We start from the raw sequence: 57,671 nt of genomic DNA on the forward strand, positions 1-57,671 counted from the left end.
AACCTCAGGGATCGGGAAGGAGGCGATATAGCCGACCTTGTTCGACTTGGTCATTTTTCCGGCCAAATAACCCTGAACTGCGCGGCCTTCATAGAAACGTGCGGAGTAGACGCCGAGGTTCGGCGCGGTTTTATATCCGGTTGCGTGTTCGAATTTCACGTTCGGGAATTTCGCCGCCACGTTGACGGTCGGGTCCATGTAGCCAAAAGAGGTGGTGAAAATCAGATCGGCACCGGACAGCGCCATTTGCGTCAAAACCCGCTCGGAATCGGCCCCTTCTGGCACGGATTCTTGTACTACGATTTCAACCGCATCGCCAAAATGCGCGGCCATTTCCTCTGCCGCTTCGTGGTGGTGTTGTGACCAGCCACCATCATTTTTGGGACCAACATAGATAAAGCCAACTTTGACTTTATCTGCGGCAAAAGACGGTGCGGCAAGGCCGAGCGCCAGCACGGAGGCAGTGGCGGCGGTCAGCAAGGTTCTACGTTTCATCTTTGAACTCCCTGTTCGTTTAAAATCACCTCACGCGGAGGCTAAACCTGTGCCTCAGTGCGAGGCGTGAAAAATCCGGCCCAACATGGCGGGCGCGTTGCTCGCACCATGCCTGCGCGCGGAAATAACAACAAGAACCACAATCGTCGCAAGGAAGGGCGACATCGACAAAAGCTCCACCGGAACCTTCGCCCCTGCCGCTTGCAGGTTCAATTGCAACACGGTGATCCCACCAAAAAGATAAGCACCAATTAAAATCCGCCATGCTTTCCAACTGGCAAACACCACAATCGCCAAGGCAATCCAACCATAGCCTGCGGTGATCCCATCGGTCCATTGCGGCACCCGCACGAGGCTGATGTATGCACCGCCAAGCCCGGCCATCGCGCCCCCAAATCCAATCGCCATCACCCGCACCATCCGCACCGGATAGCCAAGCGCATGGGCCGCCGAATGGTTTTCGCCCACCGCGCGCAGGATCAGCCCAGCCCGGCTATATTTCAAAAACGCCCAGACACCGGCAATCGACAAAAGGCTCACATAAACCATCATGTCATGTTGAAACAGGATCGGGCCAATGACCGGGAGGTGATCCAGGCCGGGAATGTTCAGGTCGGACACCGGAGGCGGTTTAAGGCCTTGATAATTCTGCCCCAAAAGTGAGGCCAAGCCCACGCCCATCAACGTCAGGGCAAGCCCCGCGGGCACCTGTGTGGTCAAAAACACCTGGGTCAAAAGCGCAAACACCATGGAAAGGGCCATGCCGCCAATAGCCGCGGCGATAAAGCCCAAAGTGGGTGATCCGGTCTCGACCGCCACAATAAATCCGCAGACCGCGCCGGTGATCATCATGCCCTCGACCCCAAGGTTCAACACCCCGGATTTTTCCACCACCATTTCGCCCAAAGCCGCCATGAGGATCGGGGTTGAGGCGACCATGAGAGAGGCCAAAAGGACGACGGGGTTGATTGAGCCGAAATCCATCACACGGCCTCCTTTTTGACGATCATCAAGCGGTAGTTGACGAAAATATCCATGCCCAAAAGCGTCATCAACAACATGCCTTGGAACACTTGGATCGAGGCAGAGGGCAGGCCCAACATGAATTGCGCCAATTCGCCGCCGATAAAGGTCAGCGCCAATAACAGCCCTGCCAACAGGATGCCGACCGGGTGCAACCGGCCTAAAAAGGCGACGATGATGGCGGTGAAGCCGTAGCCTGCGCCAAAGTCGATGGAGATTTGCCCGGCGGGACCAGTGACCTCAAACAACCCGGCCAACCCGGAAAGCGCACCCGCCACGCCAAGGCAAAACAGCACCAACAGTTTGTCTTTGACGCCTGCAAACCGCGCCGCGCGTGGGCTTTCTCCGGTCAGGCGAATTTGAAAGCCCAACATATGTTTGTTGATCAAAACATAGGCCGCAACCACGGCGGCAAAGGCCGCGACAACGCCCCAATGCGTGCCCGTGCCCGCGATCAATTCCGGGTTCGACATCGCCGGGATCTGGCTTAGGTTGCGCGATCCGGGAAAGCCGTTGCCCTCCGGGTTGCGTAGCCAACTCAGCGCCGCCGAGGCCAAAAGCTGTTCGGCGATATAGACCAACATCAAGGACACAAGGATTTCGTTGGTGTTGAACCGGGTCTTCAAAATCGCCGGGATCATCGCCCATAAGAAACCGCCAATTCCCCCCGCGATCACCATCAGAGGGAAAATCCACCACGCGTCCGTTGGGTAAAACGCCAATCCCACAGCCGCGCCCGCAAGCGCACCCATGATATATTGCCCCTCGGCGCCGATGTTCCAAATCCCGGCCTTGAACCCAAGGCTCAGACCGATTGCAATCAGGATCAGCGGGGCGGCTTTGACCAAAAGTTGCGGTCGCGAATAGGCGGCGAATTGGTCGTTGAACAACGGGTCCCAAAATATGGTGCGAATGGCGGCAAACGGGTCTTTGCCCATCAGCGCAAACAAAATCCCGCCCAAGATCATGGTCAGGATCACCGCCAAAATCGGTGTTGCGATGGTCCAGGCTTTCGAGGGTTCGGGGCGTTTGACGAATTTGATCATGGTGCGACCTCTTCCAGATCATGTGCGCCACCCATCATCATCCCGATCTCATCGACGGTCAGACCTTTGGCAACACGGGGTGCGGTCAATTTGCCTTCGTTGAGGGCGGCGAAATGGTCCGAAATTTCCATCAATTCATCGAGGTCCTGTGAGATCACGATCACCCCCGCGCCCTTGGCCGCGAGGTCCAAAAGCGATTGTCGGATCGCGGCGGCGGCCGAAGCATCGACGCCCCATGTCGGTTGGTTCACCACCAACACGGTCGGGTCTTGGAGGACTTCGCGACCGATTACGAATTTCTGCAAATTACCGCCCGAAAGAGAACGCGCGGCTGAAGCCGGACCGGGGGTGCGCACGTCAAATTTCTGGATAATGTCGCGGGCAAACGCTTCGGTTTTCTTCCAGTTGACAAAGTTGTTTTTGCTCAGTTTTTTACGGATATTCCCGGTCAGAACCGCATTTTCCGTCAGGCTCATATTGGGCGCTGCGGCATGGCCAAGGCGCTCTTCTGGTGCGGCCAAAAGGCCGATTTTGCGCCGCGCATTTGGGCCAAGGCCACTGATGTCTTGGCCGCAATAGGTGATCGCGCCTTTGCCGGTTTTCGCCTCGCCCGAGAGCACCGACAAAAGCTCGTCCTGGCCATTGCCCGCCACGCCGCCGATGCCAAGCACCTCACCCGCGCGCAGGCGCAGAGACACGTTTTTCAACCGGGTGCCAAACGGGTTGGCCGGAGCAAAATCAAGCCCTTGAACATCAAGCAACACATCACCCGTTTCCCCACCCTCGCGGGACGGCACATGCAATATCTGCCCCACCATCATCTCCGCCATGTCTCGTGCGGTCGTGACCTTGGGGTCGCACTCTCCCACCACCTTGCCCAACCGCAGGATCGTTGCCCCATCACACAGCGCCCGAATTTCTTCGAGCTTGTGCGAGATATAGAGGATCGATGTGCCTTCAGATTGCAATTTGCGCAGGGTTTTGAACAGGATTTCAACCTCTTGCGGGGTCAAAACCGATGTCGGTTCATCCATGATCAACAGTTTCGGGTCTTGCAAAAGACAGCGGATGATCTCCACCCTTTGCCGTTCCCCCGCCGACAAATCACCGACAATCCGGTCCGGGTCGAGCGGCAAGCCGTAGGCGTCGGACACCTCGCGAATGGACTGTGCCAAAGCGTGCATTTTCGGCGGATTTTCCATCCCAAGTGCGACGTTTTCGGCCACATTGAGTGCCTCAAACAGCGAGAAATGTTGAAACACCATCGCCACGCCTGAGGCCCGCGCCGCTTGTGGATTGTTGGGCGCATAGGGCGCGCCGCGCAGTTGCATCGTGCCCGCATCGGGTTTTTCCAGCCCGTAAATCATTTTCACCAGCGTGGATTTGCCCGCGCCGTTCTCGCCCAAAAGCGCGTGAACCTGACCGGCTCCGATGGAAAAGGACACGTCATCATTGGCACGCACGCCGGGATATTGGCGCGTCAGCCCCGAGAGTTTCAATAGCTCTGTCACCCTGTCTGTTCCCCGTAAGAGTCTGCGATCTCTGTGGATGAGATTAGGCTTGCGGCCACCCCAATCGCAATGGCTTGTGGATGTTTCCCTAAGGACGGTTGCCCAATTGGACAGCAAATGCGGTCAATTTGGACGTCTAAATGCCCTAAATCGTGCAAACGCCCGCGAAACCGGGCCCATTTCGTGCGCGAGCCGATCAACCCGGCAAAGCCAAACCCATGGTGCAAAAGCCGATGACACAGCTCCAGATCCAGCGCATGGGAGTAGGTCAAAATCAGATGTTCGGCCTCTGCGGGCGCATAGGGCACCACGTCTTCGGGATGGGCAGCGATCAGAGGATCGACGGTTTCGGGGATATGGTCAGGGAACCGATCAGCCCCGGTATCAACCCATGTGACGGCAAAATCGGGCAGGGGGGCGAGGGTGTTGACGATGGCACGCCCGACATGCCCGGCCCCCCAAACCCAAAGCGGGCGGGTGGCGCGGCGGATCGGTTCGATCATCCAGTCACCATGACGCGCGGGTTTCAAAACCCCCTGCGCGCGCGCCAGGGTGAGGGCCTTTTTGACCGCAAACGGCATCTCTCCGGGACCGCGCGCATAAATGTCCTGTGGAATATCCTCAACGGTATCAAAGACTTCGGTCAAAAGCGTCACAGCCCCACCGCAACATTGCCCCATTGCGGGACCAAGCGGCAGGCGGTTCAGCCGCGGGGCCTCAAAGGCGGCTTTTGCGGCTTCAAATTCCAATGTTCCGCCGCCAATCGTGCCCGATTGCCCAAAACCCTCTGGCGTGGCCCAGACCAACATCGCCGCGCCAACCTCGCGCGGGGCGGAGCCTTGGACCTCGGCCACAACCACCCGCGCCACCCGCCCATGGTGGGCGATGGCTTGGGCCAAAGCGTCGCGATCAAAGCTCATCCGCGGGCTCGCGCGATGGCGTTGAGCAATTCTTCGGGTGTGGCGGGGGCGTTGAGCGCCGGATAGTTTGGCCCACAGGCGGCGCAGGCATCCGAGAGCGCCAAAAACGCCGAAATGCCCAACATAAACGGCGGCTCGCCCACCGCTTTGGAGCGATAAATCGTATCTTCTCGGTTGCGCCCCTCCCAAAGGGCGACGTTGAACATATCCGGCGCGTCAGAGCAGGCCGGAATTTTATAGGTTGAGGGCGCGTGGGTCTTCAGCAACCCCTTGGCATCCCACCACAATTCCTCTGTGGTCAACCAGCCCGCACCCTGTACATAGCCGCCCTCGATCTGGCCCTTGTCAATTGCGGGATTGAGCGATGCGCCCGCGTCATGCAGGATGTCGGCGCGTAAAATACGGTTTTCGCCGGTGAGCGTGTCGAGCGCCACTTCGGTGATCGCAATGCCATGGGCAAAGTAGAAAAACGGTCGCCCCTTGCCCGCAATCCGGTCCCATTCGATCTTTGGCGTTTTGTAAAATCCGGTCGAAGACAGGCTGACACGGTTCATATAGGCGAGGCTGATGATCTCGGCGAATGCCATGTCATGAGCGCCAAAGCGCACACGTCCCCCGGCCCATGTGACCTCGCTTTCGCCAAACCGTTCAAGGATAAACACCTCAATCCGGGTGCGGATCGCATCACAGGCGTTTTTGACCGCCATACCGTTCAAATCCGTGCCCGACGAGGCGGCGGTGGCGGAGGTGTTGGGAACTTTGCCGGTGTCTGTGGCGGTGATTTTGACGGTCTCGACCGAGACGCCAAAGACCTGGGCTGCGACCTGCGCGACTTTCAGGAACAGGCCCTGACCCATTTCCGTGCCGCCATGGTTCATGTGGATGGAACCGTCATTATAGACATGGACCAGCGCGCCCGCCTGATTGAGGTGGGTGAGGGTGAAAGAGATGCCGAATTTCACCGGCGAAATCCCAAGGCCCTTTTTGACGATCGGGTTTTCGGCGTTCCATTTCGCCACCGCCTTTTTGCGCGCGGCATAATCGGCATCCTTCAAAAGTCGTTCGGTCATGGCATGAAGGATGAAATCCTCGACCTCCTGACCATAGGGCGTCAGCTTGCCTCGCGGCGTGAGTTGCCCGCCCGCATGGGCACCATGCCCGGTGTCCGTCTCCGCACCGCCACGCGACAAAGGATCGCCCACAAGGCTCAGAACATGATCCTCAGGCAGGCCTTCGCCCGCCGTCGGCACCACCATTTCGTCGTAATAATTCAGCCGCCGCACCTCGGCCGGATCACGGCCCAGCGTGTGGGCGATATGATCCACCACGCGCTCAATCCCCAACACGCCCTGCGGGCCACCAAAACCGCGATAGGCGGTGTTGGATTGCGAATTGGTTTTCAACCGATGGCTTTCAATCCGCGCATTGGGCAGGAAATAGGCATTGTCTGCGTGCAACATGGCACGATCAGCCACGGGCAGGGTCAGGTCCATCGACCATCCGGCCCGCGTGACCTGGACAAACTCGATGCCCTCAATGCGGCCATGTTCATCAAATCCGCAGGTATAGGAGATGCGGAAATCATGGCGTTTGCCGGTGATGATCATGTCGTCATCGCGGTCATAGCGCATTTTACAGGGCTTGCCCGTGTCGCGCGCGGCGATGGCGCAGGCGATGGCAAGCCAGTTGCCCTGTGATTCCTTGCCGCCAAACCCGCCGCCCATCCGCCGGGTCTCAACCCGCACCGCATGCATCGGGACATGCAGGGCATGCGCGACCTTATGTTGGATCTCTGACGGGTGTTGGGTCGAGGAATAGACCACCATATCCCCGCCCTCTTGTGGCAGGGCGGCGGCGGCTTGGCTTTCGAGGTAGAAATGTTCTTGGCCACCCATATGCAGCGTGCCTTCGATCACATGGGCGGCGGATTTGATCGCCTCGGCTGCGTCGCCACAGCTGTAAATGCGTGGGCCATCTTCGAACCGGCTTTCGGCCGCCAGGGCCTCGTTATAGCCAAACAGCGCGGGTTTCTCATCATAGGTGATCTTGCTCAGCGTGGCGGCTTTGCGGGCCGCATGATGTGAGGTCGCGACCACCAAGAACACCGGCTGTCCGATATATTGGACTGTGGTGGAGGTGAGCAGCGGTTCATCCCCCAGAGAGGGCGAACAATCGGGGATGTGATCGCCAAAATCCTCCGCCGTATACACCCGGACCACGCCGGGCGCTGTGCGCACGCGCGACAGGTCCATCGCCGTGATTTCCCCGTGGGCCACTGAGGAGAGGCCAAAGGCCAGATGCAGCGTGCCCGCGGGCAGCGGGATGTCATCAATATAGCGGGCCTGACCTGTGACATGCAGGCGGGCGGCGTCATGGGGATGCGAAGACCCAACAGACATCACACGCCCTCCTTGATCGAGAGGACCGAGGTCGCGAGGCCAGACCGTTCGGCATAAAGCCGACGCAGCATGTTTTGCGCCGCTGTCAGGCGATAGCCTGCGGAGGCGCGCATGTCGCTCATCGGGGTGTAATCCTTGGCAAAGGCGGGCAGGGCGGCGGCAATGGTAGCTTCGCTCCAGGGCTGACCGATCAAAGCCGCCTCAACGGTTTTGGCCCGCGCAGGGGTTCCGGCCATGCCGCCAAAGGCGATCACCGCGCTGCTGATGATCCCGTTCTCAACTGCGATATTGAACGCGCCGCAGACGGCGGAAATATCCTGATCGAACCGTTTGGAGAGCTTGTAAACGGCAAGATTGGTCAGCCCGGTTTTGGGCACGGTGATGCTCTCGACAAATTCAGACGGCTGACGGTCCTGTTTGCCATAGGCGATAAAGAATGCTTCCAGCGGGATCCTGCGCTGATCCTCACCTTTGCGTAGGGTCACGCTGGCCCCTGCGGCAATCAGCGGTGGCGGGCTGTCGCCAATCGGCGAGCCGTTGGCGATATTGCCGCCCAACGTGGCGGCGGCACGCACTTGGGTCGAGGCAAAGCGGCGGAACATCTCGGACAGCGAGGGCGCATAGGGTTTGAACAGGGCGATCAGATCGGCGATGGGGGTCATGGCTTTGATCTCAAACGCGTCCTCCGTCTCGGTGATGCCCGTAAGATCGGTGACGCCATTCAGGAAAATCACCTCGTCCAAATCGCGCATCTGTTTGGTCACCCAAAGCCCGACATCGGTGGCCCCGGCGATCAAGGTCGCATTGGGGCGCAGGCCGTAAAGTGCTGCCAATTCGTCCACCGTTTCGGGGCGCTGCACCACGGCGGGGGCGGCAAAGGGAATATGTTCAAAGCCTTCGGGCACAGGTGCGGTTTCGGCTTTTTGTGCGGCGCGCAGGATCGGCGCATAGCCGGTACAGCGACACAGATTGCCCGCGAGAATGTCTTCGTGGTTGGTCTCGCCGCGCGCATGGGCCGTGGCCATCGACATGATAAAGCCGGGGGTGCAAAAGCCGCATTGGCTGCCGTGTTCTTCGATCATCGCGCTTTGCACCGGGTGCAGCGTGTCGCCTTTGGACAGGCCCTCGACCGTGGTGACGGATTTTCCATGAAGCTGTGGCAGGAACAGGATACAGGCATTGAGGGGCTTTTTGCCGCTCTCATCCTCGACCATGACGGTGCAGGCTCCGCAATCGCCCTCGTTGCAGCCCTCTTTGGTGCCACACAGGCCGCGCCCTTCGCGCAGGTAATCCAGTAAGGTGCGGGTTGCGGGTTCGTGCGTGTGAACGATCTCGCCGTTGAGCCGAAAAGTGATCTCCATCGTGTCAGACCTACCGCTTTCTCTTTATGACAGACGCGTCCGATGCGGTGGAAAACGCGTGCCCTTCCGGGTCAGAAAACCGGGATGGGCGGCAATTTGCAAGGGTTTCCGACGCTACCCCTGCACAGAGTTTGAACGTTTGGTGAAAAACTGAGCGCTTTGGGGTGGATCAAAGAGCTGTGGACAAGAGGCGTTTTGCACTTGGCGGCGGTTGTCGCCATGCGTTAGCTTATGCCTCAAATGAGCAGTCCCTCCTTCATCCATCTTCGGGTTCATACCGAATACTCGCTTCTCGAAGGCGCGATGCGGCTTAAGAAATTAAGTGGCATGGTCACCGATATGGGCATGCCCGCCGTGGCGGTCACTGACACCAACAACCTGTTTTGCGCGCTGGAGTTTTCCGAATACGCCAAAGGTGCCGGGGTTCAGCCGATCATTGGCTGTCAGGTGGATGTGGCTTTTGCCGAAGCAGAGCCGGGTGAGCGGGCCAAGCCGCCCGCGCCTGTCGTTTTGTTGGCGCAAAACGAACAGGGCTACGCGCATCTGATGAAGCTCAATTCCTGCCTCTACATCGACAAACACGGCGCTCTGCCGCAGGTCACGGTGGAGGAGTTGGAACGCTATTCCGCGGGGTTGATTTGCCTCACCGGCGGCGCGTTGGGCCCGATTGGGCGGATGATCACCGAGCATCATAAACCGCAGGCCCGCGCGCTGTTGCAGCGCTTCAAGGAGATCTATCCAAACCGGCTTTACGTCGAATTGCAACGCCATCCGGGCGAAGACGGCCAGCACACCGAAGCCGAGCGGGCGACCGAGCGTTCCTTTGTCGAATGGGCCTATGATCTGGGCCTGCCCTTGGTGGCGACCAATGATGTCTATTTCCCGAAAGCGGAGATGTATGAGGCCCATGATGCCCTGATTTGCATCGCGGAAGGGGCCTATGTCGATCAATCCGAGCCGCGCCGCCGCCTGACGGATCAGCATTATTTCAAAACGCCTGCGGAAATGGTGGCGCTCTTTGCCGATCTGCCAGAAGCGACCTTAAACACGGTTGAAATTGCCAAGCGTTGTGCGTTCAAGGCCTATAAACGCGACCCGATCTTGCCGAAATTCGCCGATGATGAGGTCGAGGAGCTGCGCAAACAGGCGTGGGAGGGGCTTGAGGCCCGATTGGCGGTGATCGAACCCGCCGCCCCGCGCGAGGAATATGATGCGCGGCTCAAATTCGAGCTTGGCATCATCGAGCAGATGGGCTTCCCCGGCTACTTTCTGATCGTGGCCGATTTTATCAAATGGGGCAAAGAACAAGGCATCCCGGTGGGGCCGGGCCGGGGCTCCGGGGCGGGCTCTCTGGTCGCCTATGTGCTGACCGTCACGGATCTTGACCCGCTGCGCTATTCCTTGCTGTTCGAACGGTTTTTGAATCCCGAACGTGTGTCGATGCCTGACTTTGACATCGACTTTTGCATGGATCGCCGCGAAGAGGTGATCCGCTACGTTCAGCAAAAATACGGTCGCGACAAGGTTGGCCAGATCATCACCTTTGGTGCGCTTTTGTCCAAAGCCGCCGTGCGTGACATCGGTCGGGTGTTGCAAATGCCCTATGGTCAGGTGGATCGCCTGTCAAAATTGATCCCGGTGGAGGGGGTCAAACCCGTCTCCATTCACCAAGCGTTGATTGACGAGCCGCGCCTGCGCGAAGAGGCCAAAAACGAAGAGGTCGTGGACCGGCTTTTGACCTATGGCCAACAGGTCGAGGGGCTGTTGCGCAACGCCTCCACCCACGCGGCCGGTGTGGTGATTGGCGATCGTCCGATTGACGAATTGGTGCCGCTTTACCAAGATCCGCGCTCTGACATGCCCGCGACCCAGTTCAATATGAAATGGGTCGAACAGGCTGGTTTGGTGAAATTTGACTTTTTGGGTCTTAAAACCCTGACCGTGATCCAATCGGCGATGAACCTGATTTTCAAATCGGGTCGGCCTTTGCATGTCGCGGCCGACGGCACCACGCTTTATGAGCCACCCGAGGGCGCGGAAAACGAGATCAACCTCATCCCGCTCGATGATGAAAAGACCTATAAGCTCTATTCAGACGCCAAAACGGTTGCGGTGTTTCAGGTGGAAAGTTCGGGCATGATGACCGCTCTGCGCCAGATGAAGCCGACCTGCATTGAGGACATCGTCGCCCTTGTGGCGCTCTATCGTCCCGGTCCGATGGAGAACATTCCGACCTATTGCGACGTGAAACATGGTCGCAAGAAATTGGAATCGGTGCACCCGACGATTGACCACATTCTGGCCGAGACCCAAGGCATCATCGTGTATCAGGAACAGGTGATGCAGATCGCTCAGGTCATGGCGGGCTATTCGCTTGGCGGTGCGGATTTGCTGCGCCGTGCCATGGGGAAAAAGATCAAAGAGGCGATGGACGCCGAACGCCCGAAATTCGAGGCGGGGGCGGCGCAAAACGGCGTTGATAAGAAAAAGGCCTCTGAAGTCTTCGACCTGTTGGAAAAATTTGCCAACTACGGGTTCAACAAATCCCACGCGGCGGCCTATGCGGTGGTGTCCTATCAAACCGGCTGGCTCAAGGCGAACCACCCGGTTGAATTCATGGCCGGCGTCATGAATTGCGATATTCACCTCACCGACAAATTGGCGATCTATGCCGAAGAGGTGCGTCGCGGTCTTGAGATCGAGATCATTCCACCCTGTGTGAATCGCTCTTTGGCGACGTTCGATGTGGTCGATCAGAAACTGGTCTATGCGCTGGGCGCGCTCAAAAACGTTGGTGGCGAGGCGATGCAATTGATCGTGCGGGCGCGGGACGCGGGCAAGCCGTTCGTCACCCTGTTTGATTTTGCCCGCCGGGTCGATTTGAAACGGGTCGGCAAACGGCCTTTGGAAATGTTGGCGCGCGCCGGGGCGTTTGATCTTTTGGACCCGAACCGCCGCCGGGTGTTCGAAAGCCTTGATCCCTTGGTGCAATATTCCGCCGCGATCCATGACCAAAAGGCCTCGAACCAAGTGTCGCTGTTTGGCGATGCGGGGGACGACCTGCCAGAGCCGCGGCTGTCTCCGGTGGGGGATTGGGTCGCCTCTGAGCGCCTGATGGAAGAGCAAAAGGCCATTGGGTTTTTCCTCTCCGGTCACCCGCTTGATGACTACGCAAGTGCTTTGCGACGCAAGAAGATCGGTACCATCGCGGACGCTCAGGCCAAGGCCGAGGCCGAAGGCTCCGCCATCGTCAAGGTCGGTGTCATGGTGTCGGGCTTTCGCGAGATGAAATCCGGCAAAGGCACCCGCTATTTCCGCATGAACATTTCCGACAGCACCGGCCAATTGTCCGGCATCGCCATGTTCCCGCGCAAAGATGATTTCGACAGCTCAAGGCAGGTGTTTGAAACCACGGATAAGGTTGTCGTCACGCTGGAAGGGCGGTTCAACGACGGTCAATTTGATCCCACCATTCGCTCGGTTGGCCCGATGGAAGCCGTCGTGGCCGATGCGGGGGGCGTGGGCTTGCGGATTTTCTGCGACGATGTGGTGGCGATTGCGCAGGTCGGTGATCTGTTGACCCGCACCACCCGCGAGGCCAAGCAACCGGCACGCGGGGCTGTGGCCTTTTGCATCATGGCACCGGATTATCCCAACGAAGTCGACATCGACATTCCACAATCCTTTGTTATAACACCCGAAATCAAAGGAGCGATCAAATCGCTCGACGGGGTTGTGATGGTGGAGGATCTGTGATGACGGCGAGGCTTTCGGTTTATGTGCTGGCGGCCAGCGTGGCCTTGTCTGGCTGTCAGCTTCAGAGCCCAACAGACCCGCCGATTTCCAACACTGATGTGCCTGCCGCAGGCTACTCTCAGGCGCAATTGTCCCGCGCCTTTGCCGCCGCCGCAGAGGTCGCCGCAGAGGTCGCCGCAGAGGCCGCCGAAGCCGAGGACACCGCTGAGACGGGTGAAAAGCCGGGTCAGCCAAAGGGACTTTTCGCCTTTTTGAAACCCAGGGATGAGGCCTCGCCGCTGACCGGCACCGAGATCGAGGTGGTGGCGGGCACATCCCCTGAGGAGAACGCAACCTTGATTGCGATGCCTGAGACGGTAGATCAGGCCGTGGATGAGGCACAGGACGTTCCGGTGAAAAAGGCCAATACCGGCGGGCTCTTTGCGTTCTTGAAACCGAAACACCCGGCTGCGCCCTCTGCTCTCGCTGAAACGGAACCCTTTGCGGCGCGGCCAGAGACACATGGCGTCCCCGCTGTGCTTCCGGTGCCAGATGAGACCTCCGATGTCGCTGTGGCCCCTGAGACCCCTCAGACCCCTGCGCCCACAACCTCTGCGGTGCCGAAAAAGCCTCTGTTTGGGTTCTTGACCCCCAAGGCCACGCACGCCGCCCCGAAGTCCACGGTTCAGCCCGGCGAGATTCTGCCCTTTGGCGAGGTTGGCATCGCTTGCGAAGTCAACAAACGCAGCATGGGGTATGAGGTCGATCAGTTCCCGCGCGAGGGCACGACCGTTTGGCGGCTTTTTGATACCGACCCGGCCAACACCGGGCCACGCACACAGTTTATAACCGGCTTTGCCGATGGCTGCCCGCGTCAGGTGACGGCGGCTTTGGTGATGTTCGGCGCGGCGGACCTGCATGAGGTGTTGCGCTATTCCGAAGGCGATGACCGCGAATGGACCAAGGCCGACAAAAGCTATGAGGCGATCAAATCCGCAACCTGTGGCGTGAAGCGCAAACAACGCTGTCCGGCGGATAAGATCGGGCTTTTGGAGAAACAATTGGCCTTTGTGTCAGTCTATCCGACCTTTGGCGCGCCGAAAGGGTGGTTGGAATTGTTGCTCCACAATGGCGATGTCATGTCCGAAGAGATCCGCTGAAGCGTATAAGCTTTGGCCATATTTTCCGACGGAAAATAGACTTTCACCAATGCCTTTACCAATGCGGCGGACGTTGATCGGCCAAGGCCACGGTGCCCTCGCCATCGGACTGACGCACCGCTTCCGCCTGCATCAACATCCCAAGACGCCGACCGATCACTTCGATTTCGCGTTCTTGCCGGGCGACAATATCGGACAGCTCATCCACCGTTTTGCTCAGATGCGCGACCTGTTCCTCAAGCGCGAGGGTGCGATTTTCGGTACTCATTCTGGCTCTCCCTGTGAGGTATCTGTGACGTGATGTGACCTGTGGTCCAATGATACGGCGGTTTGTCCCGGTTTTCACCCGTCGGATGCGGTCCCCGGCTTGCCCCTTTGGCCCCCGTGGGCTATGCCGCATCCCGTGACAGACGTAAAGGACAGGCCATGGCCAAGCCCAAGAAAACCCCACGCCCCAAGGCGATCACGCCCAAAGGCTTTCGCGATTATTTTGGCACCGAGGTGACCGAACGCAAAGCCATGCTCGATCAGATTGCGGCAGTCTATCATCTATACGGCTTTGAGGCGCTCGAAACCTCGGCGGTGGAGACGGTGGAGGCACTTGGCAAATTCCTACCCGATGTGGATCGCCCGAATGTGGGGGTCTTTGCCTGGCAAGAGGAACCTGAGGCGGAAAAGCCCGGTGATTGGTTGGCGCTGCGCTATGACATGACCGCGCCTTTGGCCCGCGTGGCCGCGCAGTATCGCAATGAGTTGCCTTTCCCCTATCGCCGTTACGCGATGGGGCCGGTCTGGCGCAATGAAAAGCCCGGACCCGGACGGTTCCGTCAGTTTTATCAATGCGATGCGGACACTGTGGGCGCACCTTCCGTGGCCGCAGACGCCGAGATTTGCGCCATGCTGTCGGACACGCTTGAGGCCGTTGGCATCCCGCGCGGCGATTACATCATCCGCGTCAACAACCGCAAGGTTTTGGACGGCGTGTTGGAGGCGGCGGGTCTGCCCGACACAGAGGAATTCGCCGATGTGCGCGGCATCGTGTTGCGCACGATTGATAAGCACGACAAATTTGGCGATGACGGTGTTATGGCTTTGTTGACCGAAGGCCGCAAAGATGAGAGCGGCGATTTCACCAAAGGTGCGGGTCTTGCGACCACGCAGGTCGACTTGATCTTGGGCTTTGTCAACGGTCGCCAAGCGGACAACGATGCAACGATTGCGCGCCTTGGCGCGTTGGTCGAAGGGTCGCAAACCGGGGTGGATGGCGTCGATGAACTGCGCCAGATCGCCGATCTTCTGGCCGGGCAGGGCTATGGCCCCGATCGCATCGTGATTGATCCGGCGGTTGTGCGGGGCTTGGGCTATTACACCGGGCCGGTCTATGAGGCCGAACTGACCTTTCAGATCGAAGATGAAAAAGGCCGGGTGCGCGATTTTGGCTCGGTTGCGGGCGGCGGTCGCTACGACGATCTGGTCAAACGCTTTACCGGCCAAGAGGTGCCCGCCACGGGCATGTCCATCGGTGTTGACCGGCTTTTGGCCGCGCTGACCGCCAAGGGCCGGATGGGTGCCCCCGCGCAGGGTCCGGTTGTGGTCACGGTGATGGATCGCGACCGGATGAATGATTACATGGCGATGGTCACGGAACTGCGCCAAGCGGGCATTCGCGCCGAAGTGTACCTTGGCAATCCAAAGAATTTTGGCAACCAGCTCAAATACGCCGACAAACGGATGAGCCCGGTGGCGATCATTCAGGGCGGCGATGAAGAGGCCAAGGGCGTGGTGCAGATCAAGGACCTGATCCTTGGCACCAAACTGGCGCAAAACGCCTCGCTTGAGGAATGGAAAGACCGCCCGAACCAATTCGAAGTGCCCCGTGGCGAGATGGTCGCCAAGGTGCGCGAGATCATTGAAAGCTATTCCTGATGCCCCGCACTGACATTCCAAAAGCCGCCGTGCGCGCCGAGGCCGCACGCCTGAAATCGGGTTTCGAGGCCAAGGGCGCGCATCCGGTTGAGATGGATATTCTGTTGCCGGCAGAGGTGCTTTTGGACCTCTACGGCGAAGACATCCGCGCCCGCGCTTATATGACCACGGACCCGGATCGCGGCGAAATGATGCTGCGCCCGGATTTTACCGTGCCCGTGGTTCAGACCCATATGTCGGACGGTGCCGAACCGGCGCGCTACACCTACGCGGGCGAAGTGTTCCGCAAACAAGAGGTGATGCCCGAGCGCGCCAATGAATATGTTCAGGTCGGCTATGAGGTGTTTGACGGCGCAAATCCCGCCGACGCCGACGCCGAAGTCTTTGCCGCCTTTTCCGATGCGCTTGCGGGCTATGATCTGCGCGCCGCGACGGGCGATATTGGCATTCTGGTGGCCGCCGTGCACGGGTTGAAAACCACTGAACGCCGCCGGAGCGCCCTGTTGCGCCATATCTGGCGGCCCCGTCGGTTTCGCGCGCTGATGACCCGGTTTTCCGAGGGCGGAACAGACCTGCGTCAACACAGTCTTGAACGCGTGACGGCGAATTTGGCGGAGGCGGAGGCACCTTTTATCGGTTTACGCACCCAATCCGAAATTGACGCGCGTATTTTGGCTTTGCGCGAAGATGCCAATGAGCCGCCGATTTCAGAGGCGGAAATCGAGCTGCTCGACGATATTCTCTCGTTGAAAGAAACCGTGCCACATGTGCTCTCTGCGCTGCGCGACATCGTGGTGGATATGCCTGCGATCTCTGACGCTGTGACCCGGTTGAGCCGCCGCGCGGATGCGATGGCGGCGCGTGGTGTCGATGTCGAAACTCTCGAATTCGAGGCCTCCTATGGCCGTACTTCGATGGAATATTACGATGGGTTTGTCTTTGGCTTCTACGCCGAAGGCCGCCCGGATTTGCCACCTGTGGCCACCGGCGGGCGCTATGATGCGCTCACCGCGGTTTTGGGGCAGGGGCGGTCCATCCCGGCCGTTGGCGGCGTGATGCGCCCGGGGTTGATGTTGGCTCTGAAAGGAGACGCGTGATGGTTGTCAAACTGGGCGTGCCCTCCAAGGGCCGGTTGATGGAAAAGACTTTTGAATGGTTTGCGCAGGCGGGGGTGACCCTGTCGCGTGCGGGCGCTGAACGTGAGTATTCCGGCGTGGTCGAGGGCATTGACGGACTTGAATTGGTCCTGTTGTCCGCCTCCGAAATTCCGCGTGAATTGGCGGCCGGGCGCATTCATTTGGGCGTCACGGGCTCCGATCTGGTGCGTGACAAATTGGCGGCTTGGGACAGCAAGGTGATGGAAATCGCGCCGATGGGATTTGGCCATGCCGACCTGATCATCGCCGTGCCGAAAGCCTGGGTCGATGTCGATACGCTCGACGATCTCGACGCCGCCGCCGCCGCCTTTCGCGCGCGTCACGGTTTTCGCCTGCGCATCGCCACCAAATACCACCACCTCGTGCGGGAGTTTTTGAAAACCAACGGAGTGGCCGATTATCAACTGGTTGATTCTCAGGGTGCGACCGAAGGCACGGTGAAAAACCTGACCGCAGAAGCCATCGCTGATATCACGTCAACGGGCGAAACCCTGCGCGCCAATCACCTCAAAATTCTCAATTGCGAGCCGGTGCATAAATCCCAAGCGACCCTGTTCAAAAGCCGCACAGCCGCCTGGTCTGATGACACCCGCGCGACCATGGTGGCGCTCAAAGAGATGTTGGGGATGGGGGATTGAGGCGCGGTCTGCGTTTGAGAGACCCTTAAATCAATCCAATCTCGGCCAAGGTTTGTGCCAGTTCTGGCGGCAATTCTTGCTCGCTTTCGCGGCCCTTGGGCAGGTCTGCGGGGGCGTCTTCGGGTTTGAGGTAGCGCCAGCCCTGGAACGGGCGGCGGGTGGCATTTTGGGTTCGGATCAAAGGTTTGGCCAAGACAATGCGACAGCGCCGCACGCCATCCGCGCCGATGACTTCTTCGAGGCCGGTGATGAGCTGACGCGCCTGAATCACGCCCTTGATCACCCAGTAAAGCGACCCGCCATTCAAAAGCGCGTCCGCTTGTTTGGGCCACATCCGCGTGACATGGCCGCGCGCCTCGCCGGGGGTCGCGTCAATATAGGCCTGAAGCTGATCAAAACTATCGACACCCACGCAAAGTTTTACTAGATTTATGTAGTCGGACATCATCTACCCCTACCTGTGGTGTTCAAATTAGATCTGCACACAAAATGTTCAAGCCACATTTGCTCGTCTTGCGCGTTGATCTTGGACCTATAGCACGATACATCCCACCCTCTAAACCGCTGACTCGAACAAAATCGGACCCTTGCACATGACACGTTTTGCCGCCCCCATCGCCGAACAAATTTGGGATATGAAATATCGCCTGAAAGAGGCGGGCGGAAAAGCGGTGGATCAAACCGTCGAAGACAGTTGGCGTCGCGTTGCGCGCTCGCTGGCCTCTGTCGAAAAAGACAGCGCGGCGTGGGAAGAAAAGTTCTACGGCGCGTTGGAGGATTTCAAATTCCTGCCCGCAGGCCGGATTTTGGCGGGCGCGGGCACGGGCCGTTCGGTGACCCTGTTCAACTGTTTCGTCATGGGCACGATCCCCGACAGCATGGGCGGCATTTTTGACATGCTCAAAGAAGCCGCTTTGACCATGCAGCAAGGCGGCGGTATCGGTTATGATTTCTCCACCATTCGCCCTAAAGGCGCGGATGTGATGGGGGTGGCGGCGGATGCCTCTGGACCGTTGTCCTTCATGGATGTCTGGGACGCGATGTGCCGCACGATCATGTCGGCGGGCTCGCGTCGCGGCGCGATGATGGCGACGATGCGCTGCGATCACCCCGACATCGAGCATTTCATCGAGGCCAAACAGGACGCCGCCCGGTTGCGTATGTTCAACCTCTCGGTGCTGATCACCGATGATTTTATGGAAGCGGTCAAGGCCGATGGCTCTTGGGATCTGAAATTCGGCGGTAAGGTTTATCACACGGTTGAGGCGCGCGATCTTTGGAACAAGATCATGAAGGGCACCTATGATTACGCCGAGCCGGGCGTGATTTTCATCGACCGGATCAACAAACTCAACAACCTCAATTACGTCGAGACCATTGCGGCGACCAACCCCTGTGGCGAGCAACCTTTGCCGCCCTATGGTGCCTGTCTTTTGGGCTCGATCAACTTGGCCACTTTGGTCGCAAACCCGTTTGCGCCGGGGGCCGAGATGGATGAGGCAAAGCTGTCTGATCTGGTCGCCACCGCGGTGCGGATGATGGACAACGTGGTTGATGCGTCGCGTTTCCCGTTGGAGCAACAAGCCCAGGAAGCTGCCGCCAAACGCCGGATCGGCCTTGGCGTCACCGGGCTTGCCGACGCGTTGTTGATGATCGGCCAGCGCTATGGCTCTGAAGAGGCTGCCGCGACCTGTGAAAAATGGCTCAAAATGATTGCGCGTGCCGCCTATTTGGCCTCTGCCGGGCTGGCCAAGGAAAAAGGGGCTTTCCCGCTGTTCGATGCGGATAAATATCTGGCCTCCGGGTCACTCAAAGACATGGATCAGGACGTCAAAGACGCGATCCGCGAGAACGGCATTCGCAATGCGTTGTTGACCTCCATCGCACCGACCGGGACGATTTCGCTCTATGCGGGCAACGTGTCGTCGGGGATCGAACCGGTGTTCGCCTATGCTTACACCCGCAAAGTCCTGCAAAAGGACGGCTCGCGCACCGAAGAAGAGGTCGTCGATTACGCCGTCAAAATGTACCGCGACACATTCGGCGCGGATGCGGAATTGCCGGAGTATTTTGTCAACGCCCAAACCCTCGCGCCGCTGGATCACGTGCGGATGCAGGCGGCGGCGCAGAAATGGGTCGACAGCTCAATCTCCAAAACCATCAACTGCCCCGAAGACATCTCTTTTGACGATTTCAAAGAGGTCTATATGGCGGCGTGGGACAGCGGCTGTAAGGGCTGCACCACCTATCGTCCGAACGATGTGACCGGCTCGGTTTTGTCCGTCTCCGAGACCTCGGAAGCGACGCCGGAATCGGATGAGGGCGCCGAAGTCGTCTATCTGTCTGAGCCGCTCGATCGTCCGCAACAGCTTGAAGGTAATACATATAAACTGAAATGGCCGGATTCTGAGCACGCGATCTATGTCACCATCAATGACATCGTCCATGGCGGTCATCGTCGTCCGTTTGAGATTTTCATCAACTCCAAAAACATGGAACATTTCGCCTGGACCGTGGCGCTGACACGGATGATTTCGGCGGTGTTCCGGCGCGGTGGCGATGTGTCTTTTGTGGTCGAAGAGCTGAAAGCTGTGTTCGATCCGCGCGGCGGCGCATGGATGAAGGGCAAATACATCCCTTCGATCTTGGCGGCGATTGGCGGCGTGATCGAAACGCATCTGGTCGAGACCGGGTTTATTGAAGGCGAAGGCATGGGCCTGAAAACCGACCCGCAAGCCGAGGTCGCCGTATTGGGCCAAAAACCGCGCGGCAAGGCCTGTTCGTCCTGCGGCCAATACGACATGCGCATGATCGAAGGCTGCATGACCTGCGCCTCCTGCGGCTATTCCAAATGCGGCTGAGGTGAATTTGGGGCTGTTTGTTGTGAGACCCGGCATAAAATGACCATTCGTGGAGTTTTTTGACCATTCAGACACAGATCAAATGACCATCGGCAATCCAGATTGTCGGTGGTTTCCTTTTATTTCAATGACTTAATGCCGTTTTGGCTGTTTGCTCCTACTGACTTTGCCGTGGGTCAGCGGAGTGCCCTGGTGCCGTTGACCTAGGAAGCGCTATGTTCTCATAACGTTCCTGTGGATCCGGATCCTCTTGTTGAAACATGGCAGCCCCACGCTGCCAAATACTGGCCGCCCAAAAAAATGGGCGGGCCGGTTCAGAGAGGACACCATATGCCACGCATTCAATTTGCCCAGGTCAGTTTCCCGGATCACAACATCCCTTCAGCCTACGACATCGAAGTCCGTTTAAAGAAGTTCCTGGACAGCTTCCGAGAACGGATCGGTAGCCCAAAATTTGACTACGCGCTGTCCGAAGCCGACCGGCTAAAAATCAGACGGAGATCGGCTGCGTATCTCAGCGCCATTTCACGCCGATCAGGCATGGACCATCTCGACGACAAAGATCGCAGAAAGTTGCAAGTTTTCCGAGGGGGTGCAGAGCTAAAGTGCGTAGAGACCGAGCACCGCGCGGACGAAATCGCCAGTTGTCTGCACACGGAGATGCCGTGGATGGCTCCTGCAACAGAGCGTCTTTGGCACGACATGCGGGCCTCGGTCCGCAATGGTGATCTTGGCCCCCGCCTGAGGCCATTGCTCCTCGTTGGTCCGCCCGGGATCGGTAAAAGCTACTGGTCTCGCCTATTGGGCGCGCAGCTCTCCGTGCCGACGACAATCATAGAGGCCACGAGTGAACCCGCTGCATTTGCGGTTACGGGGTCTCAAAAGGGATGGGGATCTGCGGGCCCGGGAAAGGTTCTGGAAGGTATCATGGCCTCTCAGATTGCGAATCCTGTGATTGTGGTCGACGAGATCGAGAAGGCAGGGGATGTCCAGTCAGCAGGCGGTCAGCGGTATTCTCTGACTGAGGGTTTGCTGCCCTTCCTTGAGAGGTCCACCGCGCGTCGGTGGTCATGCCCTTACTTCCGTATTGGTTTCGACATGTCTTGGATCACATGGGTCCTGACAGCCAATAGCCTGCGTGGTCTCGCAGAGCCGTTCCTGAGCCGATGCCCTCCCACCGAACTGCGCGCCCTGACGCAAGAACACCTGTTCGGATTTGCTGAGCGCGAAGGGTTGCGACGTGACCTTCCCCCAGATGCCGTTGATGCCGTCAAGGACGTCATCATGGCAATCAAGACGCCGCACAACGTCAGCCTGAGATCAGTCATTCGGATGCTGGATGCTGTCGACCAGGCGATGAACCGTCCAGTGTTGCACTGAACAAGGTCGACGGGGCCGAGGTGTGTCTCGTCCGAATGACCTTAATGCCCGTCCCTCAATCACACTATCAGAATCTAATGGAGTTCCCCATGACCAATAAAGCCTTTTGGGCCCAGAAACTGCGTTCCGCCATCAAAGCTGCCGACAGTGGCCCTTCCGAAAACGACCTCGCCGGCGCACCAATCCTGACATATTGGCGTCCACATGTATCTCGCCATGGCGCCCCCATACTCTGGGGGATCGCGTCTGGTCACCCAAGACTTAGAGGCGGCTGGATCACGACATCCCAGCTTGTCGCGATTGACGCCAACCAGGGTTGGGCACGCACGGCATCCCGGTGGTATGCGCTGGGTCGTCCATTCTCCGACTATGAGAGGACCATAGCCAAGGGTCTCGGGATGGAAGAGGCACCTTCCGGATTCGTGCAGATCGAAGTACCTGGGTATCGGCCGCTGGATGACCTGTCGCTGCTCGACCAACTTTTGATGGCTTGGCGGGACCGTATCCGGCAGGACGACACGGGAGGGGACTGAAATGTTCAATGAAAAGACCGCAGTTTGGGTTCGAGAAGGAGACCGGATTCCGCCTACGGTTGACATCGCCCGGGGTCGCTACGAAGCTTCAACCAGAACGGACAATCAACATGCCCGATGGACTGACAGCCTTCAATTCCTTCTACTTGCCATGGCGAGACCTTCCTGGTTCTCTTCCAGAAGACATCGATATCTTTGCTGTCGGTGATGTCCATGGGCAGGCTGAGCGACTTGAGCAGGTACTCGGCGAAATCAGGAATACCCCACGCGAAGCGCACAAACGGCATCTCGTCTTTTTGGGCGACCTCATTGATCGGGGACCTGCATCCATCCGCGCTGTTGACCTGGCGATGAGAGCCGGGCAGCTTGCGGATGTTGACGTTTTGCATGTCCTGCCCGGCAACCATGATCTTGTTCTGATGCTGACGCTCGAAGGTCCAAAATATCTCGACTTCTGGGGAATGCTGGGCGGTGACAGGGTCATGGCCGAGCTTGGTCTGTCGGCAGAAACGCACAGCTGGGACGAGATAGCGGCAAGGCTGAAAGATAATCTGCACCCTGAATATCTGAACTCAATGGCTTCGGGGGCGACACATCTCTATGTTGGCGACCTCCTGTTTGTGCATGCAGGTATCTGCGAAGTCCCAAAACGGTCAATATCAAGATGATCGTGAGGTGCCATGCGGGGAACGGAGCATTCGCACCCGCGCAGACAAAATGCGATATAATTTTTGCGTATATTTTGTGCGCGTATAGAGCCGTTTGATTAAACTTTGATCCCTCCCGCCCATTTGCGCCCTTACCATGTGTTCGCATTTTCATTGAGTTGACTCACAATCTTGCGGGCGCCGAAAATTTCTTGAAACAAACGTTTGATTGCCTTCGTGGCGTGAGGAGAACCATTGTGAATGGCGGAAAGCCTCTGACCACGCGTGATTTGCATGTGCTGTTGCACCTGCTCGAAGAACGTAGCGTGACACGGACCGCCGAGGCACTTGATCTGAACCAGCCTTACGTCAGCCTGGTGCTTAAACGTCTGCGGGAGGCGACAGGCGATCCTATTCTTGTACGGAGCGGCGCGAAACTGGTGCTGACCGTTCGTGGCGAGCGAATGATCGCTCCATTGCGGAATGTGCTCAATGGGATTGATGCGGTCGTCGGCCCTCCTGCGGACTTTGATCCGCTGACCGCGACAGGCGAGTTTCGGATTGCTTCCGCTGATTGCATGGAGGCGATCATTCTGCCCTCACTCATTGCCCGACTTCAAACCACTGCGCCGGGGATGCGTGTGGTGGTCCGGGCCATTGATCAGGCCTTCTACTACGCGGACGCTTTGGAGCGTGACGAGCTTGATGTGGTGATCAGCAATTGGCCCGGAGCACCGCAGCATCTCAAGACGATGCGATTGCTCAGCGAAGAGGTCGTCTGTCTTTTTGGCCCGGAACATCCGTTTGCCGGGCAGGATCAGATCACCCTTGAAGACTATCTTGCAGCTGACCATTTAGCACCGGTTGCGCGCTCAAAATCTGATCCCGGTCCGATCGATAGCCACCTGGCCGACGCAGGGCTGAAGCGCGATATCCGAGTGATGTTGCCCGAGTTCAACCTCATCCCACATATGTTGTTGAAGGGACAGCTGGTTTTCACCAGCAGTGCCAATTTCGCCCAGTATCAATGTGCGATCCTACCGCTTTCGAACCTGCCAGCGCCCGAGCAATGCGGCACTCTGGATTTCTACCTGCTCTGGCACGAGCGCGCCCAAGAGGATGCGCGCAACACTTGGCTGCGGCAACAGGTGATGGCCGTCGCGCGTGGATTGAAATCCGCATGATCCTCGCTCACATTATATCGAATTAGATATAGACTATTTATAGCTCGGGCGGCTTTCGGCATACGGAGGGCGCGGCTAGGCTTTCTGCAAGTGCGAAGTAAACAGGTTCTCCGGGTGGAGACTGGCCGGACAGGAAGCGACATGACACATTCGACGATGCAATCAACATTGGTGGCGACCGAGGCTGAGAAATCCGGTCGTTGGGCCGGGCGCAATGCCGACAAAGATCAATTGCGCAAAGAAATTTGGCAGGCGCTTGAAGAGAGTGGCATGAATGTCGGCCCGGTCTGGAGCCGGATCTCGAATTGGGTCGGTGCCGATGTTGCGGCAAAGCGGCTGTCCGAACTGGAGATTTGGAGAAAGGCGGACGTGATCAAATGCAACCCCGACCCGCCGCAAATTCCGGTGCGACTGCGCGGGCTCTACGACGGCAAAATTATTTTAATGCCAGTCCCCGAATTCGGCACTGGAGATCTGCCTTGGGTGCTTTTGGACCCAAAAGAGTTGGAACGACAAGGTGTGCAGTTTGAATTGGCGGCCACCTCCGTCGGGGCCGTGCAAGTCGGGCAAAAAATGTCCTTTGAGAATCTGCCCAAGATTGATCTTGCCATCTGTGGCTGTGTTGCGGTGACCCAGGCCGGGGGGCGCACGGGCAAGGGGGGTGGTTTTGCTGATCTCGAGCTTGGGCTGTTCCGCGATCTGGGGAAAATCGACGACACGACTCCGATTGTAACCACGGTGCATTCCTCGATGGTGGTCGAGGATGGTCGTCTGCCCGTGATGGAACACGACTCATTGCTCAACTGGATCGTCACAGAATGCGATGTGATCGAAACCCAGCCATCGCACCCACAGCCCGGCGGTGTGCATTGGGATTTGGTCTTGCCGGACCAGTTTGAAAGCATCTGGTTTCTGAAAGAGCTGAAGGAAAAGATTCTCGCCGCAAAGGCAGATTAGACCGGGGTTCCGGTCTTTATGGGAGGAGAAAAATGGCGGTCGCGCCCCTGTCGCGACAGCCAGTCGATCTGGGACAGCTCAAAGAGCGACCAGTTAAAACAAACCTATAAATTGCCGAAATCCGGCACCCAACAGACGGAGACTGCCATGATGAAGACACTCATTTCCCGCCGTAGACTTTTAAAAAACGGCGCCGCCGCGCTTGCGGCCTCTACGATGCCGTTCGGTGCCGCCCATGCCGCAGACAAGATCACCATCGGCGCGATCTATGTCGGAACGCGCGACGACTTTGGCTGGAACCAGTCGCATGCTGCTGCAATGGATATCCTGCGCCAGGTTCCGGGGGTAAGCGTGGTTGAGGAAGAGAATGTGGCGGAAACTGATGCGGTCGCCAAGTCTATGGAGTCGATGATCAATTTTGACGGGGCGAACCTGATCCTTGCGACTTCGTTCGGATATTACAATCCGTTCGTGCTCGACATCGCAACACAATATCCGGGGGTACAGTTACGTCATTGCGCACCGCTGTGGAACCCGGACACCGATCCGCAAAACGCTGGCAGCTATTTTAGCTATCTCAATCAGGCGCATTACGTGAACGGCGTCGCCGCAGGGCTGTCGAGTATCTCTGGCAAGCTCGGTTTCGTTGCCGCGAAACCGGTTCAGACCGTGCTCTCCAACTGCAATTCCTTCCTTCTGGGTGCACGCAGCGTCAATCCAAATGCCACGGTACAAGTGATATTTACGGGGTCTTGGTCCATGCCAGTGCGCGAGGCCGAGGCAACGAACGCGTTGATCGACGCGGGCTGCGATGTGATCTCTTGCCATGTGGACAGTCCTAAAGTGGTGATCGAGACTGCAGAGGCGCGCGGTGTCAAAACCTGCGGCCACAATGCCGACCAACGGGATTTGGCCCCCAACGGGTTCATCACCGGTGCCGAGAGCAATTGGTCCACAACTTATAAGATCTATGCTGATGCGCTGATGAAGGGGGAAACTGTACCGAATTTGATCGCAGGCGGGTATCACAATGACATGGTGATGAACACGCCCTTCGGGGCGGGGGCCACGCCAGACGCGCGCGCGGCAGCGACTGCGGCGATCAAGGGACTAAAGGGCGGTAAGCCGATTTATGTCGGCCCCTTGAAGGACAATACGGGCAAGATCGTCATCGAAGGCGAGGTGGACAATTACGCGCCTGAGCTAGAGACAATGAATTATCTTCTCGAAGGGATCATCGGTTCGACGACTTGATCGTTTGGCTGGTGCGGTCAACCGAGCCGCACCTCCGCCAAACGTCGGCCGGAGCCTTCGGGCTCTGGCGGATTTGACTTTTGTATAGGAGTGTCCCAGCTTACATGTCCCTCCCTTCCGCTTCTTCTGTCGCACGCCCGCATCGCAAACCACGCCTTGATCCACGAAGCCTGGCCCTGATCGAGGCCTCGGTTATCCCAATGGGCGCATTGCTCGCCTCGGCTTTGATTTTTTCCCTGTTCCTTCTGATGCTGGGCAAGGACCCGATCCGGTTTTTCAGCCTCGTCTGGACCGGCGGCGTGGCTTCGTCCTTTTCAATCCAGAACACGTTACAGCGCGCGGCGCCGCTGATCCTTACTGGCTTGGCGTTTGCTGTGCCTGCGCGGATCGGGATGACCCTTCTGGGGGCTGAAGGGGCGCTGGTGCTGGGTGGCCTTGCCTCGGCGCTCATTGCCATTCCGATGATGCTTGGCGGCTGGCCGGTTTGGCTTGGTCTGCCGATCATGGCTCTGACCGCCATGGCGGTCGGCGGCGCGTGGGTCGGGCTTGCGGGCTGGTTACGGCACTATCGTGGGGTCAATGAAACCATTTCCTCGCTGCTGCTGACTTATATTGCCGTGGCGATCATGAATTTTCTAGTCGAGGGCGTGTTCCGCGATCCGGGCTCGACCAACAAGGCTTCGACCATGCCACTGGGTCCCGATTGGCGCGTTGGCGACATTCCGGGCACTTCGGTGCATTGGGGTCTCGCCACCGGGTTGATCATTGCTGCGCTCCTTTGGGTCTTGATGGAGCGTACGACTTTCGGATTTTCGGCACGGATCGCAGGTGGCAATCTGCGCGCGGCACAGGCACAAGGGCTGCCGGTCGGACGCTTGGCAGTTGCAAGCTGTGCCATCGCCGGGGCCTGTGCCGGGCTGGCCGGCTTTTTTGAAGTGGCCGCCGTGCATGGACAGGCCAACGCATCGCTCGCTGCGCAATACGGCTTCACCGGAATTCTTGTCGCCTTTCTGGCGCGGCAAAACCCGCTCGCTGTCGTGCCCGTGGCGTTTTTATTCGGAGCTTTGGCAGCTTCTGGGGGGTTGATACAGCGGCGCATGGAGATGCCCGATGCCACGATGCTGGTGTTACAGGGAATTATATTCGTCACGCTTCTCACCAGTGAGTCCCTTTATGGCCGCCTGCCGTTTCTATCAGTCTCGCAAGCTGGGGATCGCACATGAGTGATGCAGTCTTTATGGTTATGATGGCAATGTTCGGCGGCGCGATCCGGGTGTCCACACCGTTTCTATTGGTCGCCTTGGGGGAAACCCTGACCGAGAAAACAGGGCGGATCAACCTTGGGCTAGAGGGCAACCTGGTGCTGGGCGCGATGGTCGCCTATGCGACGTCCTATTCCACAGGTAGTCCATGGTTGGGCGTGTTGGCCGCCGCAGGCACCGGCACAGTTTTGAGCGCGGGCCATGGCTGGATTTGCAAATTGCCAAAGGTAAACGACATTGCTGTTGGTATTGCTTTTATGACCCTCGGCACGGGGTTGGCGTTCTTTTTCGGCAAGCCATTCATTCAACCTACTGCACCGCGACTGGATGCGATCGAACTGGGCAACTGGTCATCGAACCCGCAGGTTCAGCAGGCGCTGAAGATCAATCCACTGTTTTTTGTCGGTCTGGCGCTGGCCGTCGTTCTCTGGTGGATGCTGAAAAATACCCGTTGGGGATTGATCATCCGTATGACCGGTGACAACGCCGCTGCGGCGCGCGCCATGGGGATATCAGTCGATCGTGTGCGTTTGGTGGCGACGGCAGCGGGCGGATCTCTGGCCGGGATCGCTGGTGCTTTCCTTTCGCTTTATTATCCGGGGAGCTGGAACGAAAGCTTGTCCTCCGGGCAGGGCCTGATGGCTGTGGCCTTGGTGATCTTTGCTCGCTGGAGCCCGATCCGCTGTGTTTGGGCGGCGCTTCTTTTTGGGGCGAGCGGTGCCTTGGGCCCTGCGCTGCAATCCATTGGGATCAGCAAGGGGTATTATTTCTTCAATGCTGCGCCTTACATTCTCACGCTGATCATCATGGTCCTTTCGGCCCGCTCTCAGAAAGCTGCGCATGAGGTGCCCGGCGAATTGTCGATAGTGAAATGACGAGGATCGATGATGACTAAAATTTTCAAGACGTTCCGCGCCCCTTCGCTCGAAACCCTGCATATGAGTAAGAGTTTCGGGAGGAACAAGGCGCTCGACGATGTTTCGCTTAAGGTGGCAGCAGGGTCCTTTCATGCGCTCTTGGGGGAAAACGGTGCCGGCAAATCCACCCTCGTAAAATGCATGATGGGCTTTTATGAAGCCGATGCAGGTCAGATGATGATCGACGGCCAAGAGATCCGTATTCACAGTCCACGCGACGCGCAGGCGCTTGGCATCGGCATGGTCTATCAGCATTTTACGCTCGTGCCTTGTCTGACCGCCGCAGAAAATCTGGTGATTTCACGTCGTGACATCCCAATGGTGATCAATTGGAAATCCGAACGGCAGCGACTTGACGCGTTCATGGAGACCATGCCCTTTCGTGTGCGGCTTGATGCACAAGTTTCGACCCTTTCGGCTGGTGAAAAGCAAAAGCTGGAAATCATCAAGCTGCTCTATCTTGATCAGCGTTTCTTGATCCTTGATGAGCCGACCTCCGTTCTTACGCCAGCAGAAGCCGACGAGATTTTGGGCGTGCTCGGCGAGATGGCGCTTCGACGCGAGGTTACGGTATTGATGATTTCCCACAAGTTTCGCGAAGTGAAAGCCTTTTGCGACAGTTTCACCGTGCTGCGCCGCGGTCGGTTTGTTGGGGCCGGAGATGCCCGTCGCGTCAATGCGGCTGAGATGAGTTCGATGATGATCGGGGATGTGGGGATGCGCCCACCTGCAACCCGTCTGAAGACAATACAGGACGGGCCAAAGTTGGAATTGCGCGGCGTTTCTACGCTGGGCGATGAGGGGCGGCGTGTGGTTTCGGATCTGTCTCTCAAACTGTGTTCCGGCGAAATCCTCGGGATCGCCGGTGTCTCCGGCAATGGGCAAAGCGCCCTGATCGAAGTGTTGTCGGGGCAACGGCCACTCTCGGGCGGAGAGATCAAAATCAACGGCGCGCCTTTTGAGCCGACACGACGCAATTTTGATCGGTTCAAGGTGTTCGGCCTGCCCGAGGAACCGATGCGAAACGCGGTGGTGCCGCGTATGTCGGTGGCAGAGAACATCGCCTTTCGCAGTTTTGATAAACCGCCCGTCCTTAAGCGTTTTGGCCTAATGTCGTCTGCGCGCATGCGGCAAAGAGGGATGGAGTTGATCCAGCAATTCAACATTCATACCAGCTCGCCGGACGCGCCGATCGAGACGCTGTCAGGGGGCAATGTCCAACGCACAGTGCTGGCCCGCGAACTGTCCGGTGAGGTTGATATTCTGATCGTTGCGAACCCGTGTTTCGGGTTGGACTTCGCCTCGGTCGCCGATATCCGTGGCAAGATCATGGAGTGCAGGAACCGAGGTGCGGCTGTGCTGCTGGTCAGTGAGGATCTCGACGAGATTTTCGAGATGTCTGATAAAATTTCGGTCATGTCGGCGGGCAAAATATCTGATCCGGTATCAACATTGGCAACAGACGCAATGCGCATTGGAAAACAGATTGCAGGGCAAACAGACGAGATTGTCGCTGGGCCACAGGCTGAGTAGTATTTTGCTTGAGGGATAGTTTTCTAAGATTGCACTGTTGCGTCTTGCGGCAGTTCACACCCTGTGCCGCGAATGACGTCTCTAATTGGCTGTCTGGGTCACGCTTCCCTTTGCAGTCTGGTGTGGCGCTCAAAGGATGCCACTGGATGCATGTGCCGTCATGGAAATGAAAGAGAAATGAAAGAGCCCCGCTTTTCGCGATGCGTTAAGTTGCGCAGCATACATTTTCGGCTTCGTCCACGACCCTTTCCGGGTTTGGACGATCGCGTCAGGATAAGTGGTAGGCGACTTGATCATGCTGCGCGACCAACGCGTTTCTGACAGAATTCTGTGCCGTCAAATCACATAGGATGCATGAGCAAGGTCACTTTGGGGCGACCGTCGCTATGCTGGGGCGACAGAGCGTATTTTTACTGCGACAGCAGATTTAAGTTACAATCAACAGTGTAACTTTGAAAATTTCATGTTTTCGCGGCCTGAAAAAACAGTGTCAAAACATGTAGATAATTAGAATTTCCATAAGAGTGAAAACTTTAGATTGTGAAATGACCTCAAAGTTAAACAAAAACTTAATTCGGACAGAGATGATAATCTAACGCGCTATTTTGAATCTTAAGAACATCCCTTTACGCGAATGTGTTCCGGTCTCTTCCTGCGTGATGTCGTAGCCTGACGGAAACGCGTGGAGAATATTATGAACATCCGACTTAGTGCCATAATTTTGGCGATTCCGACGCTTTCTGCGTGTGGACAGAGCTTGAGCCTGACCATGCAGGATCCGTACTGCATAGCCGATAAAGCAGGGAAATCAGTCGAAGACTCCTTCTTTGTCGTCGATGGCGAGTACTATGTTTTGAGCGACACTTATGTTGCGACGAATGGCAAAATGACACAATACCCGGACGAATGCCCGGTAACGAATTTCTACGTCGTGCCAGCGGTGCGTCTTTCCGATGGCAGCGTGCGGTCTACGCAAAGTGTTCCAAACAATATTCCATCACCGGCTGGCACTCCAGAGATTGTAGCTGAGAGCGCAGAAGCAGGAACCGCGCAGGCGTCCGAAGTGGTTTCTGGTGGGACGGTGGCTGAGAGTGCGAGTACCGGAAACGTGTCTGTGTCTGAAGTGAGTATGACAGATGCGCCCAATGACACTGGAAAGGATGGAGACGACGCAGCTGTGACGGCGGGCAACATCACGATCCACCGTGATGGTAGCGTTACAACGCCCAATCTTGGGCGCGTAAAATGAAACAACTCGTTCTCGGCCTTTCTCTGCTTCCATGTCTCGCATGGGGCCAAACCTATAGTACGTCTGGACAGAATTGGTCGGGAAGCTATGCGTTTCCGAGCGCATCTGACCGTAGCCTCGTGTTGCAGCAAGCGCAGGTGATCAACGACGCCGAAAACCCGACGGCTGCGGCACAGACGAACTACTACATTACAAACGATAACCGCACTGGCTACGTTGAGGTGACAACGGATGGTGATGTCACGACTGATTTGCAGATTGGTGACGAAATCGGTCAACAGACCTATGCTGTTGGATCTCTAAACACAGGCACGACGGATGTGTCGGTGGAGGGCGATGGCAACATCATTACCGCAGACAACACGGCCGACAACAGTGGCTGTATTGATGCATCTATCTTGTCATCCTTGCAGACCCCTGAAGGCGACGCCGCAACGGATGTGTCGTCTCTCTCAGTTCTTGATCTTGCCGATGCGCTCGCTGCTTTTGCGGCGGGAAACTGCAATTGATCTTGTGTTTGGGGGCAACGTGAAACCGTTTCCAGTGATCGCAAGTGTTGTTGCTCTCCTTTCAGGATGTGCCAGCCTTGGACAGGCTGTGGCGCCAATGGATCAGGATGTATTCATGGTTGATGGGCCGCCCGTCCGCCGTGTCGAGACTGCATATGACGAAGCGCTCGCTTGCATTGGCAACCGCGCACCGAGATCGCTGACCTTCGCCGTCGGTGCCATCAATGATGCGACCGGCAAAGAAAGTTATGCCGACGCAGGCAGCGGGAAAATGGTCACGCAGGGTGCAGGGGATATGATCCAGACCGCCCTGTTCAATGCTGGTGTGAAGGTCGTAAACCGGCGCGACCCGGCCATTGCGGCGACTGAGCACAACTGGGGTATCCGCGATATTACGTCGATGAAGCCGGCGGATCTTTTCATCACGGGAAGTATCAACAGTCTCGATTTTATTCCAGGAGCCGGGGCGTCTGTGACCGTCTCGGGGGTTGGGCCGAAAGCGCGGCAGAACCGTTTGTTGGTTGGAATGGATCTGGCCATGACCAATGCGCTGACCGGGGAAATTGTCGCAAATATCGCGATTCAAAAACAACTCGTAGGCAAAGAAATTGGATTTGCGATTGGTCGGTTCTTTGACACCAGCCTCGTTGATATTTCGGCAGGCGCAATGGAACGCGAAGCCACCAATGCTGTGTTCCGGCAGATGCTTTACTACGGTGTATATCAGCTCCTTTTACAAGCAAGTGACGCAGCAGAAAGTGCTGGCGAATGCAATGCAAACCTGACTGCGACAATTGCAGAAGACTTGGTCTGGGAAGATCCTGCTGGGCGCGCATCCTTGCGGGCAATTGCCTCAGAGGTAGAGGCGGCTCGTCCGCCTTCCGAACAAGAAGTCGCTGAGATGCGTGCAGAAATGACGACAGCCGCTCCGGTTGAGCTGTCCGCCGAGGCACGCAAGCTTGCCAACAACGTTACGACACAGGCGGCACGCGCCATATCGATGTTTGATACTGTCGTGTCGGCGAAAAATGCCCAGGCCGCGCAAACAGCCTTTGAGAAGGGCAAAATCTACCTGTCCATTGCCATTCGCGATCTGCGCGCTGGGGCCAGTGTGGGTTTGACTGGTCCCGTAGGCGATGCCGCCGCGACGCTTGTCGAACAGGCGATCCGCGCAGGCTCAGCCGCCGAAATTGCGCTCGCTGTAAAAATTGCTCCGAAGGATGAGGAAGAGGCTGTGATCGCGCCCGAAACGGCGACGGATCCGGCGTCACCGTCCAGCCCGGCTAAACCGTCAAACGTGGAGGGAAAGCCATGATGCATCCTTCTACATCCAGTTTTCTTTGCGAGACCCGCAAAGAAAGGTTTGTGGTCATACACCACAACTCAAACGGGGCCCTCGAATATGCCCTATTTAAGGACGGCCTGTTCTCGAGGGAAGAACAGGCACAAACGAGGACATCACTATGAAAAAGCTTCTTGCTACTACCGCCGTCGCACTGATCGCAATGTCGGGCGCAGCGTCCGCACAATCCGTTCTGGAGCGTGTGCTGACTTCTTTGGATGCAGCGACATCCACAGAACTGAACGGCACTTTTGCGAACATCGCTGAAAACCTCGGCGGTGGAACGACAACTGCATATATGGATGCAAACGGCGATATCATTTCTGAAGGTCAGTATGATATCCTTTTGAATGCTGCACTGGATTCGATCGATGCAGTTGCTGGGACAGGAACCATCATCGGCTACCAATATGGCAGTGACACCTATTCAACTATGGCTGAAGCTGTAACTGCTGCTGAGAACGATATTGCTGACAATTACACCTCGTTCCAAACGCAAGGTGGCGGCATCGACGGTTCGATCACAAACACCATCGAAGGCGTGACCAGCGCTATTGCTGATGCGACCCAGTCTTCGACAGCTGGCACTACGATTGCATATGAATTCAACTTGCCGACTTACGATCTGGGTGCTCTGTCCACAACCGCACTTGGCGCTGTGAACACCGGCGACATCACTCTCGGTGTGAACTCCACCGTGGATGACGCAAAAACCACGTCGACACAGGCCGTGTCCTCTGTGATGCAACAACTGGGTGGTACTGTCGATAACGGCGCTCTGGTGCTGAACATTGCATCGAACATGACCGCTGTTGATGGTTCGATCACCAACTCGATGAACAACGTGAACGGTGTACTTGCATCCGCGTCGACAACTGCACTTGGTGCGGTCAACACCGGTACAATCACATCCGGTGTGAATGCTGCTGTTCAGGGCATCGTCGGCACTTCGGGTTCAACCACCAACTAATCTACGCTTCGTAGGTTGATAAAGCTAAGGGAGGGGGCAGTCATTGCCCCTTCCACATATAATAAGATTGAAAGGTGGTAGGTTATCATGACTGACACATCTGTTCCATGCGCTCTTCAAAAATGACATGAAAATTACAAATAAACAGTTCAAGACGATCATAAAAGACTGTGTGGCGAGGAATGACATCTTCGGTGCGGAATTAGTGTGCGCAGAGGTAATTAAAAATGGGAGATTATGCCAAACCGCGCGCATAATGAAGTCAAAGTTAGAAAAGAAGAGAGATGCTGCGAATGCAGGGTTTGCAGAACTATTTCGATCTTATCGCTCCTTTCTAAAGGATGAACGTAATTCAGAAGCACTTAAGTGCTGCACTGAAATGAAAAAAAAATATCCTCATATGTGGAGTGCTTGGGCCTGTCTAGGTGAAGCATTATTAATAGTACATAGTTACAAACTTGCAGAGTTTGCGCTTGTTCGTGCTATTGAATTGAATCCTTATAATAAGAGTGCGTCGCTTAATTTATTAACTTGCTTGGTCGAAACGCAAAACGTAGTTGCTTCTGCTACTTATGCGCAAAAAATATTGGATATTTGGGGTGACTCCGTCGAAATAAGAAGGACTTTGCAGAAACTTCATTCCGGCACTGGCGACAAGTCTGCTGAAAAAAAAGACCTTGAGTTTCTACTGTCCAAAATGCCTAATGATGTTCCATCTCTCGTAAGACTCGCGGAAATCGAAAAACTAGATAAGCAAAGCGATATCTATAAAGTATCAGTCGAACTGCTTAATGCCGAAAAAAGTGTAAAAACGTCGGTTTCTTTGTGTTGGTTGATAGCAAAACTAAGTGAAAGAAGTGGTGACTATGCTGAGAGTGCTGCTTACCTAAAGAAAGGCGCGGCATTACAGTTTGATCCAGAAAAAGACAATCTTTCTCACTATAGAAAGCGTTTTGAGGATTCTCTTGAGCTGGCATCCTTTCGTGGCGTGGTAGACTCTGAAATCCCCTTTACACCTATTTTTGTTGTCGGACTGCCCAGGTCCGGAACTTCATTGATGGAACAACTCTTATCTGAGGCAAAAGATGTCACTGGCGCTGGAGAGTTGCCTTATTTTACGAGAAATCAGCACGCTTCTGATGACAAAGGAGTATTGTCTGAGCGACTATCAATGATCAGGGCAAACTATTCCCGTGATGTTCATATGCTGGCAAAAGATAGATTTGTTGTTGATAAAATGCCTCATAACTTCTTATCGATTGGCGCTATAAAACGTGCCTTTCCAGAAGGTAAGATCATCTACATGAAGCGTGACCTTCGTGCGATTGCCTGGTCGCAATTTAAAAGTAAATTCAGTTCGGATGGACTGGCATACACTTACAATGAAGGTTCTATAGTAGAGCACTTTGAGTTCTATATGTCTGTTATGGATAGGTGGGCAGAGTTGCATCCACAGGACTTTTTGGAGGTTGATTATGATAAAATGGTTCAAGATCCTGCTTCATATTTACCCCAAGTGTTTCAATACTGCGGTTTAGAGTTTAATGAAAATTATTTAGATTTTCATAAGAAAGGCAAGGTCACGTTCACCGCCTCTGTGGATCAGGTCCGCAAGGGAATTTATGGCGGTAGTTCTAATAGTTGGAAGAATTATGAACCATACTTTTCCGAATTTTTTGAAAAACTTACCAAACTTGAGATGGATCGCAAGCACTAGAGGATCAATTTTACAGGAATTGTGAGCGGAAGGGGGAACCAATGAAAAGTCTATCCAGAGTTCCTACAGTTGTGGCGAAAATTCTTTTGGCGTCTGTTCCGTATAGCGTATCAGCATCTATCCTAGAACGCGTGCTTCCGTTATTGGATGTAGCATATCCCCATATCGAAGCGTCCAATATATCTGCAAACATTGCTGAAAACATAAGCAATCCAAACACTCAGAACAGAACGTTGGCAACTGGTGACCGTGCGACCATCGGACATGGCACGTCCGGCACTGCGGTCTTGGGAACCGCTGACGCCTTTGGTGTTTGCGTTGATCGAGAAAGCCCTCATGAGATGCAGAGCGAAGGAGTTGAAATCTTGCATAGTTTTCGCAGTTTTGTCTCTCGTTGCTTGCACAGGATGTGTCGCGGACTGTCGCGCCGTCTGAGCCACAGCCTACCCAGAGTTGCTTTGAAACGAAGCAGATACCCCTTTGAGAGGTTCCCAAACCTGCGCGGCATTGTGATCTGCGTCCTTTCAGGACTGTCGCTTGCGGCCCCTGCGTCCGCAGAGACTCGTCTTGAACGTATTTTTGCCGCTTTGGCAGAAACAGGGTTTGGTGCTGACGTCTTGTTTATGGTCAATGTTGCCGAAAACACGTCAAGTTTTATGAGCCAACCGGCACGTCTCAAATCCGGACAAACTGTCGTCATCGGATATGATACCGTTGGTGCGCCCGTCATCGCGCAATCCGACGATTTTGGCGTGACTGTGACCGCGGCGCAGGCTTTGGAGCTTGAGCGTGGTCTTCCGCCTGGTTTCTATCCGACCGGCAGCGGGCTTTTTTCCATTCCGACAGGTGCTCAGCTGTCCCTGTACGAAGCGGACCGGGATGGGCAGGCGATTGCAACAGCGCGCGAACTTGTTTCGACGCGGATTGATGGCCAGATCCTGACGGTTATCGGACTTTCCCCAAGATTTGCCGAATTTGGGGACCTGGCGTTGGTTGCAGGACAAAACAGTGCCTTGCGTGCCATCACTCAAATTGATGCGCTTCAAACGACGGTACTTGGCGCAGTGAACAACGGGATCGCTGTCACAAACGTCGTTGCCAATTATGGCACGGATGTCTTGGTCCCAACGGATCTTATCGCCTCAAAAGTCTCGCGTGGTGCCAACATGAGTTATATGCAGGCGGCTACGGATCAGGTCGAGGCGGTGCATCTGGTGCAGGTTGTCACTTCGGGTCCCAGTGTTTTGATGAATTTGGCGTCGAATGATATGGATATAATTGGTAGCATCCGTCTGCGCGTGTCTGATCAATCGGGGTCAGCCCTCAAGGTTGTCACGACGGCAATCGGTGCTGTGAACAGCGGAATTATCTCGAATACGAATTAGAGATTTGAGCACGTTTTCAGGTCAATTGGTTATAAACACTGGTTATAAACACTGTGACGATAGCAATTGTGTAAGCCCTTGTAGGCGTACAATTTCTGCTTTGCGGCAGCATTTTTCGATCTCACCCAAAAGACGCCCGAGTTTCGGGTAGCCAAGAAACAGCAAACTCCCCGCAACAAAGTGCGAAAATTGCGCAATCTCATCAAGGTCTTTAGCCCCCGGGTCATTTTGCAGCATGCCTCGTAGCATGCCTCCAAGTGTTTCCACCTCTGTTTTGGCGCGACGGGTCAGTTCGACCAAATTGGGATTTTCCTCAAAACTCATGAGCGGGTTGGAAAGTCGTTCGAACTCGAACGCCTCTTGCTGCTCGACATCGTCCATCGAGTCGCGTTCTAAAATGGCTTTTTCAATGTGCGACCGAAGCTGATGCATGGTGAATGGTTTGTGGAGAATAGAGTCGATGCCGCTTTCAAAGAGCTCAAGTGTCTCTTCCATTTTCATGCTCGCTTGCGCCGTCACGGCAATGATGCAGGCTTTCGAGGATCTTGACCCCAGTCGGATGATGGATGAGGCTTCTAAACCTGACATGTTCGGCATATTCAGATCGGTCAAGATAAGATCGTAGGCTGTCGCACAGGCCTTTTGAACCGCTTCAAACCCGTCAATGGCGGTGTCCACATCATAGCCGATTTGTTCGGCCATTGCCTTGAGCAATGTTCTATTGGTGGGGTGATCTTCGACCAACAAGACATGTCCTTTTGGTGCGCCGGTATGTTTCACATCCTCGCGTGTGGGTGTGTCTGGGGCTGGCGTGCTATTTGGCGTCCGATCGGAGCGCCCAGACATTTTCCCCCATGGGATATTCGCGGGCATGTCGTCTTCGGATTGTTCCTGTTTCGCGGAAGATGGCACCCGGATCGCGTCATTCTGCTCATCGTGTACAAAAGAGGGGATCGTGAAACAAAACCTACTGCCACTTCCCAGAGTACTTTCCAATGTGATTGTCCCGCCCATGAATTCCACGGATCTCTGGACAATTCCGAGGCCTAGACCGGTGCCGGGCAAAACCGGTGCAACTTCGTCGGATAGAGAATAGAAATCTTCGAAGATGCGCGCTTGATCTGCCTGGCTTATGCCAATGCCCGTATCAATCACCTCGATACGTGTTTCCCATGCACTATTTACCAACGAGTTTGTGCCGAGCACAGTGATCGAGCCAGCATTTGTAAACTTGATGGCATTGGAAATGAGGTTGTAGATCGCATTTGAAAACGCGCGCCGGTATCCGATGTTTTCATCCGGACCCCGCCAGTTGAGTGTCAGGGCGTTGCCCTTTGATTTGGCCAATGCCTCGAGCTGCTCACATATCTGCTGTACTGTGTTGCGAGGGTTATAAGGCTGCGGGGTGAGCTGAGATGACATGGCATCATGCCGCGCAATGTCGAGAACATCGTCAATTTGCTCAAGAGCTGTTGCCGCGGCATCGCGTGATATCTGAATATATTCGCGACGTTTTATTGCTTCCGTCTCGGTTTCTGCGAGATCAAGAGCCGCGACAACGCCATGCAGAGGCGTCCGCATTTCGTGACTCATCGTCGCGAGAAAACGGCTCTTTGCAGACGCATCACTGCGTGCGCGGGCCAACGCTGTGCGTGCTTTTAGGCGTGCATTCCATTCTTGAGAAGTGTCACGCACGAAGCCGATTAAGACCGGTTGCCCGTCCATTCCCGTCTCTCTTACGATGCTAAGAGATGCGGGAAATGTTTCTCCATTGAAGCGACGGGCCCTTACATTTGAACGATGTAAGGCGTTGTTGCCGCTTTCTTTGCGGGCAAACATGATGCGGAGTTGTTTTTCGAAAGGTGCCCAGCTTTTTTTGGGTGTCAGGTGCTTTAAAACGGATTGTCCATAGGCCTCTTTGCGTTGACATCCAAACATGGCCTCGGCAGCAGCATTGAACTCTATGACTTTAAAATCACAGTCCATTACGATGATTGCATCGTGAGAGACCTCAAGTAGTTTTGCGAGATAGGATGACAATTTTTTTTGAGTGAGATTGGTGGTTGCGATCCGCCTCAAAAGAAACACCACGGATATGAAGCTCAGGAGAAGTAGACCGATTAGAACAAGAGAATAAAAGAGGTAGTTGTTCAAAGATGAATGCAGGACGCTGCGTCTCTCTTCTTGAGAGTCGATTGCCGACTGCAGAGCCGACAACGCAAAGATTCGGCTAAGCGTTGCGGCATATTCGATTAAATCGAAGATTGCTCGCACATCATCGACCGTTTTCAAATGCCCTGCATCTATTTCAATTGCAGCCTTGTCACGCAGTGTGGTCAATTCCGATAGGGCGTCACGGGCATCTTGTTCGACGGGAAATGTTCGCAACCTTTGTGCAACTGTGTCCACGCGCGCATAAAAGATGTCGAAACGCGTCTCAATTTCGAGATGGGTCTCGTCGGATATCGGAGACCCGTCTTGCGTTTCCATTAAGGCTTGAGCAAGGGCTAGCTGAAGGCGATGCAGTTCCACTTCGACCTGAACGAAGTTCCAGGTTTCGCTGTCAGAGCGTGCAAAAGAAAAGGAATTAACTTTGCGAGACAAGTCAACGGAAATGGTCAAGAGGATCAGCAGGACAAAGCTGAAAATCGTTACTGAAACGTACATTTTCCGTCGTGTCAGGCGCCAATGCGGAGACACGTTCAGAAATTTCGGAATGTGGCGTTTCATTCTGACGTTAAAACCCTAATTTCAACGAGTTGCCAGACGGCGGCTCCATACACAGGTTCTGTTTGGTATTCTTTGCGTTTGTCGAAGGGATACATGATCCACAGAGGGCCTTTCTCCCGGAGAGAAAACGGCATCCCATCGATCCTGTTGGCAATGATTGGATAGGTGTCATCAATCAAAGCCGGGCTAATATCAACCTTGTAGTCATTGGCTCCAACAAACGTCATTGAATTTTGTTCGTGGATTCCCACCATGGAAAGGACGCTGGTAAGAGAAGGGCCACTATAACTTGGACTCCCTTCTGTCCAAAGCGAAGATGTTTGGAAGGATTGCTGTTCCAACTGCAGAAGCATGTCGTCCGTAATCTCGAAACGTTCATCTGTCCCTTCTATAGAAATTGTCAGAAGCACATCCTGAGCACAGACCATTTGCGGCGATAGCGCGAAACAACCCGCGAAAGCAATCATTTGGGCAGCTTTAAGAGTAAAACCGTGTGGGAACATAGTCATTTCCTTGAGATAAAACGCTTTTAGGGAGATTTTCACCAAAAAAGTTTTTTATACAATGCGCAAAAGTAAAATAGCATCATCTTTAGTTTCCACGTTATTCCACCAAGGATTTATTTGCTCTTAATAGTTTCTGCATATGGCGGCGGCGCTAAAATTCATACAAATAGTAAAAAATTGTATATCATATAGAGAAAATCCTATGCACAAACCTCAAAGGCAGTCGAACACAGAGATGCAACAGCGCATGGTTTCCGTCCTTATTGCTGATGATCATAAACTGATCTCAGAGGCTTTGAAGATTATACTCGTTGAAGAGGGAGATTTCTCCGTCGAAACGAGCGTCTCCTTGCAAAGCACCCTCGACGTTCTGCGCGCGCACCCCAAGTCTTTTGACGTTGTGATGCTTGATATCTCTATGCCGGGAATGGAAGGTCTGCGATCCGTGAAGCAGGTCGTAGATGCAACCCATGAGGGATCAGTTGTCATTTTTTCTGGAACTGCTGACGATGACTTCGTCTGGCAGGCCATTGAGATCGGGGCAAAAGGCTTTATCTCCAAAGGGCAACCTTTCCGCAGTTTTGCCGCGACACTCAGATTGATCGCCGATGGCAACGAATTTGTCCCGCTGTCACTGTCGAGAAGTGTTAAAAACGCAACCAAAGGCGCAGACGGACCCGATGAGCAAGAGCGGCGCATTCTCAAGCTGGTTGCTGAAGGAAAGACAAACAAGGAAATCGCGTTCGAGCTGAATTCGAGCGAGGTCGCAATTAAAATGAAAATGCGGTCGATATGTACGAAACTAGATGCCAAGAACCGCGCACATGCAGCTATCCTTGCGCAAAGACATGGGCTCATAACAATTGACACCTGAGCAGCGCTAAGAACAACCAATTGTTTTGGCTATTTAGATCCGCTCATACGATCAATGCACATCACGGAGTTCACCCGGAGGTCGCGTTTATCAGAGATCTGCAGCATGTCTTTCACCTTGATGTGTAACAGGTGAGCGACTGCCCTAAACATATTACGACAAGTCGTAAAATTTCTTATTTATATCTGTCACATGCCTCGAAACAAGCCGCAACGATAATCACGGCCAAATTTGCGATAAGCAGGCCCAATGAAAGCGAAAATAGAACATTGAGGCCGATGAATATCATCACGAGGGATGTAAAGATGAATGCTACGAGAGCCAAAACCCCAAAAAATATCATATTTCACGTCTTCTATTTCGGTACTCATTAATCTTATGGGTGATTTCCGAAATCGCGTTGTCCAAGCTTCAAGGATTGCGCAACCGATCGCGTGGGCGCGTGTGTAAATGCAGAGTTGAGGCGTTGAACCCAGACGCGATTGTTCACCGGCGCTTGCAGCAGTGCGAGTTCAAGGCATGAGTAGGTAACAGGCAGTCGGAGAGAGACATCGGCGAGAAATAATCTGTGCGTTCCGAATTCATCTGTGCTGAAATCTGAAGATACCAGAATTGTCGCCACGTCCGGGAACCGCTCTCGCATTTCCCGAATCCGATCATACTGAGCGGCAATGCCGCCGAAACTGTCGACGTCGATGAATGCAAAATTGATCCCAGGAATGGCGTCGAGATACCGCATGAACTCGCTGTAATCTTCGCAACAGGTCACGGTTGCATCGTTTTCGACCAGCATGATTGGCAAGGTGTGCGCCAGAATTTTCGATTGGCTCAGGAACAGACATTTTGCATCCATCCCGTCGAAGATACTGAACATGATTTGCCACCTGCGTTTGAATTTAAATCTTTCTTCCTTCATACTTACAGCGGATTGATCACTGTCGCGTGCGCCCGAAAGGTGAATGAGATTCTCTTTAGTTGTTTGGCCACTCCAATGATCGCCTTCACTGAAGGGATCTGAGGAAATCGGACATTGGCCTAAGCTGCATCTTAAATCTTTGAAGGCATCGCAGGCCGCAAAGCGCGAAAATTTTGCAAATCGGTTTAAGACAAGGTTGCTTTGGCGGCATTGCGAACCTGTCCCAAAAGAGGGGACCACTTCATACCTCAGCGCAAACAAAACTGTCAGCCCATAAGGTTTTGCCCGACCAGTATGTATCCAGGCATTGGGACATTTACCGGTGATGCATTCTGATCGGGCAGGCAACACGAGATATGTATTTGCTGCGCGGTCTCGGGGGGGTGATAAGCGCAGCGCCTACCTGAAGTCTCGTGTGTGATACGGGCGGTATCTCAACCAATATGAGGTGGTTTACGCGCGATGCCAAAGTGTCTTTCGTTTGGCGCGTGATCGAAAGTTGCATTCGGGATGCACGACCTCGGAACGCTGGTTCAGCCGAAGCAGGTATGCGGTTGGCCTGATCGAAGTCTGTAAAGAGATCGTCTGACCCGCTGAACGGTCATCGCGCGAAACCCTGAGCGTCTTCGGGTGTCTGCGCAAGTTTCTGAAGAGGCGAAATAGTTCAGGGCCAAGTCAGGTTGGACGTGCTGCATGGTCACATTAAAAAGACCGGCTTAAATGCGATGATGAGTGCCGGGGTGGGCAATCATAGCGTTAAAATCACCATTCAAGTTTGGCCATGTGATGCGCCTTTGAGTTTATGCATGCGCAAAAGTTTCCGCTTTCCTATAGCGCCTCTCTAAAGGGAATAGGCATGTACTAAAGAGAATTTGATTTGAAGGGCACCAAGTGATTTGAATGCAAGCGTGTTCAGCCAGTTTTGAATTTGCTGTGCTCGACCTCACCGCTCAACACCTTCTCCACGCCAATTTGGCGTGGTTTTTTTTAATAAGGGGACGAAAATATTGAGTATTCGCTGTGGTCCCAAGTCGACCTTCTTGGGGTGCGTTTTATGCGCAGAAATTGCAGGCGTTTTGACCCGCAAGCACACCTAACGCTACGGCTCAAAGGCATGTCCATGCAAGATCAGGGGCCTTTGAAACCGTGATGCAAGCCGAGCGGCCCTGAAAATTGCGCCCGGGAAATCAACAAGAGGTTCCAAGAGTTTCACTATGTCCGTAAAGATCAAAAAAGGAAAAGGTATCCTGTTCGATGCGATACCTGACAGTGGCCAAGTTATGGTGAAGGTCGCGCAACATGGGCGCCCACTTTACATCTGGCCCAACCGCCTTGGATTTCCAGAAAGTCTCCTGCCGAAGATTAAAAAACAGTCTGTTCCCTTCCTTTACCCACCGCAGACCCCGGTTGAATACAAAGGTGGGAGCTGGATTGTAAACATGTGCGCGGACGCAGACGAATATCGCAATGCACTCATTGGTCTTGACCGGGCCTTTGGCGACAAAATTCCTATATTTAATCATCCTCGGGCTGTGGCGATGACTCGTCGCGATCTCAGCGCAAAACGTTTGGCAGGGATACCCAACCTGGTCGTTCCTAAATGTGTGCGTTTCTTGGCTGATGAGAACAACAGTTTTCAGAGAGCTTTTGAAGCAAACGGTTTCAATTACCCGGTGCTCGTGCGCCCGGCTAAATCTCAAACTGGTCGCGATCTTGTCAAAATCGACAATCCGTTCGACTGGCCAAAAATTTACAAGACGCATTGGCAAGGTAAGCCCCATTTCATGACCCAATACGTCGATTATTCAAACACATCTGGGGACTTCATTAAGTCTCGGATTGTTTATGTCGGCGAGCGCATGTTCGTGCGGCATGTAAAGCGTGCAGAAAACTGGCGCATCCACAACCAGACCGCATCCAGCAAAACAACGGATGAAGCGTGGGAGGCCTACCAGAGATAGGCCCGCTTCTGGTCCGTGGGCGCATCTCGGCGCGTGATGTTGGCTTTCGGAAATCCTTGAGAAAAACTTCATGCTGGCAACGCAGTTGAACGGCTTTCACTGGCTTCTACGTCCCAGCATCATCTGCGCTGTGGTCGTCTTGATCGCTGTTCTCTTTATGCGAAGGAAATACGCGCACAATCGCCTTCGAGAGGCTTCGCGACCCGAAGGGGGGTCCTTACAGTGGGCTCTTATTGCCCTATCTTTTGGTCTGGTTGCTCTTGTCGCGATCGGCTCCTACAGTTTCAAAATGCAGGCTGCGGTCTTTCCTATAATGACCGCCGGCGGTCTGTTTGTTGTTACTCTGACCCTGGCTAAGTCCGCCATTTACTCCGGGATCGCACCGGGATCGCAATTGCCGAAGGCACTTCAAGCTGACGCAAAGATTCTTCTTCTTTTGTTGGCGTTCGTTACCATGAGCGTTTTTATTGGTGCCACGGCTGCCGTCTTTCTGTCTGTGACCATCTTCAGCAGCCCTGGCCAAAAAACTTGGTGGCACAGTTCTGCAATTGGTGCGATTTGCGCACTTTTTGTGGGCGGTTTGGAGTTCTCCTTGTATGGTTTGTAAACAACCTTAACTGACGCGAAAGACAAATCATCGTTAGGTTGCGTATCTTTTTCAATGGCTTGTCTGCTGCGCGGCTAAGGATCGCCCGACTGGACGCCATACATCTTAATCGGTGACAGCAAGCACAGCGAAATGCGCACACGAATGTAGAACGTTTGACAGAACACATCGAAGAATGTCTGGCAGAATGCGACCTCGTCCCTGCGGTGAAGTCGCTGTATGCTCTAAAGGCCGAGGTTTCTCGGACGAAACATCACCCCGGTGAGAGTGAATGATCACCAATCTGTTCTCGTGAAATATATGTAAGTGCTTATTATCGCGAGCGTGCCATATCCAGCTGCAAGATAGCTTGCGAACATCCAGAATAGTGAAACTCCAAGATATGCCGAAACACAAAGCGTGACCAAGGCAATGACACCCGCGAGCATTACAGTGATACTACTCATGACCTTACATCCCATTCGAAAATAGTCTTGAGAACTATGTTACCAGTGGGTCATGCGTGAGTGAGCTGTGCATTCAGCGAGCCGAGTGTGCGAAAGGTTTTCTGAGTGCAAAAGTTTCTCCGGGAACCTTCATCTTTCGCGTCGCAACAGGTCGCCAAGTTTTCCAAAGAGTTCATGCCGTGCCGATCCGGGTCGCCATGCGAGGACCACATGGCGCGGGCAGGCGTCAGGGAGTGGTGTCAGTTGAACCTTTTGCGAACCGACCACCCCGGCCTCAATCGCGAGATTCGGCAAGAGCGTGATCCCCAACCCTTCTGACACCATTGCGATCAATGTCGTGAGACTGGTCGCTGCAAAACTGTCCTGCGCCGCGAAGATGCGGCCCGGATAGGCGGCAAGCGCATGACGTTGCAGGCAATGACCTTTTTCAAGCAGCATGAGGTGCCCGCTTTGGGTGAGGGCCTCGGCCCCGTTTGGCACCGGCCAATCTGCGGGAGAGGCCAGTTGATACCCGTCGACAAACAGCGGCAAGGTTTCCAATGCCCCCGTTTCAAACGGCAGTGCAATCAGGATCAGATCAAGACGCCCGGTAGTGAGGCCCTCAATCAGGCTCTCGGTCATCTCCTCACGCAGGTAAACCCGTAAATCAGGGTAGGCTTTGCGGATTGCTGGCAATGCAGGCGGCAACAGGTAGGGACCAATCGTCGGGATCGACCCGAGTTTGAGATCGCCTTTGAATGGATTTTGATGTGCCCGCGCCAGCGTTTCGATCTCGGCCGCATCCAAAAGCAGACGCCGTGCTCTTTCGGCGATCTCTTCGCCCAGTGGGGTCAACATCACGCTGCGCCGGGTGCGTTCAATCAACGGCACACCCAAACGATCTTCGAGTTCTTTGATGCCCGCGCTCAGCGTGGGCTGTGTGACAAAACACAGATCGGCCGCACGCGAGAAATTCAGCGTATCGGCGACGGCGGTTAGAAAGCGCAATTGGCGAAGGGTTGGCATTGATAGAAAATTCCTATGACAGATGTAGATATATTCAATTTCTCCTATAACTGTCCATCCTCTATCACTGTGTCATCAAGACGATACAGAGAAGGACTGCAAAAATGACCGACCAAACACAACACCCCGGCGCACGTTTGAACGAACCCGCGCCGGCCTTTGATGCTCCCACGACCCATGGCCGCAAAGCGCTTGAGGACTATCGCGGCAAGTGGCTGGTGCTGTTCTCGCACCCTGCCGATTTCACGCCGGTCTGCACCACCGAATTCATCGCGTTTGCCAAGAAACATGATGATTTTGCAGCGCGCAATACCGAGCTTTTGGGCCTGTCCATCGACAGCCATTACAGCCACATCGCTTGGATGCTGAACATCAAGGAAAAATTTGGTGTTGAGATCAAATTCCCCATCATCGCGGATTTGAACATGGCGGTGGCGCAAGCCTATGGCATGATCCAACCTGGGGCGTCCGACACAGCCGCCGTGCGTGCGACCTTTCTGATTGACCCAGAAGGCGTGTTGCGGGCGATGGTCTATTATCCGATGAATGCCGGGCGCTCGGTGGATGAAATCTATCGCTTGCTGGTGGCGATGCAGACCGCAGACGAACACAAATGCGCGATGCCCGAGAACTGGACCCCCGGCAAGCCGGTGATCGTGCCGACCCCGGCAACACCCGAGGCAGCCATGGCCCGCGCAAGTGAAGGCTATGAAACGGTCGACTGGTATTTCTCGACCCGCACACTTTAATGTAAACAGGCGGGCCGTTGCGGCCCGCCGCTCTCGCTTGTTCATTCGTTTTGGGAGCAAACATCATGACTACCATATTCCAAATCAACATCGAGGCTTTGAACACAGTGCTGTGACAAGCGTTTCGTTTGTATGCGCAGATCCACGGCTATCACTGGAATGTGGAGGGGCCGAATTTTCGCCAACTGCACGCAACCTTTGAAGAGCAATATCAGAACCTCTGGGCTGCGCTCGACGAGATCGCTGAACGCATTCGCAGCCAAGGAGCCTATGCGCCGGGCTCTGTCGCCGATCTGATGGCGCTGGCCGCACCGGAGGATACGCCCGCACAATTGGCCCATGAGATATCACCAAACTGATCGCGAGGCACGAAGCCCTTGTGGCATCGAACAATGCGCTGCGTTCCGCGGCGGGAAGGTCAACGATTGTCTTCAGGTCAATCACTTGATTCATCAGACATATGGTTCATCAGGTTGACGAATTCCTGCTCGGTGAAGTTTTTGGGGAGTTGCTTGGCGAAGCCTGCACGTTTCATGGGGGTGCCTTTTGTGACATGGATGGTGTCGGTGGGTTTCCTCAAAATGGGGAGCTGCTCCGCGACGGGAGGCAGATTGCGTGCCATTTTTTTCTCAAAACCACCTTATGGATTTCTCGGGAAGGGTAAGGGCAGGGACCGTCGTAGAGCTTCGGCAACATGACATGCATCATGTTGAGGGTCAGATGGCCTGATTCCTCCGTAATCAACTGGCCCAGGATGGAAAACCCGAACTTCGCATCAAGATGCGGTGACGGTCTCGCAGGAGCACACCTGCCGGACGCTGCGCGGTGCGCCGATGGTGGCAGTGCGCAGGGAGGCGGCTTTGCAAAGTCAAAGCTCGCAATTCAAACTCAGGGGTACTCGCTGCAATGCAGCACGTGAAGGCGGGCGTAGATCACGAACAGTTCAGCTCAAGGAAATTGAGACGCGCAGGATACATTATTTGCATAGGTGTTTGGCCAAATTTGACACGATCTGACATCGGCGAGGTGCCGATGACGTGGAGGGATGTGGCCGTTAGGAGGAAACCACCATGTCAGTTCAAAACCTTCCCACCCTCCGCATACAGCACAGAGCCTGGAACAAAGGACGTATTGTAGGGCAAAACGCCCGCTTCCCCCCAGCATGTCTGGGCTATTGGAATTCGTTGGGAGTTCGCAAATCAGCTTTGCGATCTGGTGCTTTATAACATGGCCATCGACACCAAAACTATCCACCCCGATCGACTGGGCCGGGAAGTCCAGCCGGGATTGTCAGAGCGACATGCAAACGCCAGGCAACAGGCCAAGATCATACGGACAGGTCGGCTGAAACAGACTGTCTGGTCGTTTTTCCAAACCGCAGTGCCAGTTCGCGCGTCGCTTTTTCTGCGGCAACAACGGAACGGTCGTGACGCGCATCCTTGAACTCCTGATATTCGATGGCGACGGTCTGGATGTCCGCTGCGTCGACGCCGAAGTAATGTGCGCAGGCGGCAATTGCGGGGTCCAGCGCGTTCATGTGCGCCCGTGGCCCGCCGGGTTCAAATCCGAACTCGCCGCGCGATGACAGCACGATCAGCTGTTTGCCCTGCAGGATCGGTTCGATCGGGACATCGCCCCGCGCCAGATCGAAGGAAAAGGTGCGACCGATCCGGGCGATGTGGTCAATCCAGCCTTTCAATGCGGCAGGCATCCCGTAATTATACATCGGCGCGCCCAGAACGATAACATCTGCGGCCTCGACCTCGTCGATCAGCGCATCTGACAGTGCCAGCCGGTCGGACATCCAGCCTTCGCGTGCCTCAGGTGGGGTAAATGCCGCGTGGATAAAGCGGTGATCAATCGCCGGAACGGGGTCTTGCCCGATGTCGCGGGTCATCACATTGGCATCCGGGTTGGCCGCCAGAAATTCGGTCGGAACAGCGTTGTCAGCATGCGCGTCAGGGAGCGGTCTTTCAGCTGTGCGCTGGCGTCGATGCGAAGCAGTGTCGTCATGGGTTTCTCCTGTGTGTGGGGTGGTTGATCCCGTCGCAGCAGGAGCTAACAGCCGTAAAACCCTTTGGCCAAAGCGAATACTTCCCCCCTGCATGCCCTGCGTGCGTTCGAGGCTGCCGCGCGGCATCTGCATTTCGCCCGCGCCGCAGACGAACTTGGCCTGACGCCAACCGCAATCAGCCATCAGGTGCGGCAGTTGGAGGCGATCTTGGGGGTAGAATTGTTCTGCCGCTTTCCACGTCCGGTGCGTTTGTCTGCGGCGGGGGAAAAGCTGTTTCCGGTTCTGCGCACCACGCTGGACCAGATTGCAGGCACAATTGACCAACTGACCGTCACCACGCCCGAAACACCGCTGCGCCTGTCGGTCACCATGGCCTTTGCCAGCCGCTGGCTGATGTCGCGCCTGCCACGTTTGCGCGCTGAAACGGGGATGAATATCACGGTCGAAGCCGCCGACCTGCCCGCTGACCTGCATGCCTCAGACATCGACATGGCAATCCGCTATGCCGGGCAACCCGATGATCGGGCTCAATGGCACCGGCTGTTTGCGGACACAATCATTGCGGTCTGCGCGCCGCAGGTGGCCAAGGATGCGCCGCTGACGCCGGATGGCATCCTGTCGCTGCCCTTGCTGCAATACCGTTGGAAATCCGCCTCAAGCAACGCGCCCAGTTGGAGCCGCTGGCACGCCCATGCCGGCGTCACAGCGCCGCTGCCCGCCGTGACGCAAAGCTTTTCCGAAGAAGTCCACGCGATTGACGCGGCCGTGTCGGGGCAGGGGGTGGTGCTGGCCTCACAACATCTGGTGGCGGACCGGCTTGCGGCGGGGACCCATCAGAGGCTGGGAGAATTGCATGTCGACGGGTTTCAATATTACACCGTCGCCAATCATCCTTCGCGTTCCAAGCCAGCCACAAAGGTTTTTATAAACTGGCTGCAAAGGCTCGCTCGTGAGGCGACCTAACATGTTGAAAACTCCGAAATCCAACTCTGAACGGGCTTGAATGGCACCCCTGCTTTTGGGCCAGAAACAAATCTTTAATGATCCCATCATCACTGACCTGACACGCGGTTTCGGATTGCTTTTACGTTATTCTCAGGGGCTGCTCTGCCCTCCCGACAGCAGGGCTGGAGGAGCCTTGCAACCCGGATCAATTCCCTTTGACCGACAGCTCTGTCCGCATCTTACCAGTTCGCGGAACGCTTTAGGTGATGGCAGCTATCGCAGTTTCGAGCCAAGACCGCTAGGTCCGCTTCGGGGCTGGCTGCGGTCAACCGAAGCGGCGCGGAAATCCAATCTGCCGCTGTCCAAGTCGAAAATCGGGCTGACATCTGTCTTGAGGTGCCAAGGTAGGGCGTTTTCGCAGCGTGCGCTCACCAGACCGTCGTGCGCCCCGCGTCGAAAAGCTGTTTGGGTCGGCAATGCTTGATGGCAGGACGGGTTCCTGCGATTTGGAAGTGGGCGTATTTGTGTCGGTGACTGCTTTCTCGATGATCAAGGCGTCGCGGCAGTTGCCGTGAGACAGCAGCGTATTGAACAGTTCCTATCGCATTGGCGGTGATCCGCCTTGGTGTCGAGCGCACGGGTGTCGCGCGCACGTCAGAAGGGTGTCGTCTCAGAATTACAGACAATATTTCATTTGTTCTAAAACGCCCCGTCGCAGCCAAGGTGGTAGCAAACGACGTATGACGGTGGTCCCATGATCGAATTTCGCAAGCTCACTGATGACAATCCCGCCTTGCAATATTCCCCACTGCTCCGGGCGGCGCAGTACACCATGGCGTATGCCGCCGAGAACAATGGCATCGGCCTGACCGCCACGAAAACTTTCCAACGCAAGTTCGTTCACTGGACCGTCGAACATGTCAATTGGCCGGGGTTCGGCCTTGAGGAGGCCTTCAGCGTCAGCAAGGTCGTCAACGAATACGAATTTCCACCGATCCAGTTCGTGCATTTCCTGTTGCTCCGACGAAAACTCGGGCGTCCCTACAAGGGAAAGTTCCTCCTGACCAAGAAAGGGAAGGACCTGCTGAAATCCCCCGCGCAACTGTTCCATGTGCTGATGCCGTTCTTCATCCTCGAAGTGGACCATGCCTCATATGCGCGCCTTGATGAGTGGCCCTTTGGGAAATGGCAAAAGCTGAATGGAGTAAACCGAATGCCGGAGATTATTCAGGGCATTGCTTGCATCGACGGCATCAAGCAAATTCAAACCGCCGCCTGATCAGGCCGCCACCAACTTTCGGGCATAGCTCCTGCACCTCCCTCAGCGGTTCAGTCTGAGCAGAAAGGATGTCTTTCTGTCATGGGCACTTTCGGCGCCCTTCTGAACTGGGACGTCTGTGGGTCAGTGAGAACTGCGGATCATCCACTCCCGCCGCAGGAGGGCGTATTGCATGGTATTTTCGTAGACCGGATTGCCTGCGGGGTCATTGGTGAATGAGATATATTCGACAAAGAGGCCCTCCTGCCGCATTCCCAGCCGTTCGCAAAGGCGCTGCGAGGGGAGATTGTGATCTTCAACATAGGCGTAGACGCGGCGTGCCCCCACAGTGTCGAACACATGCGCAAAGAGTGCGCGCGCGGCCTCCGTCGCATAGCCTTTCCCTGAGAACGCCGGGTTGAAGTTCCACCCGACCGAGACCGTATCCTCTTCGACATGCGCGAAAAGATCGCCAATAAGCGTACCGGTATCCTTGAGGCAGACGGCGATTTGTTCATTATCTTGGCTGCGCTTTCCCGCCTCGGCCAAAGCAGCGTCCATATCCGACAGTTTGAGAGACAGAAAACAGTTGGAAACGGGTGAGCGCAGATAAGCGTAGAGGGCCTCCGCGTCGCTCTCTCTGAAATTCCTGAGAATAAGGCGTTCTGTTTCGATGGGTTGCATAGCTTGTTACCTTTCCAAGATTTATGGATTTTTGACGATCAATGTTGCGATGTCACCGGTGATCTGTGGTCCCGTGCAATGATGATGAAGACCATGACAGCCAGCGTCGCGATCACGATGGCCGAGGTGGTCAGCAGCACGGAATGGGTCTGGCTAAAGGCGGTCTTGCCGGCCTCGATCAGTGCCGCGGCTTGTTCGGGGCCCAGTTGGTTTGCCACGATGTAGACATCGCCGATTGTCTGGGCGGCCTGTGCAGCCAAGGCAGATGGCAGGGTGTCGGGCAGGTCTATCGCGCGGCTGAATACGCCCGACATGAACATCCCGAAAAAGGCAATCCCCAGACCGGTCCCCAGTTCATATCCGGTTGCCTCCAACGCACCTGCCGCGCCGCCTTTGCTGGCCTCGATTGCACCCATGATCGCGATGGACGAGGCGGTCAGCCCAATGCTGAGCGTCAGCCCCAAGACGGCAAGTGCCAGCGGCACCAGAGCGCCTGGCTGGTGGAAATCGCTTCGCGCCAGAAACAGCAGCGCCGCCCCCGAGATCAACAGTGACAGGCTGGCAACGCGGCGCAGGCCGAAGCGATTGGACAGGTAACCCGCGACTGGCCCGCCCAGAGCCGCCGCTGCCATGATCGGGATCATGAACAGGCCCGCCTGCAACGGGGTCTTTGCCAGCACATATTGCAGTTCTTGTGCCAGTGTCAGTTCGACCCCGGCTAATGCGCCCGAGGCAACAATCGCCATCATTAGACCAGCAACAATGGTGGGATGGGACAGTAGAGAAAGGTCCAACATCGGCGCAGTTGCGCGCAATTGCTTGCGTGCAAACAGCGTCAGAATTGCAATGCCGAAAGTGAGGATAAGGGCGACAACCGACAGGGGGTGCTTGGCACCGAAACCGGCCTTAATCGCGTAGACGACCGATATCATGCCGACAATCAGCAGCAGCGCCTGACCGATGGGCCATTTGCCCGGCGTGGTCTGTTCGATGCGGGGCAGCAACAGCCAGCACGTCGGGGCCACGATCAGCATGACCGGCACGTTGATCAAGAAGACAGATCCCCACCAGAACTGCTCCAGCAGGGCCCCGCCGATCAGCGGCCCGACAGCGGCTCCTGCCGCGCCGACTGTGCCCCAGAGCCCAAGCGCCATGGCGCGCTCGCCTTCCTCTTCGAAGGTCTTGCGGATCAGGCCCAAGACGCAAGGCATGATCATTGATCCCCCCAGCGCAAGGCACACCCGTGCGGCAATCAGGGCGGTTGCACTTTGGGCAAAGGCTGCCCAGGTCGAGGCGGCGGCAAAGAGCGTCAGCCCGGTCAGCAGGATCCGGCGATTGCCGACCCGGTCGGACAGCGTGCCCATCGGCACGAGTAATCCGGCCATCAGCAGGGGGTAGATGTCGATGATCCACAAGACCTCGGTCCCCGAAGCGTTCAGTGCCTGAGTCAGGCTGGGCACCGCGACATGCAGGATTGTCATGTCCAGCACCACGGGCAGAAAGGCCAGCATGACCGCCAGCAACACAAGCCAGCGTTTTGGATCGGGGGCATGGGCGGACATGATTCACCTCAGGATTCGGTTGCATGCGTCGATATAAATACATACGTATGGATTTCAATGGGGATGTGAACGGATCAGGGGACAGATGGGTAGGACACCGACAATCAGCCGCGACAGGTTGCTAGATCTGGCAGACGAGATCGTGCGCAGTGGGGGCGGCGCGGCGCTGACCATTGGCGCATTGGCGCAGGCGGCCGGTATCTCGAAAGGCGGCGTGCAATATTCTTTCGCCAGCAAGGACGCGCTTGTGCGTGGCCTGATCGACCGCTGGACCATACAGTTCGAATCCCTGCTGGGGGACGTGGAAGCGGCTGATCCGATCGGTTTCGTCCAGCGCTACATTGCGGCGACACGGGCGTCGCAGCAGGCGATGAATGCGAAGATGGCGGCGCTTTTGGTCAGCTATCTGGAGGACCCGGCCAATTTGCAGGAAACACGTGACTGGTATCGGGGCATCTTCGCGCGCCTTGCTGAAACGACGCCTGACGCGCAGGCTGCGCGCGTGGCCTTTCTCGCCGTCGAGGGCCTTTTCCTAATGCGGATCAATGGGATTGACGAAGATGGAGACTGGACGGGCCTTCTGGACGATGTCGAGGCAATCCTGCTGCGCCTGACGAAATGACAGCCACAGAATTCGGCAAATCAGCCGCCACAGCCCCGCCGCTGTCTGTAGGGTCGCGCCAATCCGGCCAGCGGCGCAGGCGGCCCTGAAGGAAAACTCCGAAGCCATGAGCGCAAGATACCGTGGCCGGTTCACCCGGACGATCCAAGAGTGTGATAAGAGCGGCTTTTGTCGGCTCGGATAAGGCAATCGTTCTGAACGCGTTCAAGCGCTTTCAGCCCCCGGCAAAGTTACCCTTCGTGCCCTGCGTAACAAACGACCGGAATCCGGCTCTGTGTCAAATTCTGTGTTGAGGTTTGCTGCGCGCTTTATGCTCTGGCGTTTCCCATGCCTGTTGGGAAGGGGTGGCACAGATCACATGTCTGAAGAGGTCGCCCACAACGCTTCAAACAATTGCCGCTGCATTGCCGCGAATTCTACGCTTTCAATGATCATGCCATAGTTTTCGCGCATGGATGAGATGAGGCAGACTTTGTCATCATAGATAAATGTGGTCATCGACAAGAGAACGTTCTCGGGCGCGAAACGGAGGTGGCGCAGGTCGCTTGGGTCGGACGGCCAAATGGAGGCCACATCTTTTGTGCGGGATCTGATCACCCGTAGCCAAATCCCTTTCTCTATCCGAGAGGCGATAAATTGCTCCATTTCCTCAAGCCCCGGAACATCACGCAGCTCATCCATGGACAAAATCCCCATCAACGTCGGATTTGCCCCTTTGATGGTCAATGTGTCTTTCAGCGCGATTAAAATACCGTCGCGCCCCTCGTAATACCGGATGCGAGGTTTGCCTTTCGCGCGATTGTAGAGCGAGCGCAACTCCGGCATCACGTCGTTGAGCATCTGTTTGCGGGCTTCTATCCGCTCCAGCAACACAGATGGGTCTTCGGCGACGACGATGCGCTTGTTGCCGCTTTTCACGATGGCAACGAGGCCCTCCTCTTCCAAACGGGAAAGCGCGTCATATGCCGTGGTGCGCACCAATCCTGCGCGTGTCGCGACATCGGAGATCGGCGCCTCACCCAACTCAATGGCGGCCACATATAACCTGTAGAGCGTGCCACTAATGCCCAGCTTCGACAGTTTGCTTTGAAAATCATACATCAGGCACTCCTCAATCCCCTAAGCCTATAAAATAATGTGGCTTCATATCGCATACAAGGGAATCTTTCCTGTCGAAACTGCTCGACATGTTGCGGTTAATTTGTGTCGAAAATGATCGACACTATTGTGCATGCCTGAAGATACTGCACAATAAATAGGCAAAAACATCAAGACTTGGCGATATATACGCCAATTACACTGGAAATTTCCGAATTTTTTGTGTGGAATTGACATAAAGCTTCAAAATTAGCACAGAATAAGAGTGTCTATAATGATCGACTAATGTGAGGTGACCGATGACTTTCAAAGCGGCAGTGATTCAGGCAGGGGCTGTGCCATTCGATATCGAGGCAAGCCTGTCCAAAGCGGAGGCGTTGATTGCCGAAGCTGGCGCGCAGGGCTGTCACCTTGCCGTTTTCCCCGAAGCTTATATTTCGGCCTATCCCAAAGAGCAGACGTACGACATCTCTGTCGGTGTCCGAACCCATGCAGGCCGCGAAGAGTTCCGCCGCTATGCGGACAGCGCCATTGAAATCCCCAGCGCCGAGACGGATCGGTTGGGGCAGGCCGCAGCCGCAGCCGGGCTTCACCTCGTCATGGGGGTCATCGAACGCGATGTGGGCACGCTCTATTGTACGGTCGTCTTTTTTGGTCCCGATGGGCAGCTTTTGGGCAAGCATCGCAAATTGATGCCGACGGGCGCAGAGCGTCTTGTTTGGGGCTTTGGCGATGGCTCGACCCTGCCTACGTTTGATACGGAAATCGGCAAACTCGGCGCTGTGATCTGCTGGGAAAATTATATGCCGATGATGCGCATGGCCATGTATGGGCAGGGCATCAACCTGTATTGCGCGCCCACCGCCGATGATCGAGACAGTTGGCAAGCGACAATGAAACACATTGCCCTCGAAGGGCGTACCTTTGTGTTTTCAAGCTGCCAAGTGCTTTGGGAAAAAGATTTCCCTGAGGATTATGCGTTCAACCGCACCGACCCCGAGCGCATCATGATGCGGGGCGGTAGCGTGATCCTTGATCCGTTGGGCAATGTCCTTGCCGGGCCGTTGTTTGACGAAGAGGGCATCCTTGTCGCGGAGATTGATCTTGACGCTGTGACGCGGGCCAAACTCGATTTTGACGCCGCAGGACACTACGCGCGCCCGGACGTTTTCGAACTGCGGGTGAATACGACAGCCCGCGCGCCTGTCACCTATTCCAAAGCGGATGGGTGAGGGGTCGATGATGCAGCGCCTGTCCACCTTTATAATCCAAATGCTCGACCTGCTCTCGGGGGGCGCATTCGCCGCGGCCCTGCTGATCAACGCCGCCAATGTTGCGGGGCGTTACCTGTTTCACAGTCCGATCTTCTGGGCCGAAGAGGTCACAACCCTGCTCATCATCTGGTCGGTCTGCCTGATGTCATACCGGCTGACCTTGCGGGGTGAAAACCTGTCCGCTGAAATTCTCAAACCGCTGCTGTCGCGCTCAGCACAGCGATGGGTCGCGTTTGGCCTTGCCGCCACCGGCACGGCCCTGTGCGGATATTTCGCCTATAATGCTTACCTTGTTGTCGAACTGGTCGCCCGTTTTTCACAAGTGACCAATGTGGCCGAAATCCCCAAGCAATATGTCAATGGCTCTATCCTCGCCGCTTTCGTGTTGGCCTGCCTTGGCGGCATGGCGCGCAGCCTCTCGCTTCTCGTCTCAGATAAACGCCTTAACACCTCCGACCCCGTCGAGGTTCAAGATGCACTGGCAGGTTCCAAATGACACTTATTGCTATCCTCGGCGGCGTGCCGTTGCTTTTGTTGATCATAGGTCTGCCAATCTATTTGGTCCTGCTCACCACCGCGAGCGTCGCGATCATGACACAGATGAGCGTACCCGCCACGATGGTGCCGCAAATCATGTTCGGCGGCCTTGATAAATTCGCCTTGCTCTCGGTGCCGTTCTTTATCTTCGCAGGCGAAATCATGTCGCGCGGCGGCGTTTCGCGGCGCATTGTCAATTGCATCTTGATGCTCTGCGGTGGATTGAAATCTGCCCGACCGATGACGGCCATCGGCGCGAGCGAGTTTTTCGGTGCGGTCTCCGGGTCAAGCCCCGCGACTGTCGCAGCCATCGGCCGACTGATGTATCCAAGCCTGCGCGAAGGGGGATATAGCGAGAAGTTTTCGCTTGGCCTCATCACCTCTGCGGGCGGTATCGCCAGTGTCATGCCACCAAGCATCTTGATGATCCTCTATGCGGCATCGTCTGAGCAATCCGTCACCGCGCTCTTTGCCGCGGGGATCGTGCCCGCTTTGTTGCTCGGTCTTGTGATTGCCGGATACATCCTTTGGGTGTCGCGCAAAATGACCCCGTCTCCCGCCAACAAACCGCAAAAGGGCGAGGCGCTTTCGCTCTTTCTTGCTGCTCTGCCTGCGCTTGGCACACCTGTGGTCATCCTGGGGGGCATCTATTCGGGTATATTCTCACCGACGGAGTCGGCGGGCATGGCGGGCGTCTACGGGGTCTTGGTCGCACGGTTCTTTTATCGTGAAATCACCTGGCGCGAAATTTGGGCCGTTGTGCTCAGCTCTGCCCATCTGACCGCGCAAATCTTGCTCGTCGTCGCGGCCTC

The 57,671-nt window shown here is 55.6% G+C and carries 50 protein-coding genes (2 of these 50 cut by a window edge); 32 read left to right on the forward strand and 18 right to left on the reverse strand.

Annotation, left to right across the window (positions count from 1 at the left end):
• The 7 genes in view from BLT54_RS06780 to BLT54_RS06810 are tightly spaced (at most 54 nt apart) and all read right to left on the reverse strand, a layout consistent with a single transcriptional unit that may run on beyond the window.
• Positions 1-495: the beginning of a BMP family ABC transporter substrate-binding protein gene (locus BLT54_RS06780; protein ID WP_074642686.1), read on the reverse strand. It extends 588 nt beyond the left edge of the window; 495 of the gene's 1,083 nt are visible here — the first part of the coding sequence; its start codon is at positions 493-495; the stop codon falls past the left edge of the window.
• Between the two features lie 54 nt (positions 496-549).
• Positions 550-1,479, reverse strand: a complete 930-nt coding sequence (locus BLT54_RS06785) for an ABC transporter permease (protein WP_074642689.1) — start codon at positions 1,477-1,479, stop codon at positions 550-552.
• A complete protein-coding gene (locus BLT54_RS06790; RefSeq protein WP_074642691.1) occupies positions 1,479-2,564 on the reverse strand; it encodes an ABC transporter permease in 1,086 nt (361 codons plus the stop codon). Before BLT54_RS06790 ends, BLT54_RS06785 begins: the two co-directional genes overlap by 1 nt.
• Positions 2,561-4,075 carry an ABC transporter ATP-binding protein gene (locus BLT54_RS06795; protein WP_083351728.1) on the reverse strand — a complete coding sequence of 505 codons (1,515 nt, stop codon included), beginning with the start codon at positions 4,073-4,075 and terminating at the stop codon, positions 2,561-2,563. The genes BLT54_RS06790 and BLT54_RS06795 overlap by 4 nt, the downstream gene beginning before the upstream one ends.
• Positions 4,072-4,995 carry a xanthine dehydrogenase accessory protein XdhC gene (gene xdhC, locus BLT54_RS06800; protein WP_074642694.1) on the reverse strand — a complete coding sequence of 308 codons (924 nt, stop codon included), beginning with the start codon at positions 4,993-4,995 and terminating at the stop codon, positions 4,072-4,074. The genes BLT54_RS06795 and xdhC overlap by 4 nt, the downstream gene beginning before the upstream one ends.
• Positions 4,992-7,394 (reverse strand): xanthine dehydrogenase molybdopterin binding subunit, encoded by a 2,403-nt coding sequence (gene xdhB, locus BLT54_RS06805; RefSeq protein WP_074642698.1) that lies wholly within the window; start codon positions 7,392-7,394, stop codon positions 4,992-4,994. The genes xdhC and xdhB overlap by 4 nt, the downstream gene beginning before the upstream one ends.
• Complete coding sequence (locus tag BLT54_RS06810; protein ID WP_074642701.1) at positions 7,394-8,755, reverse strand: xanthine dehydrogenase small subunit; 1,362 nt, start codon at positions 8,753-8,755, stop codon at positions 7,394-7,396. The genes xdhB and BLT54_RS06810 overlap by 1 nt, the downstream gene beginning before the upstream one ends.
• Before the next feature lie 240 nt (positions 8,756-8,995).
• Here BLT54_RS06810 and dnaE point away from each other — a divergent pair, with 240 nt between their 5' ends.
• Positions 8,996-12,511 carry a DNA polymerase III subunit alpha gene (dnaE, locus tag BLT54_RS06815; RefSeq protein ID WP_074643499.1) on the forward strand — a complete coding sequence of 1,172 codons (3,516 nt, stop codon included), beginning with the start codon at positions 8,996-8,998 and terminating at the stop codon, positions 12,509-12,511.
• Positions 12,511-13,650 carry a hypothetical protein gene (locus tag BLT54_RS06820; protein WP_074642703.1) on the forward strand — a complete coding sequence of 380 codons (1,140 nt, stop codon included), beginning with the start codon at positions 12,511-12,513 and terminating at the stop codon, positions 13,648-13,650. Before dnaE ends, BLT54_RS06820 begins: the two co-directional genes overlap by 1 nt.
• Positions 13,651-13,705: 55 nt before the next feature.
• Here BLT54_RS06820 and BLT54_RS06825 read toward each other — a convergent pair whose 3' ends face one another.
• Positions 13,706-13,918, reverse strand: coding sequence for a SlyX family protein (locus BLT54_RS06825; protein ID WP_009573312.1), 213 nt, complete (start codon positions 13,916-13,918; stop codon positions 13,706-13,708).
• Between the two features lie 158 nt (positions 13,919-14,076).
• On the opposite strand from BLT54_RS06825, the gene hisS reads away from it, so the two are divergent.
• Genes hisS through hisG form a run of 3 tightly spaced genes read left to right on the forward strand, consistent with a single transcriptional unit; the run spans position 14,077 to position 17,371 of the window.
• Positions 14,077-15,576 (forward strand): histidine--tRNA ligase, encoded by a 1,500-nt coding sequence (gene hisS / locus BLT54_RS06830; RefSeq protein WP_074642706.1) that lies wholly within the window; start codon positions 14,077-14,079, stop codon positions 15,574-15,576.
• Positions 15,576-16,673, forward strand: a complete 1,098-nt coding sequence (locus BLT54_RS06835; protein WP_074642709.1) for an ATP phosphoribosyltransferase regulatory subunit — start codon at positions 15,576-15,578, stop codon at positions 16,671-16,673. The genes hisS and BLT54_RS06835 overlap by 1 nt, the downstream gene beginning before the upstream one ends.
• Positions 16,673-17,371, forward strand: coding sequence for an ATP phosphoribosyltransferase (hisG, locus tag BLT54_RS06840; protein WP_074642712.1), 699 nt, complete (start codon positions 16,673-16,675; stop codon positions 17,369-17,371). The genes BLT54_RS06835 and hisG overlap by 1 nt, the downstream gene beginning before the upstream one ends.
• A 25-nt stretch (positions 17,372-17,396) precedes the next feature.
• Here hisG and BLT54_RS06845 read toward each other — a convergent pair whose 3' ends face one another.
• Positions 17,397-17,816 (reverse strand): DUF1489 family protein, encoded by a 420-nt coding sequence (locus BLT54_RS06845; RefSeq protein WP_074643502.1) that lies wholly within the window; start codon positions 17,814-17,816, stop codon positions 17,397-17,399.
• Positions 17,817-17,964: 148 nt separating this feature from the next.
• On the opposite strand from BLT54_RS06845, the gene BLT54_RS06850 reads away from it, so the two are divergent.
• The 16 genes from BLT54_RS06850 to BLT54_RS06925 all read left to right on the forward strand — a co-directional run bounded on the left by BLT54_RS06850 (position 17,965) and on the right by BLT54_RS06925 (position 37,071).
• Positions 17,965-20,232, forward strand: coding sequence for an adenosylcobalamin-dependent ribonucleoside-diphosphate reductase (locus BLT54_RS06850; protein WP_074642714.1), 2,268 nt, complete (start codon positions 17,965-17,967; stop codon positions 20,230-20,232).
• Between the two features lie 330 nt (positions 20,233-20,562).
• On the forward strand, positions 20,563-21,612 hold the full coding sequence (locus tag BLT54_RS06855) for an AAA family ATPase (RefSeq protein ID WP_074642717.1): 1,050 nt from the start codon (positions 20,563-20,565) through the stop codon (positions 21,610-21,612).
• 89 nt (positions 21,613-21,701) lie between these two features.
• Positions 21,702-22,145 (forward strand): DUF6634 family protein, encoded by a 444-nt coding sequence (locus BLT54_RS06860; RefSeq protein WP_074642719.1) that lies wholly within the window; start codon positions 21,702-21,704, stop codon positions 22,143-22,145.
• Positions 22,146-22,255: 110 nt separating this feature from the next.
• Positions 22,256-22,813, forward strand: a complete 558-nt coding sequence (locus BLT54_RS06865; protein ID WP_176832837.1) for a metallophosphoesterase — start codon at positions 22,256-22,258, stop codon at positions 22,811-22,813.
• Between the two features lie 236 nt (positions 22,814-23,049).
• Positions 23,050-23,976 carry a LysR family transcriptional regulator gene (locus BLT54_RS06870; protein WP_074642724.1) on the forward strand — a complete coding sequence of 309 codons (927 nt, stop codon included), beginning with the start codon at positions 23,050-23,052 and terminating at the stop codon, positions 23,974-23,976.
• Positions 23,977-24,117: 141 nt separating this feature from the next.
• The gene (locus tag BLT54_RS06875) at positions 24,118-24,933 is read left to right on the forward strand and encodes a 5-formyltetrahydrofolate cyclo-ligase (protein ID WP_245707968.1); all 816 of its coding nucleotides are present in this window, start codon (positions 24,118-24,120) and stop codon (positions 24,931-24,933) included.
• Between the two features lie 147 nt (positions 24,934-25,080).
• Positions 25,081-26,187, forward strand: a complete 1,107-nt coding sequence (locus BLT54_RS06880) for a BMP family ABC transporter substrate-binding protein (protein ID WP_074643507.1) — start codon at positions 25,081-25,083, stop codon at positions 26,185-26,187.
• A 104-nt stretch (positions 26,188-26,291) separates the two neighbouring features.
• On the forward strand, positions 26,292-27,410 hold the full coding sequence (locus BLT54_RS06885) for an ABC transporter permease (RefSeq protein ID WP_143026766.1): 1,119 nt from the start codon (positions 26,292-26,294) through the stop codon (positions 27,408-27,410).
• Positions 27,407-28,324, forward strand: coding sequence for an ABC transporter permease (locus tag BLT54_RS06890; RefSeq protein WP_074642731.1), 918 nt, complete (start codon positions 27,407-27,409; stop codon positions 28,322-28,324). The genes BLT54_RS06885 and BLT54_RS06890 overlap by 4 nt, the downstream gene beginning before the upstream one ends.
• Before the next feature lie 12 nt (positions 28,325-28,336).
• A complete protein-coding gene (locus BLT54_RS06895) occupies positions 28,337-29,899 on the forward strand; it encodes an ABC transporter ATP-binding protein (protein WP_245707969.1) in 1,563 nt (520 codons plus the stop codon).
• Between the two features lie 694 nt (positions 29,900-30,593).
• Positions 30,594-31,148 carry a hypothetical protein gene (locus BLT54_RS06900; RefSeq protein WP_074642735.1) on the forward strand — a complete coding sequence of 185 codons (555 nt, stop codon included), beginning with the start codon at positions 30,594-30,596 and terminating at the stop codon, positions 31,146-31,148.
• The gene (locus tag BLT54_RS22505; protein WP_176832838.1) at positions 31,145-31,657 is read left to right on the forward strand and encodes a hypothetical protein; all 513 of its coding nucleotides are present in this window, start codon (positions 31,145-31,147) and stop codon (positions 31,655-31,657) included. Before BLT54_RS06900 ends, BLT54_RS22505 begins: the two co-directional genes overlap by 4 nt.
• Positions 31,620-32,972 (forward strand): CsgG/HfaB family protein, encoded by a 1,353-nt coding sequence (locus tag BLT54_RS06910; protein ID WP_074642739.1) that lies wholly within the window; start codon positions 31,620-31,622, stop codon positions 32,970-32,972. Before BLT54_RS22505 ends, BLT54_RS06910 begins: the two co-directional genes overlap by 38 nt.
• Before the next feature lie 148 nt (positions 32,973-33,120).
• Positions 33,121-33,969, forward strand: a complete 849-nt coding sequence (locus BLT54_RS06915) for a hypothetical protein (protein ID WP_074642741.1) — start codon at positions 33,121-33,123, stop codon at positions 33,967-33,969.
• Between the two features lie 127 nt (positions 33,970-34,096).
• Positions 34,097-35,686: a tetratricopeptide repeat-containing sulfotransferase family protein gene (locus BLT54_RS06920; protein WP_074642745.1), complete on the forward strand. Its 1,590-nt coding sequence runs from the start codon at positions 34,097-34,099 to the stop codon at positions 35,684-35,686.
• Between the two features lie 41 nt (positions 35,687-35,727).
• On the forward strand, positions 35,728-37,071 hold the full coding sequence (locus BLT54_RS06925; RefSeq protein WP_143026767.1) for a hypothetical protein: 1,344 nt from the start codon (positions 35,728-35,730) through the stop codon (positions 37,069-37,071).
• A gap of 42 nt (positions 37,072-37,113) precedes the next feature.
• Here BLT54_RS06925 and BLT54_RS06930 read toward each other — a convergent pair whose 3' ends face one another.
• On the reverse strand, positions 37,114-39,801 hold the full coding sequence (locus tag BLT54_RS06930) for a response regulator (RefSeq protein ID WP_074642750.1): 2,688 nt from the start codon (positions 39,799-39,801) through the stop codon (positions 37,114-37,116).
• On the reverse strand, positions 39,798-40,304 hold the full coding sequence (locus BLT54_RS06935; RefSeq protein ID WP_051130654.1) for a putative pterin-binding protein: 507 nt from the start codon (positions 40,302-40,304) through the stop codon (positions 39,798-39,800). Before BLT54_RS06935 ends, BLT54_RS06930 begins: the two co-directional genes overlap by 4 nt.
• Before the next feature lie 205 nt (positions 40,305-40,509).
• On the opposite strand from BLT54_RS06935, the gene BLT54_RS06940 reads away from it, so the two are divergent.
• Positions 40,510-41,181 (forward strand): response regulator transcription factor, encoded by a 672-nt coding sequence (locus BLT54_RS06940; protein ID WP_074642753.1) that lies wholly within the window; start codon positions 40,510-40,512, stop codon positions 41,179-41,181.
• 376 nt (positions 41,182-41,557) lie between these two features.
• Here BLT54_RS06940 and BLT54_RS06945 read toward each other — a convergent pair whose 3' ends face one another.
• Entirely contained in the window at positions 41,558-42,055 is a 498-nt protein-coding gene (locus BLT54_RS06945; RefSeq protein WP_074642755.1) for a hypothetical protein, read from the reverse strand.
• 1,256 nt (positions 42,056-43,311) lie between these two features.
• Between BLT54_RS06945 and BLT54_RS06950 the strand changes: the two genes are divergently transcribed.
• Together BLT54_RS06950 and BLT54_RS06955 are read left to right on the forward strand one after the other, a co-directional pair.
• On the forward strand, positions 43,312-44,058 hold the full coding sequence (locus BLT54_RS06950) for an ATP-grasp domain-containing protein (protein ID WP_074642758.1): 747 nt from the start codon (positions 43,312-43,314) through the stop codon (positions 44,056-44,058).
• A 70-nt stretch (positions 44,059-44,128) separates the two neighbouring features.
• Positions 44,129-44,665, forward strand: coding sequence for a hypothetical protein (locus tag BLT54_RS06955; protein WP_074642760.1), 537 nt, complete (start codon positions 44,129-44,131; stop codon positions 44,663-44,665).
• A gap of 575 nt (positions 44,666-45,240) precedes the next feature.
• On the opposite strand, the gene BLT54_RS06960 is transcribed toward BLT54_RS06955, so the two are convergent.
• A complete protein-coding gene (locus BLT54_RS06960) occupies positions 45,241-46,116 on the reverse strand; it encodes a LysR substrate-binding domain-containing protein (RefSeq protein WP_074642763.1) in 876 nt (291 codons plus the stop codon).
• A 104-nt stretch (positions 46,117-46,220) separates the two neighbouring features.
• Between BLT54_RS06960 and BLT54_RS06965 the strand changes: the two genes are divergently transcribed.
• Together BLT54_RS06965 and BLT54_RS06970 are read left to right on the forward strand one after the other, a co-directional pair.
• Positions 46,221-46,865, forward strand: coding sequence for a peroxiredoxin (locus BLT54_RS06965; RefSeq protein ID WP_074642766.1), 645 nt, complete (start codon positions 46,221-46,223; stop codon positions 46,863-46,865).
• 128 nt (positions 46,866-46,993) lie between these two features.
• Positions 46,994-47,224 carry a Dps family protein gene (locus BLT54_RS06970; RefSeq protein ID WP_074642769.1) on the forward strand — a complete coding sequence of 77 codons (231 nt, stop codon included), beginning with the start codon at positions 46,994-46,996 and terminating at the stop codon, positions 47,222-47,224.
• Between the two features lie 77 nt (positions 47,225-47,301).
• Here the strand turns inward: BLT54_RS06970 and BLT54_RS06975 are convergent, their stop codons facing one another.
• Both BLT54_RS06975 and BLT54_RS06980 read right to left on the reverse strand, forming a co-directional pair.
• Positions 47,302-47,487 carry a hypothetical protein gene (locus BLT54_RS06975; RefSeq protein ID WP_074642773.1) on the reverse strand — a complete coding sequence of 62 codons (186 nt, stop codon included), beginning with the start codon at positions 47,485-47,487 and terminating at the stop codon, positions 47,302-47,304.
• A 705-nt stretch (positions 47,488-48,192) separates the two neighbouring features.
• On the reverse strand, positions 48,193-48,762 hold the full coding sequence (locus BLT54_RS06980; protein WP_245707970.1) for an FMN-dependent NADH-azoreductase: 570 nt from the start codon (positions 48,760-48,762) through the stop codon (positions 48,193-48,195).
• Positions 48,763-48,942: 180 nt separating this feature from the next.
• Between BLT54_RS06980 and BLT54_RS06985 the strand changes: the two genes are divergently transcribed.
• Positions 48,943-49,842: a LysR substrate-binding domain-containing protein gene (locus BLT54_RS06985; protein ID WP_074642776.1), complete on the forward strand. Its 900-nt coding sequence runs from the start codon at positions 48,943-48,945 to the stop codon at positions 49,840-49,842.
• A gap of 736 nt (positions 49,843-50,578) precedes the next feature.
• On the forward strand, positions 50,579-51,103 hold the full coding sequence (locus tag BLT54_RS06990; protein WP_176832839.1) for a hypothetical protein: 525 nt from the start codon (positions 50,579-50,581) through the stop codon (positions 51,101-51,103).
• 123 nt (positions 51,104-51,226) lie between these two features.
• Here the strand turns inward: BLT54_RS06990 and BLT54_RS06995 are convergent, their stop codons facing one another.
• Both BLT54_RS06995 and BLT54_RS07000 read right to left on the reverse strand, forming a co-directional pair.
• Positions 51,227-51,766 (reverse strand): GNAT family N-acetyltransferase, encoded by a 540-nt coding sequence (locus BLT54_RS06995; RefSeq protein ID WP_074642779.1) that lies wholly within the window; start codon positions 51,764-51,766, stop codon positions 51,227-51,229.
• A 38-nt stretch (positions 51,767-51,804) separates the two neighbouring features.
• Positions 51,805-53,328: an MFS transporter gene (locus tag BLT54_RS07000; RefSeq protein WP_074642782.1), complete on the reverse strand. Its 1,524-nt coding sequence runs from the start codon at positions 53,326-53,328 to the stop codon at positions 51,805-51,807.
• 85 nt (positions 53,329-53,413) lie between these two features.
• Here BLT54_RS07000 and BLT54_RS07005 point away from each other — a divergent pair, with 85 nt between their 5' ends.
• Positions 53,414-53,950 carry a TetR/AcrR family transcriptional regulator gene (locus tag BLT54_RS07005; RefSeq protein ID WP_074642785.1) on the forward strand — a complete coding sequence of 179 codons (537 nt, stop codon included), beginning with the start codon at positions 53,414-53,416 and terminating at the stop codon, positions 53,948-53,950.
• Between the two features lie 354 nt (positions 53,951-54,304).
• Here the strand turns inward: BLT54_RS07005 and BLT54_RS07010 are convergent, their stop codons facing one another.
• On the reverse strand, positions 54,305-55,051 hold the full coding sequence (locus BLT54_RS07010) for a TrmB family transcriptional regulator (protein ID WP_074642788.1): 747 nt from the start codon (positions 55,049-55,051) through the stop codon (positions 54,305-54,307).
• Positions 55,052-55,347: 296 nt separating this feature from the next.
• Between BLT54_RS07010 and BLT54_RS07015 the strand changes: the two genes are divergently transcribed.
• The 3 genes in view from BLT54_RS07015 to BLT54_RS07025 are tightly spaced (at most 7 nt apart) and all read left to right on the forward strand, a layout consistent with a single transcriptional unit that may run on beyond the window.
• The gene (locus BLT54_RS07015; RefSeq protein ID WP_074642792.1) at positions 55,348-56,280 is read left to right on the forward strand and encodes a carbon-nitrogen hydrolase family protein; all 933 of its coding nucleotides are present in this window, start codon (positions 55,348-55,350) and stop codon (positions 56,278-56,280) included.
• Positions 56,281-56,287: 7 nt separating this feature from the next.
• On the forward strand, positions 56,288-56,818 hold the full coding sequence (locus BLT54_RS07020) for a TRAP transporter small permease (protein WP_245707971.1): 531 nt from the start codon (positions 56,288-56,290) through the stop codon (positions 56,816-56,818).
• Positions 56,815-57,671, forward strand: the 5' portion of a protein-coding gene (locus tag BLT54_RS07025; RefSeq protein ID WP_074642798.1) for a TRAP transporter large permease. The gene runs 418 nt beyond the window's last position; the window shows 857 of its 1,275 coding nt (coding positions 1-857); its start codon is at positions 56,815-56,817; the stop codon falls past the right edge of the window. Before BLT54_RS07020 ends, BLT54_RS07025 begins: the two co-directional genes overlap by 4 nt.

The sequence above is a fragment of the Celeribacter baekdonensis genome (assembly GCF_900102315.1).
Classification (GTDB): Bacteria; Pseudomonadota; Alphaproteobacteria; order Rhodobacterales; family Rhodobacteraceae; genus Celeribacter; species Celeribacter baekdonensis.

Coding starts and splice junctions, on each gene's coding strand:
- BLT54_RS06785 (WP_074642689.1), bottom strand. CDS start 1,479: ATGGATTTCGGCTCAATCAACCCCGTCGTCCTTTTGGCCTCTCTCATG.
- BLT54_RS06790 (WP_074642691.1), bottom strand. CDS start 2,564: ATGATCAAATTCGTCAAACGCCCCGAACCCTCGAAAGCCTGGACCATC.
- xdhC (WP_074642694.1), bottom strand. CDS start 4,995: ATGAGCTTTGATCGCGACGCTTTGGCCCAAGCCATCGCCCACCATGGG.
- xdhB (WP_074642698.1), bottom strand. CDS start 7,394: ATGTCTGTTGGGTCTTCGCATCCCCATGACGCCGCCCGCCTGCATGTC.
- BLT54_RS06810 (WP_074642701.1), bottom strand. CDS start 8,755: ATGGAGATCACTTTTCGGCTCAACGGCGAGATCGTTCACACGCACGAA.
- dnaE (WP_074643499.1), top strand. CDS start 8,996: ATGAGCAGTCCCTCCTTCATCCATCTTCGGGTTCATACCGAATACTCG.
- BLT54_RS06820 (WP_074642703.1), top strand. CDS start 12,511: ATGACGGCGAGGCTTTCGGTTTATGTGCTGGCGGCCAGCGTGGCCTTG.
- BLT54_RS06825 (WP_009573312.1), bottom strand. CDS start 13,918: ATGAGTACCGAAAATCGCACCCTCGCGCTTGAGGAACAGGTCGCGCAT.
- hisS (WP_074642706.1), top strand. CDS start 14,077: ATGGCCAAGCCCAAGAAAACCCCACGCCCCAAGGCGATCACGCCCAAA.
- BLT54_RS06835 (WP_074642709.1), top strand. CDS start 15,576: ATGCCCCGCACTGACATTCCAAAAGCCGCCGTGCGCGCCGAGGCCGCA.
- hisG (WP_074642712.1), top strand. CDS start 16,673: ATGGTTGTCAAACTGGGCGTGCCCTCCAAGGGCCGGTTGATGGAAAAG.
- BLT54_RS06845 (WP_074643502.1), bottom strand. CDS start 17,816: ATGTCCGACTACATAAATCTAGTAAAACTTTGCGTGGGTGTCGATAGT.
- BLT54_RS06850 (WP_074642714.1), top strand. CDS start 17,965: ATGACACGTTTTGCCGCCCCCATCGCCGAACAAATTTGGGATATGAAA.
- BLT54_RS06855 (WP_074642717.1), top strand. CDS start 20,563: ATGCCACGCATTCAATTTGCCCAGGTCAGTTTCCCGGATCACAACATC.
- BLT54_RS06860 (WP_074642719.1), top strand. CDS start 21,702: ATGACCAATAAAGCCTTTTGGGCCCAGAAACTGCGTTCCGCCATCAAA.
- BLT54_RS06865 (WP_176832837.1), top strand. CDS start 22,256: ATGCCCGATGGACTGACAGCCTTCAATTCCTTCTACTTGCCATGGCGA.
- BLT54_RS06875 (WP_245707968.1), top strand. CDS start 24,118: ATGACACATTCGACGATGCAATCAACATTGGTGGCGACCGAGGCTGAG.
- BLT54_RS06880 (WP_074643507.1), top strand. CDS start 25,081: ATGATGAAGACACTCATTTCCCGCCGTAGACTTTTAAAAAACGGCGCC.
- BLT54_RS06885 (WP_143026766.1), top strand. CDS start 26,292: ATGTCCCTCCCTTCCGCTTCTTCTGTCGCACGCCCGCATCGCAAACCA.
- BLT54_RS06890 (WP_074642731.1), top strand. CDS start 27,407: ATGAGTGATGCAGTCTTTATGGTTATGATGGCAATGTTCGGCGGCGCG.
- BLT54_RS06895 (WP_245707969.1), top strand. CDS start 28,337: ATGACTAAAATTTTCAAGACGTTCCGCGCCCCTTCGCTCGAAACCCTG.
- BLT54_RS06900 (WP_074642735.1), top strand. CDS start 30,594: ATGAACATCCGACTTAGTGCCATAATTTTGGCGATTCCGACGCTTTCT.
- BLT54_RS22505 (WP_176832838.1), top strand. CDS start 31,145: ATGAAACAACTCGTTCTCGGCCTTTCTCTGCTTCCATGTCTCGCATGG.
- BLT54_RS06910 (WP_074642739.1), top strand. CDS start 31,620: ATGCGCTCGCTGCTTTTGCGGCGGGAAACTGCAATTGATCTTGTGTTT.
- BLT54_RS06915 (WP_074642741.1), top strand. CDS start 33,121: ATGAAAAAGCTTCTTGCTACTACCGCCGTCGCACTGATCGCAATGTCG.
- BLT54_RS06920 (WP_074642745.1), top strand. CDS start 34,097: ATGAAAATTACAAATAAACAGTTCAAGACGATCATAAAAGACTGTGTG.
- BLT54_RS06925 (WP_143026767.1), top strand. CDS start 35,728: ATGAAAAGTCTATCCAGAGTTCCTACAGTTGTGGCGAAAATTCTTTTG.
- BLT54_RS06930 (WP_074642750.1), bottom strand. CDS start 39,801: ATGAAACGCCACATTCCGAAATTTCTGAACGTGTCTCCGCATTGGCGC.
- BLT54_RS06935 (WP_051130654.1), bottom strand. CDS start 40,304: ATGTTCCCACACGGTTTTACTCTTAAAGCTGCCCAAATGATTGCTTTC.
- BLT54_RS06940 (WP_074642753.1), top strand. CDS start 40,510: ATGCACAAACCTCAAAGGCAGTCGAACACAGAGATGCAACAGCGCATG.
- BLT54_RS06945 (WP_074642755.1), bottom strand. CDS start 42,055: ATGTTCAGTATCTTCGACGGGATGGATGCAAAATGTCTGTTCCTGAGC.
- BLT54_RS06950 (WP_074642758.1), top strand. CDS start 43,312: ATGTCCGTAAAGATCAAAAAAGGAAAAGGTATCCTGTTCGATGCGATA.
- BLT54_RS06955 (WP_074642760.1), top strand. CDS start 44,129: ATGCTGGCAACGCAGTTGAACGGCTTTCACTGGCTTCTACGTCCCAGC.
- BLT54_RS06960 (WP_074642763.1), bottom strand. CDS start 46,116: ATGCCAACCCTTCGCCAATTGCGCTTTCTAACCGCCGTCGCCGATACG.
- BLT54_RS06965 (WP_074642766.1), top strand. CDS start 46,221: ATGACCGACCAAACACAACACCCCGGCGCACGTTTGAACGAACCCGCG.
- BLT54_RS06975 (WP_074642773.1), bottom strand. CDS start 47,487: ATGGCACGCAATCTGCCTCCCGTCGCGGAGCAGCTCCCCATTTTGAGG.
- BLT54_RS06980 (WP_245707970.1), bottom strand. CDS start 48,762: ATGACCCGCGACATCGGGCAAGACCCCGTTCCGGCGATTGATCACCGC.
- BLT54_RS06990 (WP_176832839.1), top strand. CDS start 50,579: ATGATCGAATTTCGCAAGCTCACTGATGACAATCCCGCCTTGCAATAT.
- BLT54_RS06995 (WP_074642779.1), bottom strand. CDS start 51,766: ATGCAACCCATCGAAACAGAACGCCTTATTCTCAGGAATTTCAGAGAG.
- BLT54_RS07000 (WP_074642782.1), bottom strand. CDS start 53,328: ATGTCCGCCCATGCCCCCGATCCAAAACGCTGGCTTGTGTTGCTGGCG.
- BLT54_RS07005 (WP_074642785.1), top strand. CDS start 53,414: ATGGGTAGGACACCGACAATCAGCCGCGACAGGTTGCTAGATCTGGCA.
- BLT54_RS07010 (WP_074642788.1), bottom strand. CDS start 55,051: ATGTATGATTTTCAAAGCAAACTGTCGAAGCTGGGCATTAGTGGCACG.
- BLT54_RS07015 (WP_074642792.1), top strand. CDS start 55,348: ATGACTTTCAAAGCGGCAGTGATTCAGGCAGGGGCTGTGCCATTCGAT.
- BLT54_RS07020 (WP_245707971.1), top strand. CDS start 56,288: ATGATGCAGCGCCTGTCCACCTTTATAATCCAAATGCTCGACCTGCTC.